Origin of the sequence: Siccibacter turicensis LMG 23730 (assembly GCF_000463155.2) — a bacterium.
Lineage (GTDB): Bacteria > Pseudomonadota > Gammaproteobacteria > Enterobacterales > Enterobacteriaceae > Siccibacter > Siccibacter turicensis.
This window is the reverse complement of sequence record NZ_AWFZ01000028.1, coordinates 1,005,007-1,060,837: the sequence shown is the minus strand read 5'-3', so window position 1 is coordinate 1,060,837 and position 55,831 is coordinate 1,005,007. Positions and strand designations below refer to the sequence as shown.

58 protein-coding genes (2 of these 58 running past the window's edge) are annotated in these 55,831 nt (G+C 58.7%); 36 read left to right on the top strand and 22 right to left on the bottom strand.

The features are described from left to right. The 4 genes from DW58_RS09315 to DW58_RS09300 all read left to right on the top strand — a co-directional run. Positions 1-628 carry the 3' portion of an extensin-like domain-containing protein gene (locus DW58_RS09315; protein WP_024550004.1) on the top strand. The gene continues 71 nt to the left of window position 1, outside the view, so the window shows 628 of its 699 coding nt (coding positions 72-699); its start codon lies beyond the left edge, outside the window; the stop codon is at positions 626-628. Between the two features lie 85 nt (positions 629-713). Continuing rightward, on the top strand, positions 714-1,922 hold the full coding sequence (locus tag DW58_RS09310) for a multidrug efflux MFS transporter (protein ID WP_024550005.1): 1,209 nt from the start codon (positions 714-716) through the stop codon (positions 1,920-1,922). Positions 1,923-2,171: 249 nt separating this feature from the next. Continuing rightward, positions 2,172-2,432, top strand: a complete 261-nt coding sequence (gene iraP / locus DW58_RS09305) for an anti-adapter protein IraP (protein ID WP_024550006.1) — start codon at positions 2,172-2,174, stop codon at positions 2,430-2,432. Between the two features lie 303 nt (positions 2,433-2,735). Next, positions 2,736-3,050, top strand: coding sequence for a PsiF family protein (locus tag DW58_RS09300; protein ID WP_024550007.1), 315 nt, complete (start codon positions 2,736-2,738; stop codon positions 3,048-3,050). A gap of 125 nt (positions 3,051-3,175) precedes the next feature. On the opposite strand, the gene proC is transcribed toward DW58_RS09300, so the two are convergent. After that, positions 3,176-3,985, bottom strand: a complete 810-nt coding sequence (proC, locus tag DW58_RS09295) for a pyrroline-5-carboxylate reductase (RefSeq protein WP_024550008.1) — start codon at positions 3,983-3,985, stop codon at positions 3,176-3,178. 108 nt (positions 3,986-4,093) lie between these two features. On the opposite strand from proC, the gene DW58_RS09290 reads away from it, so the two are divergent. From DW58_RS09290 to DW58_RS09280, 3 genes are read left to right on the top strand one after another with little or no spacing between them, the layout of a single operon-like run. Beyond that, positions 4,094-4,609, top strand: coding sequence for a hypothetical protein (locus tag DW58_RS09290; protein ID WP_024550009.1), 516 nt, complete (start codon positions 4,094-4,096; stop codon positions 4,607-4,609). Between the two features lie 9 nt (positions 4,610-4,618). Next, on the top strand, positions 4,619-5,074 hold the full coding sequence (locus DW58_RS09285) for a DUF421 domain-containing protein (RefSeq protein WP_029592795.1): 456 nt from the start codon (positions 4,619-4,621) through the stop codon (positions 5,072-5,074). Continuing rightward, positions 5,074-5,532 (top strand): YaiI/YqxD family protein, encoded by a 459-nt coding sequence (locus DW58_RS09280; protein WP_024550011.1) that lies wholly within the window; start codon positions 5,074-5,076, stop codon positions 5,530-5,532. Before DW58_RS09285 ends, DW58_RS09280 begins: the two co-directional genes overlap by 1 nt. On the opposite strand, the gene DW58_RS09275 is transcribed toward DW58_RS09280, so the two are convergent. Then, positions 5,529-6,236 carry a DUF2076 domain-containing protein gene (locus tag DW58_RS09275; RefSeq protein WP_024550012.1) on the bottom strand — a complete coding sequence of 236 codons (708 nt, stop codon included), beginning with the start codon at positions 6,234-6,236 and terminating at the stop codon, positions 5,529-5,531. The two genes, DW58_RS09280 and DW58_RS09275, sit on opposite strands and share 4 nt — an antisense overlap. A gap of 336 nt (positions 6,237-6,572) precedes the next feature. On the opposite strand from DW58_RS09275, the gene aroL reads away from it, so the two are divergent. From aroL to ppnP, 4 genes are all read left to right on the top strand, one after another. Further along, the gene (gene aroL, locus DW58_RS09270) at positions 6,573-7,097 is read left to right on the top strand and encodes a shikimate kinase AroL (protein WP_024550013.1); all 525 of its coding nucleotides are present in this window, start codon (positions 6,573-6,575) and stop codon (positions 7,095-7,097) included. A 57-nt stretch (positions 7,098-7,154) separates the two neighbouring features. Next, entirely contained in the window at positions 7,155-7,346 is a 192-nt protein-coding gene (locus DW58_RS09265; protein WP_024550014.1) for a YaiA family protein, read from the top strand. Positions 7,347-7,556: 210 nt separating this feature from the next. After that, a complete protein-coding gene (locus tag DW58_RS09260; protein WP_024550015.1) occupies positions 7,557-8,234 on the top strand; it encodes an AroM family protein in 678 nt (225 codons plus the stop codon). 80 nt (positions 8,235-8,314) lie between these two features. After that, positions 8,315-8,605, top strand: coding sequence for a pyrimidine/purine nucleoside phosphorylase (ppnP, locus tag DW58_RS09255; RefSeq protein WP_024550016.1), 291 nt, complete (start codon positions 8,315-8,317; stop codon positions 8,603-8,605). A 51-nt stretch (positions 8,606-8,656) separates the two neighbouring features. Here the strand turns inward: ppnP and rdgC are convergent, their stop codons facing one another. After that, entirely contained in the window at positions 8,657-9,568 is a 912-nt protein-coding gene (gene rdgC, locus DW58_RS09250; protein WP_024550017.1) for a recombination-associated protein RdgC, read from the bottom strand. A gap of 125 nt (positions 9,569-9,693) precedes the next feature. Between rdgC and mak the strand changes: the two genes are divergently transcribed. After that, positions 9,694-10,605, top strand: a complete 912-nt coding sequence (gene mak / locus DW58_RS09245) for a fructokinase (protein ID WP_024550018.1) — start codon at positions 9,694-9,696, stop codon at positions 10,603-10,605. A gap of 52 nt (positions 10,606-10,657) precedes the next feature. On the opposite strand, the gene DW58_RS09240 is transcribed toward mak, so the two are convergent. Further along, positions 10,658-11,254 carry an NUDIX domain-containing protein gene (locus DW58_RS09240; protein ID WP_024550019.1) on the bottom strand — a complete coding sequence of 199 codons (597 nt, stop codon included), beginning with the start codon at positions 11,252-11,254 and terminating at the stop codon, positions 10,658-10,660. A gap of 79 nt (positions 11,255-11,333) precedes the next feature. Between DW58_RS09240 and DW58_RS09235 the strand changes: the two genes are divergently transcribed. Further along, positions 11,334-12,089, top strand: coding sequence for a DeoR/GlpR family DNA-binding transcription regulator (locus DW58_RS09235; RefSeq protein ID WP_024550020.1), 756 nt, complete (start codon positions 11,334-11,336; stop codon positions 12,087-12,089). A gap of 9 nt (positions 12,090-12,098) precedes the next feature. Here DW58_RS09235 and sbcC read toward each other — a convergent pair whose 3' ends face one another. Together sbcC and sbcD are read right to left on the bottom strand one after the other, a co-directional pair. Beyond that, positions 12,099-15,260 carry an exonuclease subunit SbcC gene (gene sbcC, locus DW58_RS09230; protein WP_029592792.1) on the bottom strand — a complete coding sequence of 1,054 codons (3,162 nt, stop codon included), beginning with the start codon at positions 15,258-15,260 and terminating at the stop codon, positions 12,099-12,101. Then, positions 15,257-16,471 carry an exonuclease subunit SbcD gene (sbcD, locus tag DW58_RS09225; protein WP_024550879.1) on the bottom strand — a complete coding sequence of 405 codons (1,215 nt, stop codon included), beginning with the start codon at positions 16,469-16,471 and terminating at the stop codon, positions 15,257-15,259. Before sbcD ends, sbcC begins: the two co-directional genes overlap by 4 nt. A gap of 185 nt (positions 16,472-16,656) precedes the next feature. Between sbcD and phoB the strand changes: the two genes are divergently transcribed. The 5 genes from phoB (at position 16,657) to malZ (ending at position 23,825) form a co-directional block, all read left to right on the top strand. Next, positions 16,657-17,346 carry a phosphate response regulator transcription factor PhoB gene (gene phoB, locus DW58_RS09220; protein WP_024550880.1) on the top strand — a complete coding sequence of 230 codons (690 nt, stop codon included), beginning with the start codon at positions 16,657-16,659 and terminating at the stop codon, positions 17,344-17,346. Between the two features lie 21 nt (positions 17,347-17,367). Beyond that, the gene (phoR, locus tag DW58_RS09215) at positions 17,368-18,678 is read left to right on the top strand and encodes a phosphate regulon sensor histidine kinase PhoR (RefSeq protein ID WP_024550881.1); all 1,311 of its coding nucleotides are present in this window, start codon (positions 17,368-17,370) and stop codon (positions 18,676-18,678) included. Between the two features lie 401 nt (positions 18,679-19,079). Beyond that, positions 19,080-20,399, top strand: a complete 1,320-nt coding sequence (gene brnQ, locus DW58_RS09210; protein ID WP_024550882.1) for a branched-chain amino acid transporter carrier protein BrnQ — start codon at positions 19,080-19,082, stop codon at positions 20,397-20,399. Positions 20,400-20,474: 75 nt separating this feature from the next. After that, the gene (gene proY, locus DW58_RS09205) at positions 20,475-21,848 is read left to right on the top strand and encodes a proline-specific permease ProY (RefSeq protein ID WP_024550883.1); all 1,374 of its coding nucleotides are present in this window, start codon (positions 20,475-20,477) and stop codon (positions 21,846-21,848) included. Positions 21,849-22,007: 159 nt separating this feature from the next. Continuing rightward, the gene (gene malZ / locus DW58_RS09200) at positions 22,008-23,825 is read left to right on the top strand and encodes a maltodextrin glucosidase (RefSeq protein WP_024550884.1); all 1,818 of its coding nucleotides are present in this window, start codon (positions 22,008-22,010) and stop codon (positions 23,823-23,825) included. Here malZ and acpH read toward each other — a convergent pair. Continuing rightward, positions 23,822-24,403, bottom strand: a complete 582-nt coding sequence (acpH, locus tag DW58_RS09195; protein ID WP_029592776.1) for an ACP phosphodiesterase — start codon at positions 24,401-24,403, stop codon at positions 23,822-23,824. The two genes, malZ and acpH, sit on opposite strands and share 4 nt — an antisense overlap. A 93-nt stretch (positions 24,404-24,496) precedes the next feature. On the opposite strand from acpH, the gene queA reads away from it, so the two are divergent. The 7 genes from queA (at position 24,497) to DW58_RS09160 (ending at position 31,244) form a co-directional block, all read left to right on the top strand. Next, the gene (gene queA, locus DW58_RS09190) at positions 24,497-25,567 is read left to right on the top strand and encodes a tRNA preQ1(34) S-adenosylmethionine ribosyltransferase-isomerase QueA (protein WP_024550837.1); all 1,071 of its coding nucleotides are present in this window, start codon (positions 24,497-24,499) and stop codon (positions 25,565-25,567) included. Positions 25,568-25,645: 78 nt separating this feature from the next. Continuing rightward, complete coding sequence (gene tgt, locus DW58_RS09185) at positions 25,646-26,773, top strand: tRNA guanosine(34) transglycosylase Tgt (RefSeq protein ID WP_024550836.1); 1,128 nt, start codon at positions 25,646-25,648, stop codon at positions 26,771-26,773. Positions 26,774-26,794: 21 nt separating this feature from the next. Beyond that, a complete protein-coding gene (gene yajC, locus DW58_RS09180; RefSeq protein ID WP_024550835.1) occupies positions 26,795-27,127 on the top strand; it encodes a preprotein translocase subunit YajC in 333 nt (110 codons plus the stop codon). A 24-nt stretch (positions 27,128-27,151) separates the two neighbouring features. Further along, positions 27,152-28,999: a protein translocase subunit SecD gene (gene secD / locus DW58_RS09175; RefSeq protein ID WP_071789884.1), complete on the top strand. Its 1,848-nt coding sequence runs from the start codon at positions 27,152-27,154 to the stop codon at positions 28,997-28,999. A 10-nt stretch (positions 29,000-29,009) separates the two neighbouring features. Next, positions 29,010-29,981, top strand: a complete 972-nt coding sequence (secF, locus tag DW58_RS09170) for a protein translocase subunit SecF (RefSeq protein WP_024549835.1) — start codon at positions 29,010-29,012, stop codon at positions 29,979-29,981. A 144-nt stretch (positions 29,982-30,125) separates the two neighbouring features. Next, positions 30,126-30,491 (top strand): VOC family protein, encoded by a 366-nt coding sequence (locus DW58_RS09165; RefSeq protein WP_024549836.1) that lies wholly within the window; start codon positions 30,126-30,128, stop codon positions 30,489-30,491. A 51-nt stretch (positions 30,492-30,542) separates the two neighbouring features. Further along, positions 30,543-31,244: a helix-turn-helix transcriptional regulator gene (locus DW58_RS09160; RefSeq protein WP_024549837.1), complete on the top strand. Its 702-nt coding sequence runs from the start codon at positions 30,543-30,545 to the stop codon at positions 31,242-31,244. Positions 31,245-31,289: 45 nt separating this feature from the next. Here DW58_RS09160 and DW58_RS09155 read toward each other — a convergent pair whose 3' ends face one another. Together DW58_RS09155 and DW58_RS09150 are read right to left on the bottom strand one after the other, a co-directional pair. Continuing rightward, the gene (locus tag DW58_RS09155; protein ID WP_024549838.1) at positions 31,290-32,180 is read right to left on the bottom strand and encodes a nucleoside-specific channel-forming protein Tsx; all 891 of its coding nucleotides are present in this window, start codon (positions 32,178-32,180) and stop codon (positions 31,290-31,292) included. A 308-nt stretch (positions 32,181-32,488) separates the two neighbouring features. Beyond that, a complete protein-coding gene (locus DW58_RS09150; RefSeq protein WP_024549839.1) occupies positions 32,489-33,028 on the bottom strand; it encodes a SadB/YajI family lipoprotein in 540 nt (179 codons plus the stop codon). 150 nt (positions 33,029-33,178) lie between these two features. Here DW58_RS09150 and nrdR point away from each other — a divergent pair, with 150 nt between their 5' ends. The 6 genes from nrdR to pgpA all read left to right on the top strand — a co-directional run bounded on the left by nrdR (position 33,179) and on the right by pgpA (position 37,272). Beyond that, entirely contained in the window at positions 33,179-33,628 is a 450-nt protein-coding gene (nrdR, locus tag DW58_RS09145) for a transcriptional regulator NrdR (protein ID WP_024549840.1), read from the top strand. 5 nt (positions 33,629-33,633) lie between these two features. Then, positions 33,634-34,737 carry a bifunctional diaminohydroxyphosphoribosylaminopyrimidine deaminase/5-amino-6-(5-phosphoribosylamino)uracil reductase RibD gene (gene ribD / locus DW58_RS09140; protein WP_024549841.1) on the top strand — a complete coding sequence of 368 codons (1,104 nt, stop codon included), beginning with the start codon at positions 33,634-33,636 and terminating at the stop codon, positions 34,735-34,737. A 91-nt stretch (positions 34,738-34,828) separates the two neighbouring features. After that, the gene (gene ribH, locus DW58_RS09135) at positions 34,829-35,299 is read left to right on the top strand and encodes a 6,7-dimethyl-8-ribityllumazine synthase (RefSeq protein WP_024549842.1); all 471 of its coding nucleotides are present in this window, start codon (positions 34,829-34,831) and stop codon (positions 35,297-35,299) included. A gap of 21 nt (positions 35,300-35,320) precedes the next feature. Beyond that, a complete protein-coding gene (gene nusB, locus DW58_RS09130; protein WP_024549843.1) occupies positions 35,321-35,740 on the top strand; it encodes a transcription antitermination factor NusB in 420 nt (139 codons plus the stop codon). Positions 35,741-35,795: 55 nt separating this feature from the next. After that, positions 35,796-36,779 carry a thiamine-phosphate kinase gene (gene thiL, locus DW58_RS09125; protein WP_024549844.1) on the top strand — a complete coding sequence of 328 codons (984 nt, stop codon included), beginning with the start codon at positions 35,796-35,798 and terminating at the stop codon, positions 36,777-36,779. Continuing rightward, the gene (gene pgpA / locus DW58_RS09120) at positions 36,751-37,272 is read left to right on the top strand and encodes a phosphatidylglycerophosphatase A (protein WP_029696535.1); all 522 of its coding nucleotides are present in this window, start codon (positions 36,751-36,753) and stop codon (positions 37,270-37,272) included. The genes thiL and pgpA overlap by 29 nt, the downstream gene beginning before the upstream one ends. A 47-nt stretch (positions 37,273-37,319) precedes the next feature. Here the strand turns inward: pgpA and dxs are convergent, their stop codons facing one another. From dxs to xseB, 3 genes are all read right to left on the bottom strand, one after another. Beyond that, positions 37,320-39,182: a 1-deoxy-D-xylulose-5-phosphate synthase gene (dxs, locus tag DW58_RS09115; protein ID WP_024549846.1), complete on the bottom strand. Its 1,863-nt coding sequence runs from the start codon at positions 39,180-39,182 to the stop codon at positions 37,320-37,322. Between the two features lie 75 nt (positions 39,183-39,257). Beyond that, entirely contained in the window at positions 39,258-40,157 is a 900-nt protein-coding gene (ispA, locus tag DW58_RS09110; RefSeq protein WP_024549847.1) for a (2E,6E)-farnesyl diphosphate synthase, read from the bottom strand. After that, positions 40,158-40,400 carry an exodeoxyribonuclease VII small subunit gene (gene xseB / locus DW58_RS09105; protein ID WP_024549848.1) on the bottom strand — a complete coding sequence of 81 codons (243 nt, stop codon included), beginning with the start codon at positions 40,398-40,400 and terminating at the stop codon, positions 40,158-40,160. Between the two features lie 272 nt (positions 40,401-40,672). Between xseB and thiI the strand changes: the two genes are divergently transcribed. Then, positions 40,673-42,121, top strand: coding sequence for a tRNA uracil 4-sulfurtransferase ThiI (gene thiI / locus DW58_RS09100; RefSeq protein WP_024549849.1), 1,449 nt, complete (start codon positions 40,673-40,675; stop codon positions 42,119-42,121). Between the two features lie 39 nt (positions 42,122-42,160). On the opposite strand, the gene yajL is transcribed toward thiI, so the two are convergent. Beyond that, on the bottom strand, positions 42,161-42,754 hold the full coding sequence (gene yajL / locus DW58_RS09095; protein ID WP_024549850.1) for a protein deglycase YajL: 594 nt from the start codon (positions 42,752-42,754) through the stop codon (positions 42,161-42,163). Further along, positions 42,714-43,628: a 2-dehydropantoate 2-reductase gene (panE, locus tag DW58_RS09090; protein WP_024549851.1), complete on the bottom strand. Its 915-nt coding sequence runs from the start codon at positions 43,626-43,628 to the stop codon at positions 42,714-42,716. Before panE ends, yajL begins: the two co-directional genes overlap by 41 nt. A 139-nt stretch (positions 43,629-43,767) precedes the next feature. On the opposite strand from panE, the gene DW58_RS09085 reads away from it, so the two are divergent. After that, positions 43,768-44,259 carry a YajQ family cyclic di-GMP-binding protein gene (locus DW58_RS09085; RefSeq protein WP_024549852.1) on the top strand — a complete coding sequence of 164 codons (492 nt, stop codon included), beginning with the start codon at positions 43,768-43,770 and terminating at the stop codon, positions 44,257-44,259. Between the two features lie 32 nt (positions 44,260-44,291). Here DW58_RS09085 and DW58_RS09080 read toward each other — a convergent pair whose 3' ends face one another. The 8 genes from DW58_RS09080 to DW58_RS09045 all read right to left on the bottom strand — a co-directional run bounded on the left by DW58_RS09080 (position 44,292) and on the right by DW58_RS09045 (position 53,175). After that, positions 44,292-45,653 carry an MFS transporter gene (locus tag DW58_RS09080; protein WP_024549853.1) on the bottom strand — a complete coding sequence of 454 codons (1,362 nt, stop codon included), beginning with the start codon at positions 45,651-45,653 and terminating at the stop codon, positions 44,292-44,294. 144 nt (positions 45,654-45,797) lie between these two features. Then, on the bottom strand, positions 45,798-46,685 hold the full coding sequence (gene cyoE / locus DW58_RS09075; RefSeq protein WP_024549854.1) for a heme o synthase: 888 nt from the start codon (positions 46,683-46,685) through the stop codon (positions 45,798-45,800). Between the two features lie 11 nt (positions 46,686-46,696). Then, on the bottom strand, positions 46,697-47,026 hold the full coding sequence (locus tag DW58_RS09070) for a cytochrome o ubiquinol oxidase subunit IV (protein WP_024549855.1): 330 nt from the start codon (positions 47,024-47,026) through the stop codon (positions 46,697-46,699). Beyond that, positions 47,026-47,646, bottom strand: a complete 621-nt coding sequence (locus DW58_RS09065; protein ID WP_024549856.1) for a cytochrome o ubiquinol oxidase subunit III — start codon at positions 47,644-47,646, stop codon at positions 47,026-47,028. Before DW58_RS09065 ends, DW58_RS09070 begins: the two co-directional genes overlap by 1 nt. Continuing rightward, positions 47,636-49,627 carry a cytochrome o ubiquinol oxidase subunit I gene (gene cyoB, locus DW58_RS09060; RefSeq protein WP_024549857.1) on the bottom strand — a complete coding sequence of 664 codons (1,992 nt, stop codon included), beginning with the start codon at positions 49,625-49,627 and terminating at the stop codon, positions 47,636-47,638. Before cyoB ends, DW58_RS09065 begins: the two co-directional genes overlap by 11 nt. Before the next feature lie 19 nt (positions 49,628-49,646). Further along, the gene (gene cyoA / locus DW58_RS09055) at positions 49,647-50,594 is read right to left on the bottom strand and encodes a cytochrome o ubiquinol oxidase subunit II (protein WP_024549858.1); all 948 of its coding nucleotides are present in this window, start codon (positions 50,592-50,594) and stop codon (positions 49,647-49,649) included. Positions 50,595-51,070: 476 nt separating this feature from the next. Then, positions 51,071-52,546 (bottom strand): muropeptide MFS transporter AmpG, encoded by a 1,476-nt coding sequence (ampG, locus tag DW58_RS09050; protein WP_024549859.1) that lies wholly within the window; start codon positions 52,544-52,546, stop codon positions 51,071-51,073. A 50-nt stretch (positions 52,547-52,596) separates the two neighbouring features. After that, positions 52,597-53,175 carry a lipoprotein gene (locus DW58_RS09045; RefSeq protein ID WP_024549860.1) on the bottom strand — a complete coding sequence of 193 codons (579 nt, stop codon included), beginning with the start codon at positions 53,173-53,175 and terminating at the stop codon, positions 52,597-52,599. A 296-nt stretch (positions 53,176-53,471) separates the two neighbouring features. On the opposite strand from DW58_RS09045, the gene bolA reads away from it, so the two are divergent. From bolA to clpP, 3 genes are all read left to right on the top strand, one after another. Continuing rightward, the gene (gene bolA, locus DW58_RS09040; protein ID WP_024549861.1) at positions 53,472-53,789 is read left to right on the top strand and encodes a transcriptional regulator BolA; all 318 of its coding nucleotides are present in this window, start codon (positions 53,472-53,474) and stop codon (positions 53,787-53,789) included. Between the two features lie 343 nt (positions 53,790-54,132). Further along, positions 54,133-55,431 carry a trigger factor gene (gene tig / locus DW58_RS09035; RefSeq protein WP_024549862.1) on the top strand — a complete coding sequence of 433 codons (1,299 nt, stop codon included), beginning with the start codon at positions 54,133-54,135 and terminating at the stop codon, positions 55,429-55,431. Between the two features lie 300 nt (positions 55,432-55,731). Continuing rightward, positions 55,732-55,831: the 5' end (the start) of an ATP-dependent Clp endopeptidase proteolytic subunit ClpP gene (gene clpP / locus DW58_RS09030; protein WP_024549863.1), read on the top strand. The gene runs 524 nt beyond the window's last position; only the first 100 of its 624 coding nucleotides appear in the window; its start codon is at positions 55,732-55,734; its stop codon lies off the right edge, out of view.

The window sequence follows — 55,831 nt, the reverse complement described above, 5'->3', positions numbered from 1 at the left end:
CCTGCCGCCGCAGTACAATCCGTTTGCGCCGCTCTCGCCGGCCGACCCGCCGACGCTGGTGACCCGCTATAAAATGCGCGCGCTGGCCAGCCAGCCGGAAGCCTGCATGGCGGTGCTGCGTGAGGCCCAGGCGCAGAATATGATTGCCTTTCGTCAGGCCGCGGACACGCGCGGCAACTGCCCCCTCAGCGGGCCGGTACGGGTAAGCAGCTTCGGCGACGTCGCGCTCAGCAGCTCGTTTCTCGCCAGCTGCCCGCTGGCGCTCAGCAGCGCGATGTACGTCCACCAGCGCGCCGCACCAGCAGCCAAAGAGATAACCGGCAGCACGCTGACGCGCATCGACCATCTTGGCAGCTTCGCCTGCCGTAATATCTATAATCGCCCCGGTGCGCGCCTGAGCGAACATGCCACCGCGGAAGCGCTCGATATCAGCGGCTTTCGCCTCGCCAACGGCGAACGACTCAGCGTCGCCCGGGACTGGAATAACCGTGCGCAAAAAGGCACGCTGCTGCGCCAGCTGTTCAGCGACAGCTGCGCGTTTTACGGCAATTCGCTGGGCCCGGAATACAATGCCGCCCACGCTGACCACTTCCATCTCGGGATGCGCGGCTTTGGGATCTGCCGGTAGCGGGCTTTTGTATGATAAAGTCCTCGCTACCCCTGTTTTATCGTCTGGCGGGCCATGCCGGACCCTCAGCCTGAAGTAATGCCCTATGGAATCCTGGAAGGTTAATCTCATCTCCGTCTGGTTCGGCTGTTTTTTCACCGGCCTTGCCATCAGCCAGATCCTGCCTTTCCTTCCGCTCTACGTGGCGCAGCTTGGCGTCAGCTCGCATGAAGCGCTGTCGCTGTGGTCGGGGCTGACCTTCAGCGTCACCTTCCTGGTGTCGGCCATCGTCTCGCCGATGTGGGGCAGCCTGGCCGACCGGAAAGGGCGCAAGCTGATGCTGCTGCGCGCCTCGCTGGGAATGGCGATTGCCATTCTGCTGCAGGCGTTTGCCACCAACGTCTGGCAGCTGTTCTTCCTGCGCGCCGTCATGGGGCTGACCTCCGGCTATATCCCGAACGCCATGGCGCTGGTGGCGTCCCAGGTGCCGCGCGAACGCAGCGGCTGGGCGCTGAGCACCCTCTCAACCGCGCAGATAAGCGGGGTGATCGTCGGGCCATTAATGGGCGGTTTTCTGGCTGACTATCTGGGGCTGCGCACCGTGTTTATTTTTACCGCGGTGCTGCTGATGGTGAGCTTCACCGTGACGCTGTTTTTAATCAAAGAGGGCGCGCGGCCGACCACCAGCAAAGCGGAACGTCTGAGCGGCAAGGCAGTATTCGCCACGCTGCCGCATCCGTGGCTGGTGGTAAGCCTGTTTGTTACGACGCTTGTGATCCAGCTTTCCAACGGATCGATAAGCCCGATTCTGGCGCTGTTTATTCAGTCCCTGGCGCCGGACAGCACCAACATTGCCTTTCTGAGCGGCTTTATCGCCGCGGTGCCCGGCGTGTCGGCGCTGCTGGCTGCGCCCCGGCTGGGCAAGCTTGGCGACCGCATCGGCACCGGACGCATTCTGCTGGCGACGCTTATCGTCGCGGTAGTGCTGTTTTTCGCCATGTCCTTTGTCACCTCGCCAGTCCAACTGGCGGTGCTGCGTTTCCTGTTGGGGTTTGCCGACGGGGCGATGCTGCCAGCGGTGCAGACGCTGCTGTTGAAATATTCCAGCGATCGGGTCACCGGGCGCATCTTTGGGTATAACCAGTCCTTTATGTATCTCGGCAACGTCGCCGGGCCGATGATGGGCGCGGCGGTATCGGCGCTGGCGGGCTATCGCTGGGTATTTATCGCCACCGCGGCGGTGGTATTGATTAACGTCTGGCAGCTGTGGCGCGCATTTAAAAAAGCCCAGCCAAAACCGCGCGACGTGGAATAACGAACTGGTGACTTTAGATAAAGCATATATATTAGTTTGGTGAATGCTTTGGGTATATATTCATCGCTATTCGCGCCGCAAACGAAGCGGGTAAGTCGTGTAATGCGACGGGAGAAACGTTTCGTTGACAATAATTTAGGTTGTCACGCACAATTCGCGTGAATAACACCAAAGTATTATTTTGTACGTGTTTTTTTTTATAGATTTGGGTGCTAACGTCGCAGCGTCTTTCCTAAGGAAATTCTGATTATGAAAAATCTTATTGCTGAACTGCTGGTGAAACTGGCGGAGAAAGAAGATGAGTCGAAAGAGCTGGTCGCACAGGTCGAAGCGCTTGAAATTGTGGTGACAGCGCTGCTGCGCCGGATGGAGGTGAGTGAACAAACCGCGCTGATTCAGGGCATTGAGGATGCCATGGCCGAGGCGCGCCCCACCCAGACGGTGGCCGAGCGGGATGCGGAGCTGTTGCAGCAATACCTAAAGAAGCTATTAAAGCACCCGCGGAGCTAAAAGCGGGGTAAGGCTTTATCATTATTGTAACGCGTAATTTTTACCCCCTGACGGCGCGCTGCGTTATTTCCTGACGGAGTACAGGGAGAGCAGAAATGGGGCAGCGCGCCGTGATGAACGTCCTCTCCTGAATACCCCTCCGGCCTGAACGGCCCCGCATTCTGTCCCACATCGCCGCCTTCTCGCCGCTATTACCGGGGCACGAAAATGTTACCGGGGTGGCAAAGTGAAGGTGATCCAGTGGTATTTTTAGCGTAACGCACCAGACTTATGGGGTCATAAGACACAATAAAGGATGATGCTATGAAAATGACTCTGTTAACCGCCGCCCTGTTCGGCACGGTTGTCGCGTTTGGTGTTCACGCTGAAGACAAAAAGCCCACCCCGCAGCAGCAACGGATGGTCAGCTGTAACGAGCGTGCTACCGCCGACTCGCTGAAAGGCGATGCCCGTAAAACCTTTATGAGCAACTGCCTGAAGAAGAGCAGCGACGACGATAAAGGGTTAACGCCGCAGCAGCAAAAGATGCGCGAATGCAGCAACCAGGCAACCCAGCAATCCCTCAAGGGTCAGGACCGCACTAAATTTATGAGCGGCTGCCTGAAAAAATCGGCCTAACGGGCAGAAAAAAGAGTGAGCCGACGCGGTCTGGCTCACTCGCACATAAAGCATTCACACAGTCCCGCACGATAGCGCGGCCCGCACCGGGCGGGCATGGCACCCGCCTGGCCACCAACACCCCATCAGGATTTACTGAGCGCTTCGGATTTGGCCATGCATTTTTCCATGGCTTCGATGACGGCGGCGCGGAAGCCGCGCTCCTCCAGCACTTTTACCGCTTCGATGGTGGTGCCGCCCGGTGAGCAGACCATGTCTTTAAGCTCGCCCGGATGTTTTCCGGTTTCCAGCACCATTTTCGCAGAACCCATCACCGCCTGCGCGGCAAACTTATAGGCCTGGGCGCGCGGCATGCCGCCCAGCACGGCGGCATCGGCCATTGCTTCAATAAACATGAACACGTAGGCCGGGGCGGAACCGCTCACGCCCACCACCGGATGAATCATCGGCTCGGCGATGATCTCTGCTTCGCCAAAGTAGCGGAAGATGTTGAGGATCTCTGCCGTCTCTTCCGGCGTGACGAGGGCATTCGGGGTAACGGAGGTCATGCCTGCGTTCACCAGCGCCGGCGTATTGGGCATGGTGCGAATGATTTTGCGATCGTGCCCGAGCACCGTTGCCAGCTGATCGAGCGTAATGCCGGCAGCGATAGACACCAGCAGCGAATCTTTATTCAGGCTGGAAGCCACTTCGCTGAGGACTTTCAGCATGATGCCGGGTTTCACCGCCCCAAACACGATGTCGGTGATCTGCGCCACGTCCTGGGCGCTCTGGGCGACGTTAATGCCGAATTCGTCATGCAGCGCGGCAACCTTATCGGGGGAGGGGGTATAGACCCAGATATTGCCAGGCTTCACTTCCCCGCTGGCGATCAGCCCGCCGAGAATCGCTTTGCCCATGTTGCCACAGCCGATAAAACCAATTTTCTTGTCCACAGCGTCACTCCCTCGTCAGTGCATTTTCATATCAGTCACTAGCTTAACGTGCTTTCGGGCGTAGGGGTAAGGCATCGGCTACGCTTAATCAAAAAAGGTGAGGCGGCGATGGATAAATCAACAGACGATGAATTTGCCAGTCGTAACTATCCGGTTAACGAAAATATGCACGCCCAGCGGCTGGAGTGGCGCATGCAGGCGGTGGGCAACTACCTGCTGTTTGCGCTGGTGATCCTCGCCCTGCTGGGGGTATTTTCCGATGGCGTGCTGAGTGAAACCACGCAAACCAGCCCGGGCGGGGCGCTGACGGTTGAGTACCAGCGCATGATCCGCGCCCAGAGCGACGAGCGCTACATCCTGCGCGTGCAGGGCGAGCCAGACCGGCCGGTAAGCGTCACCTTCAGCGGCGATTTTATGGATAGCGTGGATATCCAGACGCTCTCGCCCCCGCCCCAGACCTCTCATACCTCGCTGCACGGCATGACCCTCACCTGGCCTGCGACCACTGACGGCAGGCACGCGGTGTGGATCATGGCCCAGCCGCAGGCGGCGGGCTATCTCACCTCTTCTGTTACCGTTGACGGCAAGCCTGGCGTGACGCTGCGCCAGTGGAGCTGGCCTTAGGAGCCTGTCATGGATAGCGTAATGCGCGCGGCAGGAATGTACCTGCTGCTGTTAATCGTGTTTAAAATTGCCGGGCGGCGCACGCTGCTTGAGATGAACGCGTTCGATTTCGTGCTGCTGCTGATCATCAGCGAGGCAACCCAGCAGGCGCTGCTGGGCAACGATTTCTCCTTTACCGGCGCGGCGTTGACCATCATTACCCTTATCGTGCTGGATATCCTGCTGAGCTTCCTAAAAACCCACTTCCCCCGCCTCGACCTGTTGCTCGACGGTTCGCCGCTGATTCTGGTGGAGAACGGCCAGCCGCTGCACAAGCGGATGCGCAAGGCGGGCATCTCCAGCGATGACATCCTCTCGTCGGCCCGCATCGCGCAGGGAATTGAGCGTATGGATCAGATTAAATTTGCCATTCTTGAGAAGAACGGGAAAATTGCCGTCATTCCGGTTGAGAGTCAGGAGTCGTAATGGCCATTTGGGTGGACGCAGATGCGTGTCCGAACGTAATTAAAGAGATTTTATTCCGCGCGGCGGAACGGGCGCAGATGATGGTGACCCTGGTGGCGAACCAGAACCTGCGCGTGCCGCCGTCGCGTTTCGTACGGGCGGTGCGCGTGCCGGCTGGGTTTGATGTCGCGGACAATGAGATTGTGCAGAAGTGCCAGCCGGGGGATCTGGTGATCACCGCCGACATTCCGCTGGCTGCAGAAGTGCTGGAGAAGGGCGCGGTAGCGCTGAATCCGCGCGGTGAACGCTACACCCCGGCCACCATTCGCGAGCGCCTGACGATGCGTGATTTTATGGAAACGCTGCGCGCCAGCGGGGTACAGACCGGCGGCCCGGATAGCCTCGGGCCGCGCGACCGCCAGCTGTTCGCCGCCGAGCTGGATAAGTGGCTGCTGGCGGTCAAACGGCAGAACGGCTAGGTCCAGCTGTCGTCATCCCCGCCGACATCGTTGACCCCGTCATCCCATGAGGTATCCATCAGGTCGTTGGCGTTGTCCTGCGGCAGGCCCGCCTCCTGATTGAGGAACTGGCTGTCATCGGCCTCGTTGTAATCATCCACGGCGTTCACGGCGGCGTTCTCCACCGGCTGCGCGGGCTCGTTGATGATGTTCACCAGCTCTTCCGGCTGGGTATGGCTGAACATGCTGGTCAGCATATTGCCCAGCACCACACCGCCCGCGACCCCGGCCGCGGTCTGGAGCGCCCCGGCCATAAAGCCACCGCCGCCGCGTGGCGCATAGCCGGGTGCACCGGTGGCCGGTGGCGGTGTATAGCTGCCCGGCGTCGCGCCCTGCATCGCCTGGGTTCCGGGGATGGGGTTGGCGTTAGGGCGAGCGCCGCCGCCAAACAGTCCGGCCAGGAAACCGCCGCTGCTCTGCTCACGCCCGGCGTGTTTAAGCTGCGCAATCTCTCCCTGCAACGCCTGGATCTGTGCGTTGAGTTTTTTGATGGCCGCCTCCTGGATCAGGATGGTCTGGGCCATGTAGTAGGGGGCGGCGGGCTGGCTTTGCAGATGCTGCGCGATATGCTGCTCGGCGGCGACATCCCGCGGCGCGCTCTGGCTCTGCGCCTCTTTCAGGCGGCTAAAGAGTCCGTCGATGAGTTGCTGTTCTTCAGACTGCATGATTCATACCTCTGTCATCACCTGGAATGATATTTATTGTGGTGCATTCTCGCGGCTTGTAAACGTTTCGTCGGTAACGAAAGGTGGAAATAATGTTACGCTTTGCACCACGCTACTTGTGTCTGGCATGGCCTTTACAGTAAGGTTAGCGCGTTGCAAGAGTGACAGCTTTCCTTTACATCACGTTTCGCTGAAGCTCTTGTTAACAGGCGTTTAACAGCCAACCCGCATATAATTGTAAAGTTATATGTACAATTTCTGGCGTACTGGTTATCTGGAATCATCACCCTGACAAATTTACCTTTCCCCGCAAAACTGGCTGAGGGCACTACCCTGATGACGCAACCTATTTTCCTGGTCGGTCCCCGCGCCTGCGGTAAAACCACGGTGGGTGACGCACTGGCGCAGGCCACGGGTTTTACCTGTATCGATACCGACCACTGGCTGGCGGCGCACACCGGTATGACCGTGGCAGAGATCGTGGAAAAAGAGGGCTGGGACGGTTTTCGTCGCCGTGAGAGCGAGGCGCTGCGTGCGGTGACCGCCGCCTCGACCGTTATCGCCACCGGCGGTGGCATGGTGCTCAGCGAGGCTAATCGCCAGTTTATGCGCGAGCACGGCGTGGTTATCTATCTCAGCGCGCCGGCGCACGTGCTGGCTTTGCGCCTGGCGGCGGTGCCGGAACCGGGCCAGCGTCCGACGCTGACCGGTAAAACCATCATTGACGAAGTGTCCGAGGTGCTGGCCGAACGTGAAACGCTCTATCGCGCGGCCGCCCACCACGTTGTCGACGCGGCAGGGGAGCGGGATGCCATCGTGACCCGTGCGCTGGCCGCGCTGCATCTTGCGCAGGCAAGCTGAGCGGTAATCTTGTCTATACTGATAGCCTGACCTTTACAAAAACGAAAAGGAAGCGCTATGCCAACAAGACCCCCGTATCCACGTGAAGCGCGTATTGTCAGCGTTGAAAAAGGCGGTACCGACAAAACCGTAACCTGGTATCAGCTGCGCGCCGATCACCCGGAACCCGATTCGCTGATCAGCGAACATGAGAGCGAGCAGGAAGCGCTCGACGCCAAACGGCGCTACGAAGATCCTGAAAAGTCCTGATCCCCTCTGATTTCCAGCGGCGCGCCCACCGCGCGCCGCACCTCCCGCTTCGATATCCGCTCAGGACCACGTGGTTTCCGGGCTGCGCTGATTTATACGCGCCTTTTCTGGCAACAATGCTATTCTTTTTGGTTATCATGTAAACCAACGTGAACGCTGTGTTATGGGTATGTGCCAGGCCGGTACGGTAATTGAAGGCGGTAAGCAAAAATGAATGCAACATTGGCGATGGTGACGATCGGTGTTGTTCCCGTGAGTGAAGTTCTGCCGTTATTAACAGAACATATTTCCGAAGACCGCATTACCCACATCAGCCTGTTGGCCTCGCGTAGCCGTGAAGAGGTGATGGCAGAGTATGGGATGGCGCCGGGCGACGATCCGCTTTACGTCCTGCTGAGCGACGATGCCCTTGCTGAAGTATCACACCAAAAAATCGAGCGCGCGCTGCAGGCCACTATTGAAGTCCTGGATAACCAGGGATTCGACGTGATTATGCTGATGAGCACGCTGAACTTCAGTCATCTGATCGCGCGTAACGCCATTCTGCTTGAACCGGTACGCATCATTCCTCCGCTTATCGCCTCGATTGTTAACGGACAGCAGGTGGGCATTATCCTGCCGATCCCGGAGCATCTGAAGCTGCAGGAGCGCAAATGGGCGAAGCTTGAGAAGCCGCCGGTCTACGCGCTGGCAAATCCCTTCTATGGCACCGAAGACGAGTGGCTGCGCGCCGGGCAATCGCTGATTGAGCAGGGGGCGGAAGTGCTGCTGCTTGACTGCCTTGGGTTCCATCAGCGCCATCGCGATCTGCTGCAAAAACACCTGGAGATCCCGGTGCTGCTGACCAACGTGCTGGTGAGTCGTCTGGCGGCAGAACTGCTTGTATGACAGCGCAACACAATTTGCGTGACAGTGGCGGATGCTGCCCCCTATAGTGGATTTTCGACCATGATGATAAGGACACGTCTATGCTTCAGAGCAATGAGTACTTTTCCGGCAAAGTAAAATCGATCGGCTTTACCAGCAGCACGACCGGCAAAGCCAGCGTCGGGGTGATGGCCGAAGGGGAATACAACTTCTCCACGGCGCAACCTGAAGAGATGACGGTCGTAAGCGGGGCGCTGAACGTGCTGCTGCCTGGCGAAACGGAGTGGAAAGTGTATGGTCCGGGGGAGCGCTTTAACGTGCCGGGGCACAGCGAATTTCATCTTCAGGTCGCAGAGCCGACGTCCTATCTCTGCCGTTACCTTAAAGGGTAAGGCGATGCTGACGGTGCGGCAGGGCGCCGCGCCGTCAGTCAGTGACCCGGCTTAGCGTTGCGCTTCGCCGCCCAGTCCTTCAACGATATTCTGAATCAACGCGGCGAGCTCGCCGGTCATCAGGATAAAGTCCGCATCAAAACGACCCGCCACATCTTCACGTTCAATGTCTTCATTCTGGTCGCGCAGTTCATCGGCAAACTTCAGGCGCTTAATGGAGCCATCGTCGCACATCATGAACTGAATACGCTGCTGCCAGTCGAGGGCCAGCTTCGTCACCACTTTTCCAGCTTCGATATGCACGGCGATTTCGTCGCTGACCAGATCCTGCTGCTTGCAGCGGATCACGCCGCCGCCTTCCAGCATCGCTTTCAGCTCGGCTTCGTCCAGCAGCTGGAAGCCCTGCGCCACGGTGCCGGAGCGTACCCATTCGGTAAGCGTCAGCTCAATCGGGGTTTCCAGCGCCAGCGGCACGACCGGCAGCGAGCCGAGGCTCTTACGCAGCAGCGCGAGGGTATCTTCCGCTTTTTTGGCGCTGGCGCAGTCCACCATGATCAGCCCGTTCACGGTATCGATCCACATCATGGTCTGGCTGAAGCGGCTGAAGGCGCGCGGCAGCAGGGAGTGCAGCACTTCATCTTTCAGCGAATCTTTTTCGGTCTTCTTCAGCTTGCGCGCCTGCTCGGCTTCGAGTTTGGCAATCTTCGCTTCCAGCGCCTGTTTGATGACCGGGGCCGGCAGCATTTTTTCTTCTTTACGGGCGCAGATAATAATCTGGCCGTTGGATTCGTGGGTCAGGGCGTCGCTGTGCGATCCCATCGGCGATACCCAGCCGGTTTTGGCCATATCCTGACTACCGCAGGGCGTGAAGGTAAACGCCGCCAGTTGTTTCTCCATCTCTTCCGCGCGCAGTGAGACGTCGCGGCTCAAACGGTAAACCATTAAATTTTTAAACCACAGCATGTTCGTTTCCAGCCTGCCAGTTAAATGCAGCGGGCATGATAGCGAATTGTCGGACGGGTTTCATTGCGATTAACGCAGCAGGGCTCTACTCTCAGAGCTAACGGTTTGATTATGAGGAGAGTTCTGTGCGCATCGGCATTGATTTAGGCGGTACTAAAACGGAAGTTATCGCGCTGGGCGATGACGGGCAGCAGCGGTTTCGTCATCGTATCGCCACGGCCCGGGACGATTACGCCCGCACCGTGGAGGACATCGCCGCGCTGGTGGCGTTAGCAGAGGCGGAAACCGGCGAGACGGGCAGCGTCGGCATCGGGATGCCGGGGTCGATTTCGCCGTTCAGCGGGGTGGTGAAAAATGCCAACTCCACCTGGCTTAACGGGAAACCGCTGGATAAGGATCTCAGCCAGCGGCTGCAGCGCGAGGTGCGCCTGGCGAACGACGCGAACTGTTTTGCGGTCTCGGAAGCGGTGGACGGTGCCGCCAGCGGCGCGCAAACCGTGTTCGGGGTGATCATCGGTACCGGCTGCGGCGCAGGAATGGCGATCGGCGGACGGGTGCATACCGGCGGCAACGGTAATGCCGGCGAGTGGGGCCACAACCCGCTGCCGTGGATGGACGAGGACGAGCTGCGCCATCGCGAAGAGGTGCCCTGCTACTGCGGCAAACAGGGCTGTATCGAAACCTTTATCTCCGGCACCGGCTTTGCCACGGACTACCAGCGCCTGAGCGGCCAGTCGCTCAAGGGTAACGATATTATTCGTCTGGCGGAGGAGCAGGATCCGCTGGCGGAGCTGGCGCTCTCCCGCTACGAGCTGCGCCTTGCCAAATCCCTGGCGCACATCGTTAACGTCCTCGATCCGGACGTGATCGTGCTGGGTGGCGGCATGAGCAACGTCGATCGGCTCTATAAAACCGTGCCGCAGCTGCTGCCGCACTGGGTATTTGGCGGAGAGTGCCATACCCCGATCCGCAAAGCGCTGCACGGCGACTCCAGCGGGGTGCGCGGCGCGGCCTGGCTGTGGCCGCTTAACCCGTAAACGCTGTCAGGCCTGGTGCGCCAGGCCTGACAATCCGCCTGCCGGACGAAAGTTATTCGCGTTCCCCGGCAAACTGGTTCAGTGCAAGGTGCTGGAGCAGCATGATGGTCTTGGCATCGACAATCCGCCCGTCGCGGATGGCGGTCATGGCTTCCTGGAACGGCATCTCCACCACTTCGATATCCTCCCCTTCGTCCTTCACGCCGCCGCCGTCCGTCGTTCGCTGGCTGGCCTGATATTCGGCGACAAAAAAGTGCAGCTTTTCGGTGACCGAGCCGGGGCTCATGAAGGCGTCAAACACGTGCTCAACCTCTGCGACCTGATACCCGGTCTCCTCCTGCGCTTCGGCGCGAATGCGGGTTTCGGGATCGCTACTGTCGAGCAGGCCAGCCGCCGCCTCCAGCAGAAAGCCATTGTGCCCGTTGACGAACACCGGGTAGCGAAACTGGCGGGTCAGGATCACGGTGCGCTGCGCGCGGTTGTAGAGCAGGATCGTTGCGCCGTTGCCGCGATCGTACACTTCGCGACTCTGCCGCTGCCACTCCCCGTCGCGCCGCTGTTGTTCAAAGGTGTACTTCTTGAGCAGATACCAGTCGTCCGACAGCACTTCACTGCTAATGGTGCGTATTCTTGCATGTTCAGATTGCATCCTTCCCCCTTCAGCCTTAGGATAGCCACATTGTGTGCATATTTGTGCATCATCATGCAATTTCGTGCAAGGGGTTTTTATGCTGACGTCACAACGTAAACAGCGCATCCTGGAGCAGCTGGCCGCCGACGGGCAGGTGGTATCGAAGACGCTGAGCGAAACGTTCGGCGTGTCCGAGGACACCATACGGCGCGATCTGCGCGAGCTTTCGGCGGAAGGGCTGCTTCAACGCGTGCACGGCGGCGCGCTGCCAGCCTCCGCGGCGATTGCCCCCTTTGCCGAGCGCAAAACCCTGGCGCTGGATTCCAAACGCGCTATCGCCCGGCGCGGGGCGGCGCTGATTGAACCGGGGCAGGTGGTGATTATCGATGGCGGCACCACCACCGCCGAGCTGGTGGCGTGTCTGCCCCACAGCCTTGAGCTGACGGTGGTGACGCACAGCCCGAGCATTGCGCTGGCGCTGGCGGATCACCCGCATATCGAAGTGATCACGATCGGCGGGCGGCTGTACAAGCATTCACTGGTGGCGGTGGGGGCGGCCGCGATCGAGGGGATCGCCAACGTGCGCGCCGATCTGTTCTTCATGGGCGTCACCGGCGTCCACTGCGAGGCGGGGTTAAGCACCGGGGATTATGAGGAGTCGTGCGTCAAACGGGCCTTCGCGTCGCGCGCCGCCGAGACCGTAGTGCTGGCCTCGGCGGAGAAGATCAACACCGCCTCGCGCTGGGTGATCGGCGATGTCTCGCTGGTCAATACGCTGGTGGTGGAGCGCAGCCTGGAGGAGAGCCTGACCGCGCCGTTCGCCGCGCGCGGGATCGCGATTATCAGGGCGTGACCGCTGGCGTTACGTCGCCTTCACCGCAAACTCCCGCGCCAGGCGGCTGATGCCCAGCCCGTTGAGCTTCTGCACCTTGATCTGCACCGGGATGCGCTCCTTCATCGCCTCGACGTGGCTTATCACGCCGATGGTTTTCCCGCTGGCGTTGAGCGCGTCCAGCGCGTCCAGGGCAATATCCAGCGTTTCGGCATCGAGCGTGCCGAAACCTTCGTCCAGGAACAGCGAGTCGATGCGCGTTTTGTAGCTCACCAGATCCGAGAGCGCCAGCGCCAGCGCAAGGCTGACCAGGAAACTCTCGCCGCCGGAGAGCGTGCGCGTGTCGCGCTCCGCGTCACCCTGCCAGGTATCCACCACCTCAAGCTCCAGCGCATCGCTGGCCTTACGCTTAAGCAGATAGCGCCCGTGCAGACGGGTCAGCTGGTTGTTCGCCAGCCACACCAGGTTATCGAGCGTCAGGCCCTGGGCGAACTTGCGGAACTTATCGCCCTTCTGCGAGCCAATCAGGTGGTTGAGCTGACCCCAGGTATCCAGCTCCTGGCGGGCGTGGGCAATCTCCTGTTGCAGACCGGCAAGCCGGGCGCGGTTCTCCGCATCCTGACGCTGCTGCTGGGCGATCTCCCCCTGGCGCGTGGTGGTGTCGCGCAGCCGCTGGGCCAGCTCTGCCAGCCGGGAGGATACGAGGGACAGATCGGCATCCTCTGCCAGCTGGGCAGGCCGCGCCGCCTGATGCTGCGCCAGCGCGCTTTCCGCCTGCTGCAACAGCACGCCGCACTGCTGCTGCTGGCGTTCCAGCTGCTGCTTGCGCTGCTCAAGCGCCACGCGCCGGGCCTCATCCAGCAGCGCGCTGAGGAAGTCGGCCTCGTCGTGGAACGGGCTGTCGCGCAGCGCGGTTTCGAACTGCTCTGCGGCGCGGGCCGCCTCGCGATCGCTCTGCTGACGCTGCGTGTGCAGCAGCCGGAGCTGGCCGTCGAGGGTGTGGCACTCGCTGTGCAGCGCCTGCCAGTCGCGCAGCGCATCGGCCTGCTCGCGCTCGGGAAGCGGCGGGGGGGTGGTCCCGTCGTCGTCGATGGCCGCGAGCAGGGTTTCAAGCGTCCGGGTACGCTCGTGAAGCTGCGGGAGCTGCTCCTGATGCTGCTGCCACGCCCGGGCCTCCTGCTGACGTGCCGCCAGCCAGGCCTGGGCGTCGCCCGCTGCCGGAGAGTCAAGCCCGACCGCCTCCAGCGCGGTACGCAGCGCGTCGCGCTGCTGGTTAACGTCGGCAAGCTGGCGGTCGTAGCGCTGCTGGTCGGCCTGCAGCTGGGCGGCCAGCGTCAGGCGTTCGTCCAGCTGGCGCAGCTGCGTTTCGCGCCGCTCCTCCTGCGCCAGCCAGCCGTTGACGTCGTCCCGTGGCGTCAGGGAGACGTTGAGCGCGGCGCACTGCTGATGCCAGCGTGAAGAGAGCGCCTGCTCTTCCTCCTGCATGGCGGTGAGCGCGGCGGCCAGCCGGGTACGCTGCTGGCGCTGGGTGTCGAGCTGGCCTTTCAGGGCAAAACCCTGTTCGGCAAGGGTCGCGACCTCTTGCTTCAGGCCGGCCAGCCGTTGGGTGTTCTCGCCGGGCTGGAGCGCCTGATAGGCGGCGACCGCCGGGTGCTGCGTAGAGCCGCACAGCGGGCAGGGCGTGTCCGGCTGCAGCCGGGCGCGCTCCTGCTCGAGGCTGAGGATCACGCGCTCCTGCTCCACCAACTTTTCCAGATCGCTTTCGTGCTGACGCTTGTCCTTGTACTGCTGGCGTTTGACGGCCAGCGCACTGTCGCCCTCGGCAATCTGCTTGTCCAGCTCGGCAAGCTCGCGCTCGCGCTCGGTGCGTCGCTGATCCAGCGCGGCAAACTGCGGCTGGAGCTGGGCGAGTTGCTGGCGTCCGGCGCGCGCCGCCGTCAACTGCTGTAAATTGGCGCTCACTTCCTCCCGCGTCAGGGTCAAGGCCGGGTCCGGCAGCGAGTCCAGCCGCTGCTGGCTGGCGAGAATGGCGCTACGCAGGTCGGAGAGATGCTTGTCATCGCGCTGCTGCTGGGTGAACGCCACGCGCCACCCGGCCAGCTCGGCGCTCCACAGGCGGAAGCGGTCGTGCTCACGCAGCCAGTTCTGCACCTGCTGCGTTTCGCCGTTAAGCTGCGCCAGCTGAGCGGCGGCATACTGGCGGATCTGCTGACGGCGCAAGGTGGCCTGCTGTAAGCGAGTACTTACACTTTCTGTCTGGCTGGCGATCTGCTGCTGCGCCTGCTGACGCTCCTGGCGCTGCTGCCAGTGGGGGCGCAGCCGTTCGGCGGGCAGGGCGCGGGCGAGCGTTTCCAGTTCAGGGGCGGCGTTCCGGAGCGCCTGCTCTGCCTCGGTCAGCGCCTGACGCGCGCGCTGCTGTTCCGCCGTCAGCCCGCCACGCTGGCTGAGCCACTGCTGCTGCGCCTGAAGCGTCTGCTGTTCGGCCAGCAGCTGCTTCTCTTCGTCAGTAAGTACCTGCAAACGTTGAGCCAGCTGCTGTTGCTGCTCATCGTCCAGCAGCACCACGCCCTGCGCCTGGGCTTCGATTTTTTCCAGCGCAATGCGCGCCTCTTTGTGCCGCTCAAATACCCTGGCGGAGAGAATGCCGTAGATCTCGGTGCCGGTCAGCTCCTCCAGCAGCTCCGCGCGCTCTTTGGCATCGGCGTTGAGAAACGCGGCGAACTGCCCCTGGGAGAGCATCATCGAGCGGGTAAAGCGGTCGTAGTCCAGCCCGGTAAGGCTGGCGACCATGTCGATCTTGTCTTTAATCTTATCGGCGAGGATGGTGCCGTCATCCACCCGCGCCAGTTCGACGCGCGGCGCCTGCAGGTTGCCGTCGATCAGGCCGCGCGCCCGGTACTGGCTCCAGAAGGCGCGGTACGCCACGCCTTTCACCTCAAACTCTACCTCGGCCAGACACTCGGCGGTGTCGCGGGTCATCAGGTCGTTCTGGGTCTGGGAGATGTTACTCAGGCGCGGGGTCTTGTGGTAAAGCGCCAGGCAGATGGCGTCGAGCAGCGTGGTTTTGCCCGCCCCGGTAGGCCCGGTAATGGCAAACAGGCCGTTACTGGCGAACGGCTCGGCGGTAAAGTCGATTTTCCATTCGCCCTTGAGGGAGTTGAGATTTTTCAGTCGCAGGCTGAGAATTTTCATGCGTCTTCCCCTTCGTGCAGGCCGTTGAGCGTTCTGGCAAACAGCTGATGCAGCGCTTTCGCCTCGTCATCCTCCAGCGACTCCAGCGCCAGACGGCGATCGAACACCTCCTCTACCCGCAGTTCGCTGAGGGTTTCGTAGTGCTGGCCCGACAGCATCAGGGCGCGCTGCTCGCGGCTGCGGCGCAGCAACACCACCTCTACCGGCAGATCTTCCGTCATCGCCAGCACCTGACGCTGCATGTCGAACATCACCGCGTCGCCGCTCACTTCGATATCCAGCCATACTTTGGGGTCGGCCGGGGCATCGCGCCAGCGTTCCAGCTGGCTCTCAATGGCGGCCAGATCGCCTTTCAGCACCGCCAGCGGCTGGGTGACCGGCACCGGCAGGGGCGTGACCTGCTGGAGTTTGCCGTCGCTGAACTCCACCAGCAGCACGCTTTTCTCGCTGCCGGTTTCGTCAAAGCTCAGGGCGATGGGCGACCCGCTGTAGCGAATATGGCCGCTGGCTACCACTTTTTGCGGGCGATGGATGTGCCCGAGCGCGATATAATCCGCCGCGGGGAAACGCTCCGCCGGGAAGGCTTCGAGCGTGCCGATGTAGATGTCGCGTACCGCGTCACTTTTACTGGCACCGACGGTGGTCAGGTGGCCGGTGGCGATGATCGGCAGCGCCCGGTCGCCGCGCAGGGCGCAGGCCGCGGCATAGCACTGCTGATAATGGTCGGTGATGGCGTGCAGCAGCTGGGCTTGTTTTTCACTTCCCGACAGCCCCGCCTGGCTTTTGATAATGTCGCGCGGACGCAGGAAGGGCACCGGGCAGAGGATGGCCCCCGGGGTGCCGTCCCGCCGTTTCAGCTCGCGCGCCTGGTTCTCCGGCACCACGCCGGCGCTGGCGAACACCCAGGTGTTGAGGCAGGCCAGCAGCTCGCGGGATTCGTTGAGCGTGGCAACCGAGTCGTGGTTGCCGCCCATCACAATCAGCTGACAGCCGGTGGCCTGTAGGTTGACCACAAAGCGGTTATACAGCTCGCGCGCGTAGCTCGGGGGCGTGCCGGTATCGAAAATATCCCCGGCGACGATAATGGCGTCCACCTCATGCTGACGGGCGGCGGCGATCAGCCAGTCGAGAAAGGCCTGATGCTCGGCGGCACGGCTTTTCGTGTAAAAGTTCTGCCCAAGGTGCCAGTCTGAGGTGTGAAGCAGGCGCATGCGAGGTCCTTCGTGGAAAAAATGCGTGGGGGCGATTATAAACAAGCTGAGCGTGAGATGTCGCGATGGATGGCGCAACCGCTTTCTGCGGTCATAGAATGGTCATGTTTTTCATAAATCTGTCATAAATGTGAAGCATAATGGCGCCGCGTTTAATATTGGTGACTTATATAACAGGGCAAATTATGGCGAGACGCATTCTGGTCGTAGAAGACGAAGCTCCTATTCGTGAAATGGTGTGCTTTGTGCTCGAACAAAACGGTTTTCAGCCTGTTGAAGCCGAAGATTATGACAGCGCAATAAACAATCTGAATGAGCCCTGGCCGGATCTCATTTTGCTCGACTGGATGCTGCCTGGCGGTTCCGGTCTGCAGTTTATCAAGCACCTCAAACGTGAAGCCCTGACCCGCGATATTCCGGTGATGATGCTGACCGCGCGCGGCGAAGAGGAAGATCGGGTGCGCGGCCTGGAGACGGGCGCGGACGACTACATCACCAAACCCTTTTCGCCCAAAGAGCTGGTGGCGCGCATTAAAGCCGTGATGCGCCGCATCTCGCCGATGGCGGTGGAAGAGGTGATTGAAATGCAGGGGCTGAGCCTCGACCCGTCATCGCATCGCGTGATGACCGGCGATAACCCGCTCGATATGGGGCCAACCGAGTTCAAGCTGTTACACTTCTTTATGACTCACCCGGAGCGTGTTTACAGCCGTGAACAGCTGCTGAATAACGTCTGGGGCACCAATGTGTACGTCGAAGATCGCACGGTAGATGTGCATATTCGCCGCCTGCGTAAGGCGCTGGAGCACAGCGGCCACGATCGTATGGTGCAAACGGTACGCGGAACGGGCTATCGCTTCTCTGCGCGTTTCTGACAATCTGAAGGGAGTGTAACCGTGCTGGAACGGCTGTCATGGAAAAGACTGGTGCTGGAACTGGCGATGTGCTGCCTGCCGGCGCTGGTTCTGGGCGCGATATTCGGCTATCTGCCGTGGTTTTTACTGGCGGCGGTAACCGGGTTGCTCATCTGGCATTTCTGGAATTTACTCCGCCTTTCCTGGTGGCTGTGGGTCGATCGCAGCATGACGCCGCCGCCGGGCAGCGGAAGCTGGGAGCCTCTGCTGCACGGGCTTTACCAGATGCAGATGCGCAACAAAAAACGGCGCCGTGAACTGGGGAGCCTGATTAAACGCTTTCGCAGCGGCGCCGAGTCGCTGCCGGATGCGGTGATCCTCACCACCGAAGAGGGCACCATCTTCTGGTGCAACGGGCTGGCGCAGCAGCTGTTAGGCCTGCGCTGGCCGGACGATAACGGGCAGAATATCCTCAACCTGCTGCGTTACCCCGAGTTTACCAGCTACCTCCACAAACAGGATTTCTCCCACCCGCTCAATCTGGTGCTTAACAATGGCCGCCACCTTGAGTTCCGCATTATGCCCTACAGCGAACAGCAGCTGCTGATGGCCGCACGGGACGTGACCCAGATGCACCAGCTTGAGGGCGCGCGACGCAACTTCTTCGCCAACGTCAGCCACGAACTGCGCACGCCGCTGACGGTGTTGCAGGGGTATCTGGAGATGATGCAGGAGCAGAAGCTGGAGGAGCCGCTGCGCTCAAAAGCGCTGCACACTATGCGCGAGCAGACCTCCCGCATGGAGAGCCTGGTCAGACAGCTGCTGACGCTCTCGAAAATCGAAGCGTCGCCAGCGCTGGTGCTCAACGAAAAGATCGATGTGCCGATGATGCTGCGGGTGGTGGAGCGCGAGGCGCAAACCCTCAGCCACGGCAATCACGTTCTGCACTTTGAGATTGAACCGGATCTGGTAGTGCTCGGTAACGAAGAGCAGCTGCGCAGCGCCATGTCGAACCTGGTCTATAACGCCGTCAACCATACCCCGACCGGCACGGAGATTACCGTATGCTGGAAGCGCGTGCCGCACGGCGCGTGGTTTAGCGTATCGGATAACGGACCGGGCATTGCGCAGCAGCATATTCCGCGTCTCACCGAGCGTTTCTACCGGGTCGATAAAGCGCGGTCGCGTCAGACCGGCGGCAGCGGACTGGGACTGGCAATTGTGAAGCATGCGGTGAACCACCACGATGCGCGGCTTGATATCGAGAGCACGCCGGGTGAGGGTGCCTGCTTCTCCTTCATGCTCCCGGAGCGGCTTATCGTGCAGGCCAACTCTGCCGTTACCCAGGCGTAAAACGCCAACTTATCTTTCCAGAGGCCAGGTTTCTGGCCTTTTTGCTGCCTGTCATCAGAAAAACCGATGAACAGATTTCGCCGGCTGATGCTTTTTTAGTCGCATGATTGGTCGCAGCAAAGTCGTGAAAATAGCGTTTATCTCTGGCCTTGCTTCTGTAAATGGAATAATAGTCTGGTTTTACGATCCCACCTTGCCTTTAAACGTTATAAGCGTTTAAATTGCGCCCCTGTTGTTACCAGTCAGACTGTGATTGCGCGGTAAATCGAAAAACTATTCTCCACCTGCGTAATCGGGAAGCATATCCAGCTGTCTTTCAAGGTAAACACCACTTTTTCGCCACGTTACCGGTGAAAAATCTTTTTAACCACAACACCATATCCACGAGCCGTAAGAGTTTTATGACCCATCACTTAAAATCACGCGACATTATTGCCCTGGGCTTTATGACCTTTGCGCTGTTCGTTGGCGCAGGCAATATCATTTTCCCTCCAATGGTTGGCTTACAGGCAGGCGAACACGTCTGGACTGCCGCATTGGGTTTTCTGCTGACTGCGGTTGGTCTGCCGGTGCTGACGGTTGTCGCTCTGGCACGCGTGGGCGGCGGTGTTGACAGCCTGAGCACGCCTATCGGTAAAAAGGCGGGCGTGCTGCTGGCGACGGTGTGCTACCTCGCCGTCGGGCCGCTGTTCGCCACACCGCGTACCGCGACCGTCTCCTTTGAAGTGGGCATCGCGCCGCTGACCGGCACCGGCGTGGCGCCGCTGCTGATCTACAGCATCGTCTACTTCCTGCTGGTGATTGGCGTGTCGCTCTATCCGGGCAAGCTGCTGGATACCGTCGGTAACTTCCTGGCACCGCTGAAAATTATTGCGCTGGTAGTGCTGAGCCTCGCCGCGATTATGTGGCCGGCAGGTGACATCAGCGTCGCCACCGACACCTATCAAAACGCCGCGTTCTCGAACGGGTTTGTGAACGGCTATCTCACCATGGATACCCTCGGGGCGCTGGTGTTCGGTATCGTCATCGTTAACGCCGCCCGCTCGCGCGGCGTCACCGAAGCGCGCCTGCTGACCCGCTATACCGTGTGGGCCGGTCTGATTGCCGGCGTCGGCCTGACGCTGCTCTACCTGGCGCTGTTCCGCCTGGGTTCAGACAGCGCCATTCTGGTGGATCAGTCTGCTAACGGCGCGGCAATTCTGCATGCTTACGTGCAGCATACCTTCGGTAACGCGGGCAGCTTCCTGCTGGCGGCGCTGATCTTTATCGCCTGCATGGTGACGGCGGTTGGCCTGACCTGCGCCTGCGCAGAGTTCTTCGCCCAGTACCTGCCGCTCTCCTACCGCGCGCTGGTATTTATCCTCGGCGGCTTCTCGATGCTGGTGTCAAACCTCGGTCTGAGCCACCTGATTCAGATCTCCGTGCCGGTGCTGACCGCCATTTACCCGCCGTGTATCGTGCTGATTGTGTTAAGCTTCACCCGTCCGTGGTGGAACAGCGCGACCCGCGTGATTGCGCCCGCGATGTTCGTCAGCCTGGTGTTCGGCGTGATTGACGGCATCAAAACCTCGGCGCTGTCCGATGCGCTGCCGGGCTGGATGCAGCATCTGCCGCTGGCCGATCAGAATCTGGCGTGGCTTATCCCGTCTCTGATTGTGCTGGTCGCGTCCATCATCTGGGACCGCGTTGCGGGAAGGCAAGCGACGTCAAACGCGCACTAAGCGTGTGCAGTATTATGTCTAACCACGGGGTAGTCGCCCCGTGGTTTTTTTATTGTGTTGGGTGGTAAAGAAAAGATGGAAAAGGTGAACTCGCTTAAACGCGGTTTGAGCACAAGGCACATCCGCTTTATGGCGTTAGGCTCGGCGATCGGCACCGGGCTTTTTTATGGTTCGGCGGACGCCATCAAAATGGCCGGGCCGAGCGTGCTGCTGGCGTATATTATCGGCGGCGTCGCGGCCTATATCATTATGCGCGCCCTTGGCGAGATGTCGGTGCATAACCCGGCGGCCAGTTCGTTCTCGCGCTATGCCCAGGAGAACCTCGGCCCGCTGGCGGGGTACATCACCGGCTGGACCTACTGCTTTGAAATCCTGATTGTCGCCATCGCCGACGTCACGGCGTTCGGCATCTATATGAGCGTCTGGTTCCCGACGGTGCCGCACTGGATTTGGGTGCTAAGCGTGGTGATGATCATCTGCGCGGTGAACCTGATGAGCGTCAAGGTGTTCGGCGAGATGGAGTTCTGGTTCTCGTTCTTCAAAGTTGCCACCATTATCATCATGATCGCCGCCGGTATCGGCATCATCATCTGGGGTATCGGCAACGGCGGACAGCCGACCGGTATCAGCAACCTGTGGACCAACGGTGGCTTCTTCAGCAACGGCTGGCTCGGCATGGTGATGTCGTTGCAGATGGTGATGTTCGCCTACGGCGGCATTGAGATCATCGGTATCACCGCCGGGGAAGCGAAAGACCCGCAGAAATCCATTCCGCGCGCCATCAACTCGGTGCCGATGCGCATCCTGGTGTTCTACGTCGGTACGCTGTTTGTGATCATGTCCATCTATCCGTGGAACCAGGTCGGCACCAACGGCAGCCCGTTTGTCCTCACCTTCCAGCATCTGGGCATAACCTTTGCCGCCAGCATTCTCAACTTTGTGGTGCTGACCGCCTCGCTGTCGGCAATTAACAGCGATGTGTTCGGTGTGGGCCGCATGCTGCACGGCATGGCGGAGCAGGGCAGCGCCCCGAAAGTGTTTGCCAGAACCTCGCGCAAAGGCATTCCGTGGGTCACGGTGCTGGTGATGACCGTAGCGCTGCTGTTTGCCGCCTGGCTCAACTACATCATGCCGGAGAACGTCTTCCTGGTGATCGCCTCGCTGGCGACCTTCGCCACGGTATGGGTGTGGATCATGATCCTGCTGTCGCAGATTGCGTTCCGCAAACGCCTGCCCCCGGAAGAGGTGAAAGCGCTGACCTTTAAAGTCCCCGGCGGGGCCTTCACCACGGTGGTGGGGCTGCTGTTCCTGGTGTTTATTATCGGCCTTATCGGCTATCACCCGGAAACCCGCATCTCGCTGTACGTGGGCTTCGCCTGGATTGCGCTCCTGCTGGTGGGCTGGGTGTTTAAGTGCCGCCACGATAAGCGGCGCGCTGCACTACGCTAACCCCTGAAACCCCGCCGCGCTGGCGGGGTTTTTGTTTCCCCACTACGCTTTTCGACGCGCTCCGCCCCGTCTCTCCTCCCCAGGATCTGGCGCCAGTGAGGAGGGACGCGCCCGCGTGATATGGCAAGCTGAACGCATTGTTAATGATGGGGAAACGCTATGTTGAATGCCTGGCATCTGCCGGTTGCACCGTTTGTAAAACCGCAGCAGGACAGCGTGTTGATTACGCTCTGGCTGGCGGGAGACGATCTGCCGGAGCGCGTAACGCTGCGCCACGAATACGATAACGAAGAGACGTCGCTGCGCATGACCCGCGTTCGGCGCGGGGTGCCGGCGGGCGTAACGGCCTGGTGCGGCCGAATAGACCTCTCCCGCGGCCTGTCGCGCCGTCGCTACAGCTTCAAGCTGCTGTGGCCGACGCGGCAACGCTGGTTCACGCCCCAGGGACTCGCCGCGTTTCCACCGGCCAGTCTCGAACAGTTCGCCATCGACCTGCCGGACACCGGGCCGGAGTGGGTGGCGGATCAGGTGTTTTACCAGATCTTCCCCGACCGCTTCGCCCGTTCCCGCACGCGCCGTCCGGAGCAGGATGCGGTCTATCACCACCACGCGGCCGGGCAGGATATCGTGCGCCGCGACTGGGACGAGCCGCTCACCGCCGAGGCCGGCGGCTCGACCTTCTACGGCGGCGATCTCGATGGCATTACTGAAAAGCTGCCCTATCTGCAAAAGCTGGGCGTTACCGCGCTGTGGCTGAATCCGGTCTTTACCGCGCCGAGCGTCCATAAATACGACACCGCGGACTACCGCCACGTCGATCCGCAGTTTGGCGGTGACGCGGCGCTGCAGCGGCTGCGTGACCATACCCGGCAACGCGGCATGCGTATGATCCTCGACGGCGTGTTCAACCACACCGGGGATTCGCACCCGTGGTTCGATCGCCATCGTCAGTCGGATCGCGGCGCCTGCCACCACACGGACTCCCCGTGGCGCGACTGGTATCTGTTCTCCGACACGGGGCATGCCCACGACTGGCTGGGGTACGCCAGCCTGCCGAAGCTCGACTACCGCTCGTCCGGGCTGGTGGAGGAGGTGTATGGCGGGGAGGACAGCATTGTGCGCCACTGGCTGAAAGCGCCCTGGTCAATGGACGGCTGGCGGCTCGACGTGGTGCATATGCTTGGCGAAGAGGGCGGGGCGAAGAACAACCTGCATCACGTGGCGCAGATGCGTCGCGCGGCCCGGGAGGTCAATCCGCAGGCGTTTGTACTGGGCGAGCACTTCGGTGACGCCCGCGCCTGGCTGCAGGCCGATGCCGAAGACGCGGCCATGAACTATCGCGGGTTTACCATTCCGCTATGGGGTTTCCTGGCCAATACCGATATCTCTTACGATCCGCAGCAGATCGATGCCCGGACCTGCGTGGCGTGGATGGATCAATACCGCGCCGGGCTGTCGCATCAGCAGCAGCTGCGCATGTTCAATCAGCTCGACAGCCACGACACCGCCCGTTTTAAAACTATCCTCGGCAAGGATGTGGCCCGGCTGCCGCTGGCGGTGGTGTGGCTCTTCAGTTGGCCCGGCGTGCCCTGCATCTACTATGGCGATGAGGTGGGGCTGGATGGCAATAACGATCCGTTCTGCCGCAAGCCGTTCCCGTGGCGTGCTGAGCAGCAGGATCGCGCGTTATTGGCGCTCTATCAGCGGATGGCGGCCCTGCGCAAGCGCAGCCCGGCGCTGCATCGCGGTGGCTGCCAGGTGCTGTATGCCGAGGGCGATGTGGTGGTGTTCGTGCGGCTGTTGCAGCGTGAGGCGGTGCTGGTGGCAATCAACCGCGGCGAGGCGCAGCGCGTAACGCTGCCCTGGTCGCCGCTCACCGCTGAACGGACGTGGGCGTGCGTGGAAGGTGAGGGGGAGATTGCCGAACAGCAGATGACGCTGCCGGCCCTCTCGGCCACGGTGTGGCGCAGCCGCTAAAGCGTCTGGCGGCGCGCCTGGTCCATCATCTGCGGATAAAACTCCCAGAACAGGGCTTCCAGCGCGCCGTAGTGGGTATCGAGGTCATGCCATGAGTCGCGCAGCGCATCGAGCCGCGGGCGGCGGGTCGCCATGCCGTTGAGTACATTCTGAATAAACGGCATGCCGGCGTAGCGCTCCATCCAGCGTTCGGACCAGAGGTAGTCGTTGAGGTTCACGAAGCGCGGCGGCGTGTCCGGCAGATGCGGCACGATGCTGGCCTGGGCATGGGCGATAAAGTCTGTCAGCGGCTGGGACGGCGAGAGCTGCGCCCAGTGGCGCGACAGGAAATGATCCCACATCACGTCGAGGGTGATCGGCGCCACGCGGCGGGTATGCGGACGGAACCACGCCCTGGCCTGTTTGACCTGCGGCAGGTTATCGGTCAGGACATCAACGCGGCGGTGCATATGGATGCCCGCGGCGATCTCCGCCGAAAACAGCGTATCGGGGTTGCCGCGTACAAAATCGGCCAGCAAATTGCCGAGCAGCGAGCTTTGCGCCAGCTGGGCAAGATGCAAATGAGCAAGAAAGTTCATGGTTTAATCCTGTCCGTAATCAGGCTTAGGGTTGCAGCAAAAGCGCACCAGCACTAGACTAGGCCGCCTGTTTTTACCTCACGAGTCCCAGCCATGCGCGTTTCAGATTTTGCATTTGAGTTACCCGATTCACTTATCGCCCATTACCCGCAGGCGCAGCGTAGCGCCTGCCGATTACTGTCGTTGGATGGGCCGACGGGGCAGCTTGAGCATGGCACTTTCACGGATCTACTCGATAAACTCAACCCCGGCGACCTTCTGGTCTTTAATAATACCCGGGTGATTCCCGCGCGCCTGTTCGGTCGCAAAGCCAGCGGCGGCAAGATTGAAGTGCTGGTGGAGCGCATGCTGGACGACAAGCGTATTCTGGCACACGTGCGCGCCTCGAAAGCGCCGAAGCCAGGTGCCGAGCTGCTGCTGGGCGATGACGAGAGCATCAGCGCCACTATGGTGGCCCGTCACGACGCGCTGTTTGAAATCGCGTTTAACGATGCGCGCCCGGTTCTCGATATCCTGAACGATATCGGCCACATGCCGCTGCCGCCCTATATTGAGCGTCCGGATGAAGATGCCGACCGCGAGCTGTATCAGACCGTCTACAGCCAGAAGCCGGGTGCCGTCGCGGCGCCCACCGCCGGGCTGCACTTTGACGAGCCGCTGCTGGAGAAGCTGCGCGAGAAGGGCGTGGAGATGGCGTTCGTCACCCTGCACGTCGGGGCTGGAACCTTCCAGCCGGTGCGCGTTGACAGCATTGAAGACCACATCATGCACGCCGAATATGCGGAAGTGCCTCAGGACGTAGTGGATGCGGTGCTGGGTGCCAAGGCGCGCGGCAACCGTGTGATCGCGGTTGGGACCACCTCGGTACGCTCGCTGGAAAGCGCGGCGCAGGCGGCGAAAAACGACCTGATCGAACCCTTCTTTGGCGACACCAAAATCTTTATCTACCCCGGCTACCAGTATCGGGTGATTGACGCGCTGATCACCAACTTCCACCTGCCGGAGTCAACGCTCATCATGCTGGTGTCAGCATTTGCCGGCTATAAGCACACCATGAACGCCTATCAGGCCGCGGTAAACGCGCAGTATCGCTTTTTTAGTTACGGTGATGCGATGTTTATCACGTACAATCCGGCAGCGATAAACGAGCGCCCTGGCGCGTAATCATTCTGCGCCGCCGGCATCAGGCCGACGGCGTGTGTGTCTTAATCATCAGACTGTTTCTCTGATGTGGAGAATATTGTGAAATTTGAACTAGATACCACCGACGGGCGCGCCCGCCGTGGCCGCCTCGTGTTTGAGCGCGGCGTTGTTGAAACCCCGGCCTTTATGCCGGTGGGTACCTACGGCACCGTAAAAGGCATGACGCCGGAAGAGGTTGAAGCCACCGGTGCGCAGATTATCCTCGGCAACACCTTCCACCTCTGGCTGCGTCCGGGCCAGGAGATCATGAAGCTGCACGGCGATCTGCACGACTTCATGCAGTGGAAAGGCCCGATCCTCACCGACTCCGGCGGTTTTCAGGTGTTCAGCCTCGGCGACATCCGTAAGATCACCGAAGCAGGCGTTCACTTCCGCAATCCGATCAACGGCGACCCGATCTTCCTCGATCCGGAAAAATCGATGGAAATTCAGTACGATCTCGGCTCCGACATCGTGATGATTTTCGACGAGTGCACGCCGTACCCGGCCGACTGGGACTATGCAAAACGCTCCATGGAAATGTCGCTGCGCTGGGCGCAGCGCAGCCGCGATCGCTTTGATTCCCTTGGCAATAAAAATGCGCTGTTCGGCATTATCCAGGGCAGTGTTTACGAAGATTTACGCGATATCTCCGTGAAAGGTCTGGTAGAGATAGGCTTTGATGGCTACGCTGTCGGCGGTCTGGCGGTTGGGGAACCAAAAGAAGATATGCACCGCATCCTGGAGCATGTCTGCCCGCAAATCCCGGCTGACAAACCACGATACCTGATGGGCGTGGGGAAACCGGAAGACCTGGTTGAAGGGGTGCGTCGCGGTATTGATATGTTCGACTGCGTCATGCCGACCCGCAACGCGCGTAACGGCCACCTGTTCGTCACCACGGGCGTCGTGAAAATCCGCAACGCGAAGTATAAAAGCGATACCGGTCCGCTCGATCCTGAGTGCGATTGCTATACGTGTCGCAATTATTCGCTCGCCTACTTGCATCATCTCGACCGTTGCAACGAAATACTGGGCGCGCGTCTCAATACCATTCACAACCTGCGTTTCTACCAGCGCTTAATGGCTGGTTTACGCAAGGCTATTGAAGAAGGTAAATTAGAGCACTTCGTCACGGAGTTTTACCAACGCCAGGGTAGACCGGTTCCACCTTTGAACGTTGATTAATTTAATAATGAGGGAATTTTAATGAGCTTTTTCATTTCTGATGCGGTAGCAGCAGCTGGTGCGCCATCTCAGGGCAGCCCGATGTCTCTGATCCTGATGCTGGTTGTTTTCGGTCTGATTTTCTATTTCATGATCCTGCGCCCGCAGCAAAAACGCACCAAAGAGCATAAAAAGCTGATGGACTCCATTGCCAAAGGTGATGAAGTGCTGACCAACGGCGGTCTGGTTGGACGCGTAACCAAAGTGACCGACAACGGTTACATTGCTATCGCGCTGAACGATACCACTGAAGTGGTTATCAAACGTGATTTCGTCGCTGCCGTTCTGCCGAAAGGTACGATGAAGGCGCTGTAATTCCCATTATCAAAGGCAACTGCCGTGTTAAACCGTTATCCTTTGTGGAAGTACATCATGCTGGTCGTCGTGCTAATCGTCGGCCTGCTTTACGCACTTCCCAACCTGTATGGTGAGGATCCGGCTGTTCAAATCACTGGCGCGCGCGGTGGCGCCGCCAGTGAGCAAACGCTGAATCAGGTCCAGAACACCTTAAAAGAACAAAAAATTACCGCTAAGTCACTGGCGCTGGAAGAAGGCGCTATTCTTGCGCGTTTCGACTCGACCGACACTCAGCTCCGTGCGCGTGAAGCGCTGCTCTCCACGCTCGGCGACGACTACGTGGTGGCACTTAACCTTGCCCCGGCAACGCCGCGCTGGTTGAGCGCGATCGCGGCCGAACCGATGAAGCTGGGCCTTGACCTGCGTGGCGGCGTTCACTTCCTGATGGAAGTGGATATGGACACCGCGCTCAGCAAGCTTCAGGAACAGAATATCGATACCCTGCGCAGCGACCTGCGTGAGAAGTCTATTCCTTACACCACGGTGCGTAAAATCGATAACTACGGTGTCAGCATCGTCTTCCGCGATGCGGATGCGCGTGACGCCGGTGCCTCATGGCTGCGCAGCCGCCATCCGGATCTGGTTATCAGCAACGATGGCAGCGCCGGTATTCGCGCCGTTATGACCGATGCCCGCCTCAGCGAAGCGCGTGAGTACGCGGTGCAGCAGAACATCACTATTCTGCGTAACCGTGTGAACCAGCTTGGTGTGGCCGAACCGCTGGTACAGCGCCAGGGCGCCGACCGTATCGTGGTCGAACTACCGGGTATTCAGGACACCGCACGCGCCAAAGAGATCCTCGGCGCCACCGCGACGCTTGAGTTCCGTCTGGTAAATACCAACGTTGATGCCAGCGCCGCTGCTTCAGGCCGTGTGCCTGGCGACTCCGAAGTGAAGAAAACCCGTGAAGGTCAGCCGGTTGTGCTGTACAAACGCGTGATCCTCACCGGCGACCACATCACCGATTCCACGTCCAGCATGGATGAGTACAACCAGCCTCAGGTGAACATTTCACTGGATGGCGCGGGCGGTAACATCATGTCTAACTTCACCAAAGACAACATCAATAAACCGATGGCCACGCTCTTTGTTGAATATAAGGACAGCGGTAAGAAAGATGCCAACGGGCGCTCCGTGCTGGTGAAACAGGAAGAAGTGATCAACATCGCGAACATTCAGTCGCGTCTTGGTAACAGCTTCCGCATCACCGGTATCGACAACCCGAACGAAGCGCGCCAGCTGTCACTGCTGCTGCGTGCGGGTGCGCTGATTGCGCCGATCCAGATCGTGGAAGAGCGTACTATCGGCCCGACCCTGGGTTCACAGAACATCCAGCAGGGTCTGGAAGCCTGTCTTGCAGGCCTGGCGGTGTCCATCATCTTCATGCTGTTCTTCTATAAGAAGTTCGGCCTGATCGCGACGGCCGCGCTGCTCGCGAACCTGGTGATGATTGTCGGGATTATGTCGCTTCTGCCAGGGGCAACGCTCACCATGCCGGGTATTGCGGGGATCGTGTTAACCCTTGCCGTCGCGGTGGATGCGAACGTACTGATAAACGAACGTATTAAGGAAGAGCTTAGTAACGGACGTTCAGTGCAGCAGGCGATCGACGAAGGATACAAAGGCGCGTTCAGTTCCATCTTTGATGCGAACATCACCACGCTTATCAAGGTCATCATCCTGTATGCCGTCGGTACCGGAGCGATCAAAGGGTTTGCCATTACCACCGGTATTGGCGTCGCAACGTCAATGTTCACAGCAATCGTCGGTACCCGTGCCATCGTAAACCTGTTGTACGGCGGCAAACGCGTCAAAAAGCTGTCTATCTGAGGAGTGCGTTGTGGCACAGGAATATACTGTTGAACAATTGAACCACGGCCGTAAAGTCTATGACTTTATGCGCTGGGACTACTGGGCCTTCGGCATCTCCGCTTTCCTGCTGATCGTGTCTGTCATCGTTATCGGTGTGCGCGGCTTCAACTGGGGGCTCGACTTCACCGGCGGTACCGTGATCGAAATTTCGCTGGAGAAACCAGCGGATATGGATCTGATGCGTCAGTCGCTGGAAAAAGCGGGCTTTGAAGAGCCGCTGCTGCAGAACTTCGGCAGCAGCCGCGACATCATGGTGCGTATGCCGCCTGCCGAGGGCGCCACCGGCGGCCAGGAGCTGGGCAGCAAAGTGCTGAGCGTCATTAACCAGGCGACTGACCAGAACGCCGCCGTGAAGCGCATTGAGTTTGTCGGGCCGAGCGTGGGTGCCGATCTGGCGACCAACGGCGCGATGGCGCTGCTGGTGGCGCTGATCTCCATCCTGATTTACGTCGGCTTCCGCTTTGAATGGCGTCTGGCGGCCGGGGTGGTTATCGCGCTGGCGCACGACGTGGTGATCACCATGGGCGTGCTGTCGCTGTTCCAGATTGAAGTGGATCTGACCATCGTTGCCTCGCTGATGTCGGTCATTGGCTACTCGCTGAACGACAGCATCGTGGTGTCCGACCGTATTCGTGAGAACTTCCGCAAGATCCGTCGCGGTACGCCTTATGAAATCTTTAACGTGTCGCTGACCCAGACGCTGCAGAGGACGTTGATCACATCCGGTACCACTCTTGTGGTTATCCTGATGCTCTACCTCTTCGGCGGTGCGATGCTACAAGGCTTCTCGCTGACCATGCTGATCGGTGTCTCCATCGGTACTGCATCGTCTATCTACGTGGCCTCGGCGCTGGCGCTGAAGCTCGGTATGAAGCGCGAGCACCTGCTGCAGCAGAAAGTCGAGAAGGAAGGGGCGGATCAGCCATCCATCCTGCCGTAATTTCCGCGTCGTTATCGAAAACCGTAGCCTTACCGGCTGCGGTTTTTTTTTGCCTGCGGTTTTGCTCCTGACAGGATGCTGTCAGGAGGGGGGCGGGATACTGCGTCTTCGGGACTTCTCCCGCCATTACCGAAGGAACAGACAATGACTACGCTGATTAACTGGTTTGAAATTCCGGTCCACGACCTCGAGCGCGCCGTGACGTTTTATCAGGAGGCGCTAGGCGTGACGCTACGCCGCGAAACCGTCGCCGGCATCGAGATGGCGATATTTCCCCATACCAAACCGGCTACCGGCGGTGCGCTGGTAAAAGGTGAGCTGTTTACCCCCTCGCAAGCCGGGGCGGTGGTCTACCTCGCGACGCCGGACCTTGCCACGACCCTGGAGCGCGTTGCGGCGATGGGCGGCGCGTACAGCGTCGGGCCGGTGGTGCTGCCGCACGATATCGGTACCATCGCGCTGATCATCGACTGTGAAGGCAACCGGGTGGGTTTACATCAGCCTGCCTGAGTGCTCTGATACGGCTTTCTTTATCTGGGGCCAGGACCCGAGTGACCAGCCATGAGCCGACGTGCTGACCGCCTTTTTCAGATTGTGCAGATCCTGCGTAGCCGCAAGCAGGTAACCGCCGAGCAGCTTGCTGAGCGGCTGGCGGTATCAACCCGCACTATCTACCGCGACATTACCGATCTGTCGCTTTCCGGGGTGCCGGTGGTGGGCGAGGCGGGGCAGGGCTATCATCTGTTGCCGGGCTATCATCTGCCGCCGCTGATGCTGACCGCGCCGGAGGTAGAAGCGATGGTGGCCGCGATTCGCCTGGTGCAGACCTGGAGCGGGGCCGCGATGGCAGAGGCAGCAAGCCGCGCCGAAGAGAAGCTGTTGAACGTGCTGACCCCGGAACGGCGTGCGGTGGCAGAGCGCAGCCGCATTCTGTCGCCGGATTTCAACAAGTATCCGCAGGTGAAAGCGCACTTTGATGCCATCCATGCCGCCATCGGCGCGCTTGAGGTGCTGAAACTGTGCTATCAGGATGCGCAGGGGAAGGCGTCTGTGCGCCACGTTCATCCGCTGGGCCTGACGTTCTGGGGCGAGGTGTGGGTGGTGGTGGCCTGGTGTGAGGCCCGCAACGACTATCGCAGTTTTCGCCTCGATCGCTGTCAGGAGGTTGTGCGCACCGGGCGGCATTTCACCGAGGTTGCAGGGCGCTCGCTGGATGATTTTGTGCAGCGGCAACGCGCGCGCGGCATCGCTGCCGGGCAATAAAAAAGCCGGTCATCTGACCGGCTTTTCTCTGTCTGGCGTCTGCTATCAGAAGTTGTAGCCAACCACCAGGTACCAGCCGAAGCCGTTAGATTTAACAGTAAAGTCACCTTTACCGTCGTTGAAGTTCAGGTCCGCACCATCATTCCACTGGCCGCCGTTATGGAAGTAACGCGCCACGGCAGAGTAGTGCCAGTGGTCGTAGTTCAGCGACAGGATGTGGCTGGAGGCGATGGAGTTGCTGGTACGTGCGTGACGGCCATTCAGGTCGAGATGGTTGCTATCACCCAGATCGGAACCCCAGTCGAAGTTGGTAAAGCCGATATAGCTCAGGTTGCCGCCCCACAGCTCGGTGATCGGCACGAAGTATTTCACCTTGAAGCGGTAGCCGTCCCACTCGTTCTCGTTGGACGCGCCGTAGTTCTGCCACTGGTACTTGGCATACACGTTCAGGGAGAGGCTCATCGGCAGACCGGTTTCGATATCGGTACCCAGACCCATGTACCAGGTGCTCTGGCGATTCGCCTGGTTGCGACCCATGTCGTAGATGTAGTTGTTCGCGAAGTACCACTCTTTGAACGGACCAAACGCCAGGCTGGTGCCGGTCAGCTTGTCGATAGAGAAGCGCGGTTCGATCTCCATAAACAGCGGGGAGCCGTGATCCCAGATGCCGGTTGAGGTGGAGTCACCGCCAAAGAATTTCGGCGCATCAATGTAGCCATAAAAATCGAACCAGTCTTTTTTGGCGAACGCTTCATATTCCAGATAGGTATCGTTGCGCAGACGCGGCCCGAAACGGGTGTCGGCGCTCGCCACCACGTTGACGCTCTGGTGCCACCAGTCAGAAACGTATTCGTTGTTTTTAGTCTCCGCTGCGCTGGCAGAGAACGATCCGGAGAGAGCCAGCGCTGCGCCGGCGGCTAAGACGATTTTTTTCATATTTATGCCACTGATTAGAAATCCCTGACGGGAATAAGGAACCTGAGTGCAACCACAACCGCTACAGTTGTTTGACGCGCGACTATTATAGAAATCCCTGCTCACAAAAATATGTGTTGTTTCACATTCTTCTCATGCACGTAATCGATTGCGTTCACGTTTGCGTACATTGAACGGCAGGGATTCTACTCAGATTGTCGTTTAACGCAACCCAAAGGCGAGATCGTCTGGTTATGACCCGGTGGCAAAAGCGGGGAAGAAAGGGGAAAAATGTAACGAAACGGGCGGCGCTGGGCCGCCGGTTCTCATTATGGCGTGAGGGGCTGGATATCGTGAATGCGCACGAAGCCCAGCATCTCAGGGGTAATACCCGGCAGGTTCAGCGGAATCAGGACGTCGCTCGGTGCCAGGGTGCTGGCCGGCGCGCTGACCAGGGTATTCTGCACGTTCACTTCCTGGAAGCTCTCCGTGGTGCCCTGAATCTGTCCCCACTCAACGGTGGCGGTAAACGCCGGTAACGGCTCGTTAGATTCGCCGCTGATCTTCAGCGTGGCACGCGTCCCGTTGGCGTCTGCGGTGATGTCCTGCAACGACATGCCGAGCATGCCGATCTGGCTGTTGAGGCGCGCCGGGGTTTTGGCGCCCGGCAGCAGATACACGCCAGAGGTGGAGCGTTTGTTAAGGGCGTTTTGCTGGGTCAGCTTCACCGTCTGCTCGGTCAGCTTTGTCATCTCGTGATTAAGCGTTTTGACCTCGTTGTGCATCTGACGAACGTCGCTTTGCTGTGCGCAGGCGGTGAGCGAAAGCAGGCTGCCCACCATCAGGAGTTTCATGTAGCGTTTTGCCATTGTTGGATTCCTTCATTTATCAGGCTGTTATTAGAGTAGACGCTCGCTAAACGGGATGAATAGATCCTTTGTCTCAAAACGCTTCGTCTTTGTCGTGCCGCCACTTCGGGTTACACTAGACCTCAGTTTATCCATTCTTCAGGACGCGCTATGCATTGCCCATTCTGTTTCGCTGTAGACACAAAAGTGATTGATTCCCGTCTGGTTGGTGAAGGCTCGTCGGTGCGACGCCGCCGTCAGTGCCTGGTCTGCAACGAACGGTTCACTACTTTTGAGGTTGCGGAACTGGTGATGCCGCGCGTGGTGAAAAGCAACGACGTGCGCGAGCCGTTTAACGAAGACAAGCTGCGCAGCGGCATGTTGAAAGCGCTGGAAAAACGCCCGGTGAGCGCCGATGACGTGGAAATGGCGCTCAACCACATCAAATCGCACCTGCGCGCCACCGGCGAGCGCGAGGTTCCCAGCAAGATGATCGGCAATCTGGTCATGGAGCAGTTGAAGAAGCTCGATAAGGTGGCCTATATCCGCTTTGCCTCGGTGTATCGCAGCTTTGAAGATATCCGCGAGTTCGGGGAAGAGATTGCGAGGCTTCAGGACTGATGACCATGCGCGATGAATTCTATATGGCCCGGGCGCTGCGCCTGGCTGAGCAGGGAATTTTCACCACCCATCCCAACCCGCGCGTGGGCTGCGTTATCGTGCGCGACGGCGAGATCGTCGGGGAAGGTTTTCACTATCGCGCCGGGGAGCCCCACGCGGAAGTGCATGCCCTGCGCATGGCAGGTGACAAGGCGCGTGGCGCCACGGCTTACGTGACGCTCGAACCCTGTAGCCATCATGGCCGCACGCCGCCGTGCTGCGAGGCGCTGATTGAAGCGGGTGTCGCGCGGGTGGTCGCCGCGATGCAGGATCCGAACCCGCAGGTTGCCGGGCGCGGGCTGTACCGCCTGCAGCAGGCCGGTATTGAGGTCAGCCACGGGCTGATGATGAGCGAAGCCGAAGCGCTGAACCGCGGTTTTCTCAAGCGCATGCGCACCGGTTTCCCGTTTATTCAGCTCAAGATGGGCGCGTCCCTTGATGGGCGTACCGCCATGGCGAGCGGCGAAAGCCAGTGGATCACCTCTCCCCAGGCGCGCCGCGATGTGCAGCGCCTGCGCGCGCAAAGTCACGCTATTCTTACCAGCAGTGCCACGGTGCTGGCGGACGACCCGGCCCTGACCGTGCGCTGGGGCGAGCTGGACCAGCCAACCCGCGAGCGCTACGCCGAGTCAGAGGTGCGCCAGCCGCTGCGTATCGTGCTGGACAGCCAGAGCCGCGTAACCCCGGCGCACCGCATTGTTAACCAGCCGGGCGAGACCTGGCTTGCCCGCCCACGGGCGGATGAGCAGACGTGGCCCACCGGCGTTGAGCAGTTCATTGTTCCGGAGCATAACGGCCATCTGGACCTGGTGCTGATGATGATGCAGCTTGGCAAGCGCCAGATTAACAGTATCTGGGTGGAAGCCGGGGCGACCCTTGCCGGGGTACTGTTACAGGCCGGGCTGGTGGATGAGCTTATCGTCTATGTCGCCCCTAAACTGCTGGGCGATGACGCCCGCGGACTGTGTCGGTTACCGGGTCTTGAGACGCTGGCCGCTGCGCCAGCGCTGAAATTTAGCGAGGTACGCCAGGTTGGCCCTGACCTGTGCCTCCATTTGACGCATGCCTGAATACGGGCTGTAAAACGTAAGCAGCGTCATTAAGTTTGTGGTAAAATCCGCCCCCCTGTATGTGGGGGCCTGAACCCCATTAAGGAAAAGTATGAACATTATTGAAGCCAACGTTGCCGCTCCGGACGCTCGCGTCGCCATCACCATCGCGCGTTTTAACAACTTCATCAACGACAGCCTGCTGGAAGGCGCGATCGATGCGCTTAAGCGTATCGGCCAGGTCAGCGATGACAATATTACCGTGGTGTGGGTTCCAGGCGCATATGAGCTGCCGCTGGCTGCGCAGGCGCTGGCGAAAACCGACAAATACGATGCGGTTATCGCCCTCGGCACCGTTATCCGTGGCGGTACTGCCCACTTTGAATATGTCGCCGGTGGGGCCAGCAATGGTCTGGCAGGCGTCGCGCAGGCGAGTGAAATCCCGGTTGCGTTTGGCGTACTGACCACCGAAAGCATCGAACAAGCCATCGAACGCGCTGGCACCAAAGCCGGTAACAAAGGTGCGGAAGCCGCACTGACCGCGCTTGAAATGATCAATGTATTGAGAGCCATCAAGGCCTGATTTTTTTGTAAGGGGAATTCCGTGAAACCTGCTGCTCGTCGCCGTGCCCGCGAGTGTGCCGTCCAGGCACTCTACTCCTGGCAGTTATCCAAAAACGACATCGCCGATGTTGAATATCAGTTCCTGGCGGAACAGGACGTCAGCGATGTTGACGTTAACTACTTCCGCGAACTGCTGTCCGGAGTGGCGACTAACAGCGCATATCTCGACGGCCTGATGGCGCCTTACCTGTCTCGTCAGCTTGACGAGCTGGGTCAGGTCGAGAGAGCGGTGCTGCGCATTTCGCTGTATGAACTGTCTAAGCGTGACGATGTGCCCTATAAAGTGGCGATCAACGAAGGCATCGAGCTGGCCAAGACCTTTGGTGCAGAAGACAGCCACAAGTTCGTCAACGGCGTGCTGGATAAAGCCGCTCCGCAGATCCGCCCCCACAGAAAATAATCTCCAGGCCGGTTTTACCGGCCTTCTTCTTTCCTCCTGCTGAGGCATTTCACGTATGGCATGCGGTGAGTTTTCTCTGATAGGCCGTTATTTTGACCGGGTCAGAACCTCGCGGCGCGATGTGGAAACCGGCATCGGTGATGATTGTGCATTGCTCACCGTCCCGGAGAAGCAGGTGCTGGCCATCAGCACAGACACCCTGGTGAGCGGCACCCATTTTCTACCTGACATCTCCCCGCGCGACCTTGGTTACAAAGCCCTTGCGGTAAACGTCAGCGATCTGGCGGCGATGGGCGCCGATCCGGCGTGGTTAACCCTGGCGTTAACCCTACCTGAGGTCGATGAAGACTGGCTGGAAGCGTTCAGCGACAGCCTGTTTGAACAGCTTAACTACTACGATATGCAACTGATTGGCGGCGACACGACCCGTGGCCCGCTGTCGATGACGCTGGGTATTCACGGGTTTGTCCCGGCCGGACGGGCGCTCAAGCGCTCCGGTGCGAAGCCGGGGGACTGGATCTATGTGACCGGTACGCCGGGCGACAGCGCCGCCGGGCTGGCGATCCTGCAAAACCGGCTGACGGTGAGCAACCCCGCCCAGGCAGACTATCTGGTACAGCGCCACCTGCGCCCGACGCCGCGCGTCCTGCAGGGCCAGGCGCTGCGCGATCTTGCCAGCAGCGCCATCGATCTCTCCGACGGACTGGTGTCGGATCTCGGCCATATTCTGAAGGCCAGCGGCTGCGGCGCGCGTATCGATCTGGATGCGCTGCCTTATTCCGACGCGGTGAAAGAGAACGTCGAGCCGGAGCAGGCGCTGCGCTGGGCGCTGGGCGGCGGAGAAGATTACGAGCTCTGCTTTACCGTGCCGGAACGTAACCGCGGCGCGCTGGACGTGGCGCTTGGCTATCATGGCGTGCCCTTTACCTGCATCGGTCAGGTGATGGTGGCGTCGGAAGGGCTGCGCTACACCTGTCAGGGCGAGGCGGTGACGCCAGACTGGAAAGGGTATGACCACTTTGATACGCATGAAAAATAAAGACGTGGCGAAAGGCCGCCTCAGCCTGCGTAATCCGTGGCACCTGCTGGCCACCGGCTTTGGCAGCGGGTTAAGCCCCTGGATTCCGGGCACCATGGGATCGCTGGCGGCGATTCCGTTCTGGTATCTGCTGACCCTGCTGCCGTGGCAGCTCTACTCCCTGGCGATTATGCTGGGCATCAGTATTGGGGTTTATCTCTGCCACCAGACCGCGCGGGACATGGGCGTGCACGACCACGGCAGCATCGTGTGGGACGAGTTTATCGGGATGTGGATCACCCTGATGGCGGTGCCGACCTCCGACTGGCAGTGGGTTGCCGCCGGGTTTGTCATTTTCCGCATTCTGGATATGTGGAAGCCGTGGCCGATTCGCTGGTTTGACCGCAACGTGCACGGTGGGATGGGGATTATGGTGGACGATATTATCGCCGGGGTGATCTCGGCGGGGATACTCTACGTGATTGGCCATCACTGGCCCATCGGCCTCATCTGAACAAAAACGCCTCCCATCGGGAGGCGTTTTTTATTGGGCGCGATGCGCTAGGCCAGCCAGGCGCGGATTTTTTCTTCCATGCCGGCGGCGTTCAGGCCGATGGCCGCGCGTGCTTCATCCTGGGTGCCCTGCGGAATAAAGAAGTCCGGCAGGCCAATGTTCAGCACCGGCACCGGGCGACGATGCGCCATCAGCACCTCGTTGACGCCGCTGCCCGCCCCGCCCTGAATGGCGTTCTCTTCCACGGTAACCAGCGCGTCGTGACGTGCGGCCATCTCCAGAATCAATGCTTCATCCAGCGGCTTCACAAAACGCATATCCACCAGCGTCGCATTCAGCGCCTCGGCAACCTGATCGGCCTCCGCCAGCAGCGTCCCGAAGTTGAGCAGGGCAATCTTCTCGCCTTCGCGCTTCACCACGCCTTTACCCAGCGGTAGCTTCTGCAACGGCGACAGCGGAACGCCCAGCGCGTTACCGCGCGGATAGCGCACCGCGCTCGGGCCGTCGGTGTAGTGATAGCCGGTGTAAAGCATCAGACGGCACTCGTCTTCGTTGCTCGGGGTCATCACCACCATGTTGGGGATGCAGCGCAGGAAGGAGAGATCGAACGCGCCCTGATGGGTTTGCCCGTCGGCACCCACGATGCCGGCACGGTCAATGGCGAACAGCACCGGCAGCTTCTGGATAGCCACATCGTGGATCACCTGATCGTAGGCGCGCTGCAGGAAGGTGGAGTAGATTGCCACCACCGGCTTGTAGCCGCCGATAGCCAGCCCCGCCGCGAAGGTCACCGCGTGCTGTTCGGCAATCGCCACGTCGAAATACTGCCCCGGGTAGGTGCGGGAGAACTCCACCATGCCGGAGCCTTCGCGCATTGCTGGGGTGATCGCCATCAGCTTGTCGTCCACGGCCGCGGTTTCGCACAGCCAGTCGCCGAAGATTTTCGAATAGCTCGGCTGGCCGCCGCTGCTTTTCGGCAGCTCGCCGACCAGTGGATCGAATTTCGGCACCGCATGGAAGGTGATGGGATCTTTTTCCGCCGGGGCGTAACCGCGGCCCTTTTTGGTCATGATGTGCAGGAACTGCGGGCCTTTCAGGCCGCGCATGTTCTTCAGGGTGTGCACCAGGCCCAGCACGTCGTGCCCGTCAACCGGGCCGATGTAGTTAAAGCCCAGCTCTTCGAACAGCGTGCCCGGCACCACCATGCCTTTAATATGCTCTTCGGTACGCTTGAGCAGCTCTTTAATCGGCGGCACACCGGAGAAGACCTTTTTGCCGCCTTCCCGCAGGGTGGAGTACAGCTTGCCGGAGAGCAGCTGGGCCAGATGGTTATTCAGCGCGCCGACGTTCTCAGAGATCGACATTTCATTGTCGTTGAGCACCACCAGCATATCGGGTTTGATATCCCCGGCGTGGTTCATGGCTTCGAACGCCATCCCCGCGGTGATGGCCCCATCGCCAATCACGCACACGGTGCGCCGGTCTTTCCCTTCCTTCTCCGCTGCCACCGCAATGCCGATACCGGCGCTGATGGAGGTAGATGAGTGGCCGACGCTCAGCACGTCGAACTCGCTCTCTTCCCGCCACGGGAACGGATGCAGGCCGCCTTGCTGACGGATGGTGCCGATGCGATCCCGGCGTCCGGTCAGAATTTTGTGCGGGTAGGCCTGGTGACCCACGTCCCAGATCAGCTGGTCAAAGGGGGTGTTATAGACGTAGTGCAGCGCCACGGTCAGCTCTACCGTGCCCAGCCCGGAGGCAAAGTGCCCGCTGGAACGGCTTACGCTGTCCAGCAGATAACGACGCAGTTCGTCACACAGCCGGGGTAAGCTCTCTTTCGGCAGCACGCGCAGATCCTGTGCGGAATCAACCAGCGCCAGGGTCGGGTATTTGGTTATATCAAAACTCATCAAGAGACTCATCGTGGTGTTGCACCCGCGGGACAGGGTTGCGGAGGGGCAACCCGGCATCGCGAATACAAACGTTTATTTATCTCGCTGGATAATGTAATTCGCCAGTGCTTCCAGAACCGTAATATCTAACGACTGTGCAGCCAGCGCTTCTAGCGCCCTCAGGGCGTCTTCGTAGAGATCGCGAGCTTTTATCTGAGCTTGCTCAAGGCCCAGCAACGCCGGGTAGGTGCTTTTGCCAAGCTCCTGGTCAGCACCCTGGCGTTTTCCGAGGGTGGCAGTATCGCCCACCACATCCAGAATGTCATCCTGAACCTGGAACGCCAGACCGATGCTTTCTGCATAGCGATCCAGCGCCGGCAAGGCTTCCCGGCCGCGGATCCCGGCGCTTAACGCCCCAAGACGCACCGCGGCGCGGATCAGCGCGCCGGTTTTGTGACGGTGGATCCGCTCCAGTTCATCCAGCGTGATCTGCTGCCCTTCGGCGCTGAGATCCAGCGCCTGGCCACCGCACATACCCGCTACGCCGCTGGCCTTCGCCAGCTCGGAAACCATCGCCAGCCGGTCGTGCATCGCGACGCCTTCCATTGGCGCATCACTGAGTATAGAGAACGCCAGCGTTTGCAGCGCGTCGCCGGCAAGAATTGCGCTCGCTTCGCCAAATTTAATGTGGCAGGTCGGCTGGCCGCGACGCAAGTCGTCATCGTCCATCGCCGGTAAATCGTCGTGGATCAGCGAGTAGGCGTGAATGCATTCGATGGCCGCAGCGGGTGCGTCGAGCGCCTCCTGCTTGATGCCGAACATCTCACCGGTGGCGTACACCAGGAAGGGGCGCAGGCGTTTGCCGCCCAATAGTGCGCCATAGCGCATCGCCTCAACCAGCGGAGTGTTCTGAAACGGCAGCGGAGCGATAAACGCGTGCAGGGCATCGTTGGCGCGCTGGGTGCGCGCCTGTAAAAGCTGAGCGAAATCCATTTATTCGGCGTCCGGGGTGAAAGGCGTAAGCGGCGCCTCATCGTTTTCAGAGAGCAGGATCTGTACCCGCTGTTCAGCCTGTTGCAGTTTCACCTGTCCCTGACGAGCCAGCTGTACGCCGCGTTCAAATTCATTCAGCGCATCGTCGAGCGGTAAATCGCCGCTTTCGAGGCGGGTAACAATCTGCTCAAGCTCCTGAAGCGCGGATTCGAAACTGGTGGGAAGGGCATTTTTTTTCGGCATAGTTAGCGTCTGGCTCTGTGGTTAATTTCATCATCACATCATCATGGTAGCGAAGTCAGGATGATTAGCAAATGACAGCAACAGCGGGCAGGCATTACGCAGCAACCGGGCGCGCAGATGGCGCTTCACGTCGCGAAAAGGGCGGGATTGTCTCTCTTCTCTGCCACTTTACGGTAATTGGGTATATACTGGCGCGCTTATGACGCAGGGCTCGCGTGCCTTGCAGTACTTCTTTTACACGCCTTCGGGCCTGCCAACGAACCATTGCCGCCATGAAGTTTATCATTAAATTGTTCCCGGAAATCACAATCAAGAGCCAATCTGTGCGATTGCGCTTCATTAAAATCCTGACCGGGAATATTCGTAACGTTCTGAAGTCATACGAAGAAAGTATCGCCGTGGTGCGCCACTGGGACCATATTACCGTGCGCGCGAAAAACGAGGCCGACGGCCCGGCGATCCGCGATGCGCTGACCCGCATTCCCGGTATTCATCATATTCTCGACGTGGATGATGTGCCTTACACCTCGCTGCACGACATCTACGAAAAAACCTATGCGATGTACCACGAACAGCTGGAGGGTAAAACCTTCTGTGTGCGCGTGAAACGCCGCGGTAAGCATGAGTTTAGCTCCATTGAGGCGGAACGCTACATCGGCGGCGGGCTGAATCAGCATATTGACTCGGCGCGCGTGAAGCTCAAGAACCCGGACGTGACCGTGCACCTTGAGATCGAAGACGATCGCCTGCTGCTGATCAAAAGCCGCAGCGAAGGCATCGGCGGTTTCCCGATCGGCACCCAGGAAGACGTGCTGTCGCTGATCTCCGGCGGCTTCGACTCTGGTGTATCAAGCTATATGCTGATGCGTCGCGGCTGCCGCGTGCACTACTGCTTCTTTAATCTTGGCGGCGCGGCGCATGAAATCGGCGTTCGTCAGGTGGCGTACTACCTGTGGAACCGCTTCGGCAGCTCCCACCGCGTGCGCTTCGTCGCCATCAACTTCGAGCCAGTGGTGGGCGAAATCCTCGAAAAAGTGGACGACGGCCAGATGGGCGTGGTGCTGAAACGCATGATGGTGCGTGCCGCGTCGAAAGTCGCCGAGCGCTACGGCGTGCAGGCGCTGGTGACCGGCGAGGCGCTCGGCCAGGTTTCCAGCCAGACGCTGACCAACCTGCGCCTGATCGATAACGTCTCCGACACCTTGATTCTGCGCCCGCTTATCTCCCACGATAAAGAGCACATCATCGATCTGGCGCGTGAGATTGGCACCGAAGACTTCGCCCGCACCATGCCGGAGTACTGCGGGGTGATTTCCAAAAGCCCGACGGTGAAGGCGGTGAAAGCGAAGATCGAAGCGGAAGAGCAGAACTTTGATTTCGCCATTCTTGACGAGGCCGTGCAGAACGCGGTGAACGTGGATATTCGCGAAATCGCCCAGCAGACCGAACAGGAAGTTGTGGAAGTGGAAACCGTGAACGGTTTCGGGCCGAACGATGCCATCCTGGACATCCGCTCCATCGACGAGCAGGACGACAAGCCGCTGGTGGTTGAGGGTGTGGAGGTGGTTTCTCTGCCGTTCTACAAGCTCAGCACCAAATTTGGCGATCTGGACCAGAGCAAAACCTGGCTGCTGTGGTGTGAACGCGGCGTGATGAGCCGCTTGCAGGCGCTTTACCTGCACGAGCAGGGCTTCAAAAACGTCAAGGTCTACCGCCCGTAGCCTTCTCTGTCGCCCTCCCGCACCGGGAGGGCGATGCAATCAGTAATCCCGGTAGCTGTAAATGCCGGCGGCCATCAACAGCTGCGATCCCACCTCATGCGCTTTTTCGCGCCCAACCAGCAGATCGATAATCTTTAGCGCAAAGTCTATCGCCGTGCCCGGCCCCTGGCTGGTCAGCAAATTGACGCGCGCATCCCAGACCACACGCTTATCCTGCCAGTGCGTGTCCGGGATGGTCTCTTTCAGTCCGGGGAAGCCGGTCATGTTGGCGATGGGGAAGAGGTCGTGCGGTACCAGCACCGTGCCCGCCGCCGCGCAGATAGCCGCGACGATACGCCCTGAGAGATGAAACTGGCGCACGGTTTCCACCAGCAGCGGGCTGTCGCGAAAGCACTCTGCGCCTTTCAGGCCACCGGGCAGCACGATAACGTCGAAATCGCCGTCTGCCACCTCCACCAGCGGCGCATCGGCAATCAGCTTCACGCCGCGCGAGCAGGTGATAATGCATTCGCCGTCGCTGGCGACGCTGGCGGTGGTCACGGCGATGCCCGCCCGTACCAGCAGGTCGATGGTGGTGACCGCTTCGGTCTCTTCACTCCCAGGAGCCAGGCAAACCAGGGCCGAGGCGCTCATACTCATTCTCCTTATGCTTAATCTGTTCATAGAGCCGGCTGTTCTCCGGCATCGGGATGCCGTGGGCGCGGGCGCGCCGCAGCAGATACCCGGTGATGTAGTCAATTTCCGTGTGCCGCAGGGCGCGTACGTCCTGAAGCATGGATGAAATATTCTCCGCGGTGCTGTCGATAATCTGCCATACCCCGTCCAGCAGATCGGCCGGGGTAGTGTGGTGATCTTCCCGCGCCATCACCCGAGCGACCTCGTCGCACAGGCGCGCCACCTCTTCAGGATAGTCGCGCAGGGCACCGTTAGGGCAGTTATAGAGCGCCGTCAGCGGGTTGATCACGCAGTTGGCCGCCAGCTTCTTCCAGGCGGCGGCGCGAATATCATCATGCCAGGCCACGTCCGGCAGGGCACACTGCAGGGTGTCGGCCAGCGCATTGTAATCCCGCGCGGACTCGGTTACCGGGCCGATGTGCGTGACGCCGGCAGCAACGTGGATCACCCGGTTGCCTTCGCGCCGCGCCGCATGGGTGGTGACCCCGAGCAGCAGCGGCTGCGCCAGGCCGCGCAGTTCATCAACCGTGCCCATACCGTTGTGCATCAGCAGAATCGGGCTGTGGGCGGGAAGATGTCTGGCGAGACCTTTCACCGCCTCCGAAACCTGCCAGGCTTTGAGGGTCACCAGCAGCAGATCGCTCTGTCTCAGGTGCCCAGGGTCGTTGGCGGGCAGGGTGACATCGGTTATCTCGCCGTCGGTTTCCTGTACCTGCAAGCGGCAGCTCGACTGCGGGACACGCAGCCAGCCCTGCACCTCATGGCCCTGGCGCAGCAGCGCGGTGAGCCAGATCTGTCCCAGCGCGCCGCAGCCCAGCACGGTAATTTTCATCTTTGCTCCTCACCAGGCAGCGCATCCGGTGTTAATTATCGCCTTTCCCGTCGCGCAGCGTGGCGAATACCGGGAACGAGTTGTTTTATGCAATCTTGCGGGTATTATGCAACGCACCACCAGAGAGGGAGAAATAAACATGCCATCTTTTGATATCGTATCTGAAGTCGACCTTCAGGAAGTGAGCAACGCCGTGGACAACGCGACGCGCGAACTCGATACCCGTTTCGATTTTCGCGGTGTGACCGCGTCTTTTGAACTGAATGATAAGAACAAAACCATCAAAGTGCTGAGCGAGTCCGATTTCCAGGTCAACCAGCTGCTGGATATCCTGCGCGCCAAGCTGCTCAAGCGCGGCATTGAAGGGGCGTCGCTGGACGTGCCGGAAGAGTTTGAGCACAGCGGTAAAAACTGGAGCGTTGAGGCGAAGCTGAAACAGGGGATTGAAGCCTCGGTGGCGAAGAAAATCGTCAAGCTCATCAAAGACAGCAAGCTGAAAGTGCAGACCCAGATTCAGGGTGAAGAGATCCGCGTTACCGGAAAATCACGTGACGATTTACAGTCGGTGATGGCGCTGGTGCGCGGCGGCAACCTGGGACAGCCGTTCCAGTTTAAAAACTTCCGCGATTAACAACAAACAGGGCCGCTTCCGGCCCTGTTTTTTTATGCTCTGAGCGCCTGCTCAACGTTGTACCGGTTCGTGATTTTGGTGTCGATCTTCACGTAGACGCTGCGTTCTTCCGGTGCCATCAGTACCTCCTGCACGCCCTCCTGCTGCATAAGCTGCGCGGTGACGCGTTCATCGGCCGGAACGTCATCCGGAAGCGCCACGCGCAGGCTGCTGACGTAAGGCGGTTCCTGCATGGTCAGGCTCACCAGCAGCCAGACCGTTGCCAGCAGGGCGCCTACCAGGAACACCGTCTGCGGGTCGAAGAAGCCGTCAATCCAGCCCGATACCGAACCGCCCACCGCCACGCCAAGAAACTGACTGGTGGAGTAGATCCCCATCGCGGTGCCTTTATAACCGGCCGGTGACTCCTTGCTGATAAGCGACGGCAGCATGGCTTCCATCAGGTTAAAGGCAATAAAGAACAGCTGAACGCCGATCACCAGTTCCCAGAAGTGCGGACCGGCGCCCCAGAGGACGATCTCGGCCACGAGCAGCAGCGCGACGCAGAACACGAACACTCGCTTCATGCGACGTTTTGCTTCGGCATAGATGATGAACGGCACCACCGAAACGAACGAAATCAGCATGGTGAAGAGGTAAATTTTCCAGTGCTGCTGGGTCGGGAAACCGGCCTGGGCAAGCTGACCGGGCAGGGCGACGAAGGTCGACATCAGCAGTATGTGCAGACAGAAGATCCCGAAGTTCAGCTTCAGCAGTTTCGGGTTCGCCATCACCTTGCTAAAGCAGCCTTTCACCATGCCGGATTCACGGTTCAGAACGTGGGTTTTGCTGTCCGGCACCACCCACAGCGTGAGCAGAATACCGGCCCCGGCCAGCACCGCCATCATCCAGAACAGGGCGTGCAGACCCAGTGCGTGAGTAATGATGGGCCCGAGTACCATAGCGATGGCAAAGGTGATGCCGAAGCTGACGCCGATAAAGGCCATTGCCTTGGTGCGGTTCTGTTCACGGGTAAGATCGGAAAGCAGCGCCATAACCGCGGCGGAGATAGCGCCGGAGCCCTGCAGCGCGCGGCCAAGCACGATGCCCCAGATAGAGTCGCTGACGGCGGCGATTACGCTGCCTAAGACAAATATCGCCAGTCCGCCGACGATAAGCGGCTTGCGGCCGATGCGGTCAGAGACCAGCCCGAAGGGGATCTGAAACAGCGCCTGCGCCAGACCATAAATACCGATAGCAAAGCCAATCAGGGCTTCGCTGGCGCCCTGTAACGCCATACCGTAGGTGGTGAGAACGGGCAGCACCATAAACATGCCGAGCATGCGCAGGGAAAATACGGTCCCTAAACCCCATGTAGCGCGCAGTTCCACTGGCGTCATTTTATTGTCGTTCATTGCCACCTCAGAAAAAAAGCCGGACATAGTGTAGTGCGGGGGAAGGGGAGGGTAAATCGTTGCCTGGTGTTAAATTGTTACCGGTGTGCGTTAAGCGCACAAATTAAAAAAGGGTGCCGCAGCACCCTTTTTACGTCGTCTGAATTACCAGACGTAGGTCAGCAGACTCTGCGAGTCCGGCACCATAAAGTCCACCGACATCATGACGCTCAGCGAGGTAATGGCGACAATGGAGAACACGAACAGCTTACGCGCCCACACTTTGTCGTTTTCGGTTTTGTAGCCACGCAGGGCCATACCGAGCCACCACACGCTGACCGCAGCAGCGACGATCAGATACTTATACCCGGCGTAACCGCCAAGCGTCAGCATCAGGGTCGCGACTGCGAACGCAACGATGTAGAGCGTAATGTGGTTCTTGGCAACCGAGATCCCCTTCACCACCGGCAGAACCGGGATGTTGGCGGCCTGATAATCCTTAAAGCGGAAAATCGCGATCGCGTAGGAGTGCGGCATCTGCCAGAGGCTGAAGATCGCCAGCAGAATCAGTGCACCGCTATCAAACACGTTGGTTACCGCACAGTAGCCAATCACCGGCGGCGCTGCGCCGGAGAGGCTACCGATAAGCGTGCCGTAAACGGACTTGCGCTTCATGTAGAGGCTGTACACCCCGACATAAACCACAAAGCCCATCACCCCCAGCCAGCAGGCCAGCGGATTGGCACCGAACCACAGCAGCATAAAGCCAGCAATACCCAACAAGGTTGCATACACCAGCGATACTTTCGCAGAGATCAGTCCTTTTACCAGGACGCGATTCCTTGTCCTCTCCATCTTGCAGTCAATATCGCGGTCGATGTAGTTGTTAAATACACAACCGGACGCGACTACAAGCGACACGCCAACCAGCGTGTAGAGGAAGAGGGGATAGTCAATGCTGCCTTTAGAGGCCAGCAAAAATCCCCCGATGACAGAAATTAAATTCCCGAAAATAATTCCTGGTTTTGTCACTTGCAGGTATTGCTTAAACATTTTCGCCGCTCTTAGTGAATCATCATGTTGTAGTTCAGGTTCCACATAATCCAGATGGAGCCTACTACCACAATGGCGATAATCAGCGCCGTAAAGACCAGGGCTACCAGATTCCAGCGCTCCTCAGAAGAGGTGTTCATGTGCAGGAAGCAAACCAGGTGAACCAGGATCTGTACCACCGCGGTGACCACAACCACACCCACGATAGTGGCGTGTGATGCGGAGCCATCCATCACCATCCAGAACGGGATCGCCGTCAGGATGATAGAAAGGATAAAACCGGTCAGGTAGGTTTTGACACTGCCGTGATGAGCGCCGTTATGATCGGTTGCATGACTCATTACATCGCCCCCATCAGATAGACTACAGAGAATACGCAGATCCATACCACGTCGAGGAAGTGCCAGAACAGGCTCAGGCACATCAGACGGGCACGGTTATTGCTGGTCAGGCCGCGATGGTAAACATGGAACATCATGAATGCCATCCAGATAAGGCCTGAGGTCACGTGCAGACCGTGGGTACCGACCAGCGCAAAGAACGCTGACAGGAAGCCGCTACGATCCGGGCCGTAACCCTCAACGATCAGGTGATGGAACTCATAGATTTCCATCGCCACGAAGCCCGCACCAAACAGGAACGTCAGGGCAAGCCAGGACATAACCTGGCTCTTGTTGTTCTTGTTCATGGCAATGATTGCCATGCCGTAGGTGATGGAGCTGAACAGCAGCAGGGCAGTCTCAACCGCAACGAACGGCAGTTCGAAGATATCTTTGCCGGTCGGGCCACCTGCAGTGCCGTTCACCAGAACGGCATAGGTTGCGAACAGACATGCAAACAGAATGCAGTCGCTCATCAGGTAGATCCAGAAGCCAAATACCTTATTGGCGCCTGCATCGTGGTGCCCATGATCGTGGTCATGCGCATGGGCAGTTGAGTGAGTCAGAGTATCAGTTGACATTTTTCAGCCCTGCTTTGGAGATTTCATCGAAGTGCTGGTTTTCCAGTTTTTCGACGGTAGCAACCGGTACGTAGTAATCCACGTCCTCATCGAAGCTCTTGGCAACCCAGGTGATGATAATGCCCAGGAAGCTTGCAATCGCCAGCCACCAGATGTGCCAGATCATGGCAAAACCGAAGACCGTTGCGAATGCACCGATGTAGATACCCGCGGCGCTGTTTTTCGGCATATGAATTTCTTCATAGTGCGTCGGCTGCTTGTATGCTTCACCTTTCTCTTTCATTTCCCAGAAAGCATCACGCTCGTGAATTTCCGGAACCACGGCGAAGTTGTAGAACGCCGGCGGAGAAGAGGTTGCCCACTCCAGCGTACGACCACCCCATGGGTCACCGGTCAGATCGCGGTTCTGGTCACGGTCACGGACACTCACGTAGATCTGGATAACGATGCTCAGGATACCGCAGGCAATCAGTACCGCACCGATTTCAGCCACAATCATCAGCGTGTGGAACTGCGGATCGATGTTCTGGCTGATACGACGGGTCATACCCATAAAGCCCATGGCGTACAGCGGCATAAAGGTTACGAAGAAGCCGATGATCCAGAACCAGAAGGCGCGTTTACCCCATTTTTCGTTCATGGTGTAACCAAACGCTTTCGGCCACCAGTAGGTCATACCGGCGAAGCAACCGAATACCACACCACCAATAATAACGTTATGGAAGTGAGCAATCAGGAACAGACTGTTGTGCAGCACGAAGTCAGCGCCCGGCACCGCCAGCAGTACCCCGGTCATACCACCGATGGAGAAGGTGATGATGAAGCCGATGGTCCACAGCATGGAGGAGTGGAACTGAATGCGGCCCTGGTACATGGTGAACAGCCAGTTGAAGATCTTCACCCCGGTCGGGATGGCGATAATCATGGTGGCAACACCGAAGAAGGCGTTTACGTTGGCACCGCTACCCATGGTGAAGAAGTGGTGCAGCCATACCACGAACGACAGAACCGTAATCGCGATGGTTGCCCATACCAGGGAGGTGTAGCCAAACAGACGTTTCTTCGAGAAGGTCGCGGTAACTTCAGAGAAGACACCGAACACCGGCAGAACCAGGATGTACACTTCCGGATGGCCCCAGGCCCAGATCAGGTTGATGTACATCATCATGTTGCCGCCCATATCATTGGTAAAGAAATGGGTGCCCAGATAGCGGTCCAGGGTCAGCAACGCGACGGTAACCGTCAGGATCGGGAAGGAGACAATAATCAGTACGTTGGTGCAGAGTGACGCCCAGGTAAAGACCGGCATTTTGAACATGGTCATGCCAGGGGCACGCATGCGCAGAATGGTCACGAAGAAGTTAATCCCCGTCAGCGTCGTACCGATACCGGAAAGCTGAATACTCCAGATCCAGTAATCAACCCCAACGCCTGGACTGTACTCAAGGCCGGAGAGTGGCGGATACGCAACCCAACCGGTCTGTGCGAACTCGCCCACACCCAGTGAGATGTTGACCAGCAGCACACCAACCACGGTGAACCAGAAGCTCAGGTTGTTCAGGAACGGGAACGCCACGTCGCGCGCACCAATCTGAAGCGGAACCACGAGGTTCATCAGACCGATAACAAACGGCATCGCCACGAAGAAGATCATGATTACGCCGTGGGCGGTAAAGATCTGGTCGTAGTGATGAGGCGGCAAGAACCCGGCTTCGCCCGCCGAGGCAAGCAGCTGCTGGGTACGCATCATGATGGCATCCGCGAAACCACGGACCAGCATCACAATAGCGACGAGGATATACATAATCCCCAGGCGTTTATGGTCAACCGAGGTCAACCACTCGTTCCATAGATAAGACCACTTACCGAAGTAAGTGATTGCTGCGACTAACGCCAGGCCTCCGACGAGAATCGCTGCAATCGTAACCATGATAATCGGCTCATGGTACGGGACTGCATCCAGTGTAAGTTTTCCGAACATCGTATTATTCCTCGGCCCCTTAGTGAGAGGTTTCCGCGTGATTCATGTCCATGCCTTCCATCCCTTCATGAGAAGCATGCTTCCCTTCAGGCTGAGTCACGTCCATGCTTTTCCCGTGTCCCATGAATTTGTTAATAACGTCTTTAAACAAATCGGGTTTAACACTGGAGAAGTATTCGACCTTGTTGTACTCGCTCGGTGCAGCCAGCTTCTCGTAAGTCGCCATATCGTTCATCACGTTTGGCGATTGCTTCGCTTTGGCTACCCATGCGTCGAAGGCTGCGTTATCCGGCGTAGCAATTGCTTTGAACTTCATGCCGGAGAAACCTGCGCCGCTATAGTTCGCGGAGATACCATCGTAGGTGCCTGCTTCGTTCGCAATCAGGTGCAGTTTGGTCTGCATCCCTGCCATTGCGTACAGCTGGCTGCCCAGTCGCGGAATAAAGAAGGAGTTCATCACCGAGTTAGAGGTGATTTTGAATTCCACTGGGGTGTTTACCGGGAAGGCGATTTCATTAACCGTAGCGATACCCTGCTCTGGATAAATGAAGAACCATTTCCAGTCCATAGCGATAACTTCGATGGTCACCGGCTTCGTTTCGTGGTCAAGCGGACGGCTTGGCTCGAGCGAGTGCGTGGTTTTCCATGTCAGTACTGCCAGGAAGATGATGATAAGGATCGGAATCGTCCAGACGACAGCTTCAACCTTATTGGAGTGTGACCAGTTAGGGCTGTACTTGGCGTCTTTGTTCGATGCCCGGTACTTCCAGGCAAAACCGATAGCCATAAGAATGGCAGGAATCACGACAATCAACATCAGCCCAAGTGCTGTCAGTATCAATGAACGTTGTTCCAGACCGATCTGTCCTTTGGGGTCAAGAAGTGCAGAATCACAGCCACTGAGTAAAACAGTGCCTGCGAGTAATGACATCCATCCCAAACTTTTATTGTATTTCCTGAGTCTCATTTAACGACCTCAATTCCACGGGGATCTGGTGGCGTTTAAAGTGTGCGGGCATTTTACGGGAAGGTTACATTACTGTAAACATGATTGGCACTGTGTCAGGAAGGTGTTGCCGGGTTCTGCCAGAGTTGTCACAGCGATTACCGCTTGTAACCAAAGGTAAGCTGCAGGCCGCGTGGAATGGGCGTTATAACGGAAATGCTCTTATCTACGAGGTGGTAAGACTATTTGCTATAAATAAGAAGAATAACGCACAAATAATTAACAACTCGGCAGCAAATAAAAACAATAAATAAACGTTATAATAAACCAGTGTGAGCTGAATCGTGTAAAGAAAAAATAACCTGTGCGATATATCGTTAAGAGTTTTCTTTTATTAAGCGCACAAATCAACAACTACAATTTATTTTAAACGCTCACTATTTAGTCAATGTAATTGCGATGTGTAATTATAACGTTTAATAAAGGTTAATGGCTGCTTACTGGTCCGTATCACGGCGCAGCGCTAGCGCATCAAGCACGCCACCAGCAACAAACGCCAGCAGCGCCAGAACGGCACCGGCCTCCAGCAGCGCCGACGCAAGTACGTCGTTCTCTATCCCCAGCGCGTTCACGGCAAGGAGTATCAGCCATCCGCCCACGCAGGCTGCGGCCACAGCCAGCAGAGTAACTGCCGCCTGATACGCGCGCGCAAAATGGCGACGCGGCAGGAAGGCGCCGGTGCGCTGGGTGTACTCCAGCGTCTGACGGCACACGACCAGCAGCACCAGGCCGGGAAGGGCGGCTACCACCGAGAAGAGGTAGAACAGCGGCCAGCCGTGCGCCTCCACGAACCAGCCGGCGACCGGACCGACATAGACGCGGCCCACCGCCGCCAGGGCGGAGAGCAGCGCAAACTGGGTAGCGGAGAACGAGACGTTACACAGCGTCATCAGCAGGGCGACAAACGCCGCGGTGCCCATTCCGCCGCACAGGTTCTCAAAGAAGACCGCTGCGGCCATGGTGTAAATGCTTTTGGCGCTGATCGCCAGCAGCCAGTAGCCGGCGTTAGAAACCGCCTGCAGCAGGCCGAACAGCAACAGGGCGCGAAACAGCGAAAGACGCTGCATCAGCGCCCCGCCGAGCAGCGCCCCGAGAATGGTGGCGAACAGCCCCAGTGACTTGTTGACCATCCCGACGTCAGACGGATCAAAACCGACGCCGCGGATCAAAAAGGTGGTGGTGAGCGACATGGCAAACGCATCGCCCAGCTTGTAAAGCACAATCAGCATCAGAATCAGCCAGGCGTTGTTGCGCCCGAAGAAATCCCGCAGCGGGGCCATGACGGCCTGCTCCAGCGTGCGCGGCACCGGTGCATCGATTGCCGGCTCCGGGGCCATCAGCGTGGCGATGATGCAGGGGATCATCAGCGCCGCCATCAGCCAGTACATCCCTTGCCAGCCGAGGTATTTATCCGCCAGCCACAGTGCCAGCCCGCCGGACACCAGCATCGCCAGGCGATAGCCAAGCACGCTGATCGCCGCGCCCGCACCGCGCTCTTCGGCGGGCAGCACGTCGGTTTTCCAGGCGTCGAACACGATATCCTGCGAGGCGGAGCAGAAGGCAATAATGACCGCCAGCGCCGCCATCCAGCGTAAATGGGTTGAGGGTTCGAGAAAGCCCATGCCCGCAATCGCCACCAGCAGCAGAAGCTGGGTAATCAGCAGCCAGCCGCGGCGCCTGCCGAGAAACAGCGGGACGTAGCGGTCCATCATCGGTGACCAGAGGAATTTGAACACGTACGCCTGACCCACCAGCGAGAAGAACCCGATGGTTTTGAGGTCGACGTTTTCCACGGTCATCCACGCCTGGAGCGTGCCAGACGTCAGCGCCAGCGGCAGACCGGAGGCAAAGCCCAGGATGAGCAGAATGACGGATGTCGGATGCTGGAAAAAGCGTAATGAGAGACTGGGCATAATCAGATGGTCATCACAGGCCCGACGCTGCCGGGCCTGTACAGAGAGGATTAACGCGCGTTCTGCTTAATGAACTCGTGAACCGCGGTATCCTGCGCCATATCGGCAATGGTGTCGGTCAGCACGCTGTTAACGGCATCGGCGATATTCTTGTTAGAGGCCTGAAGCGCACCTTCCACGCTGTAGCTGGCGCGGTAGTTTTTGTTCAGCTTGTTACCGTTAGCCGCGGTCGCAATGATCGCGATGTCCGCTTTGGTGGCGATGTTGTAACGCACGTTGCCCTGGGAGACGTCAGCATAAAGCTGGTTAACGATGATCTGCAGGTTAACCGCGCCGTTCGGCCCAATCATGTAGCCGCGGGAGGTCATCTGCTTCTCAAGCACTTCCTGCAGCAGGAAACGCAGGTCGCGGGAGGCAGTCAGGGTAACCAGCTGATTATTGCGGGTCACTTTCGCCAGCGCCTGATCCTGACGCTGATCGGCACCGTTAATGCTAACGGTCACGCCCATCAGGCTGGGATCCTGCTGGGGCAGGGAGATTTTAGGTGAAACATCAATGGTGGTCGGCGGTGTGGTGCAACCGGCCAGCATGAACAGCGCAACCAACGGGAAAAGGATTTTTTTTAACATGTTCGTATTCTCGAAATTACGTGTGCTATCAAAAAGAAAATTCTCGCCATCATAAACATCGCATGCGACCAGGGGAAGTGGTAAACGAAGCGAAATGCAGCGGCATGACGTTTTTTGCTTATTCGTCAGAATAAATGACTGCTCATTGGGCCAGGCTGCCATTACGCTCACAATCGCGTCGTTAAACCGCCATGCCCCGGTAATAATTGTTGTCGCGGACCAAAATAACCGGTAAAAGCGGCTACCATTTTACTAAGAAAGGGCGCCTTTCTGCGTTATCACAGGAGCAAACAGCCATGATGATTCGTGAACGTATCGAAGACAAACTCCGGGCGGCGTTAGCGCCCGTTCATCTCGAAGTCGTGGATGAGAGCTATCGACATAACGTACCAGCAGGATCCGAAAGCCACTTCAAAGTGGTGCTGGTAAGCGATCGCTTTGTCGGTGAGCGTTTTTTAACGCGTCATCGTCTGATTTATAGCGCGCTGGCCGAAGAGCTTGCCTCTACCGTGCATGCACTGGCGCTGCATACCTATACCATTAAAGAGTGGGAAGGGTTGCAAAACACCGTGTTTCCTTCGCCGCCGTGCCGTGGCGCAGGCACCATCGCCTGACGCGTGGATTTGCAACGATGGGAACTTTTCCAGTATGTTGCGGTATAGAGAGTGGAACACCAGCGGCCTGCGGGCCGTTTTATTTTGTCTGAATGGTTATGCCGGCCGGGCCGGTTCAGGCAAAAAACAGTGGGAAGTGTGAAAAACGCCGCAGACCGGCGTGTTTGCGCTTCTCGACTCACTACAGCGATGCCGCTATAATGCTGCGTCTTATTTTTCGGAACGTCTTCGGGATGATTCTGACGACAGGGAATGTGATTCTGATACAGAGGACATCCCGGTTCTGCGAAGCAGATATCGCTTCCGGAGTTGACCGAGCACTGTGATTTTTTGAGGTAACAAGATGCAAGTTTCAGTTGAAACCACTCAGGGCCTTGGGCGCCGTGTAACGATTACAATCGCTGCTGACAGCATCGAAAACGCTGTAAAAAGCGAGCTGGTCAACGTAGCGAAGAAAGTCCGCATTGACGGTTTTCGTAAGGGTAAAGTACCGATGAATGTCGTTGCTCAGCGTTATGGCGCTTCTGTTCGCCAGGACGTGCTGGGCGACCTGATGAGCCGCAACTTCGTTGAAGCGATCATCAAAGAGAAAATCAATCCGGCCGGCGCACCGAACTACGTTCCGGGCGAATACAAGCTGGGTGAAGACTTCACCTACGCGGTTGAGTTCGAAGTGTATCCGGAAGTTGAGCTGAAAGGCCTGGAAAACATCGTCGTTGAAAAACCGGTTGTTGAAGTGACCGACGAAGACGTTGACACCATGCTGGACACCCTGCGTAAGCAGCAGGCAACCTGGAAAGACAAAGACGGCGCTGTTGAAGCCGAAGACCGCGTTACCATCGACTTCTCTGGCTCTGTAGACGGCGAAGAGTTCGAAGGCGGCAAAGCGTCTGACTTCGTACTGGCGATGGGCCAGGGCCGCATGATCCCGGGCTTTGAAGACGGTATCAAAGGTCACAAAGCGGGCGACGAGTTCACCATCGACGTGACCTTTCCGGAAGATTACCACGCTGAAAACCTGAAAGGTAAAGCGGCGAAGTTCGACATCGTGCTGAAGAAAGTAGAAGAGCGCGAGCTGCCGGAACTGACTGCTGACTTCATCAAGCGTTTCGGCGTTGAAGACGGTTCCATCGCGGGCCTGCGTACTGAAGTACGTAAGAACATGGATCGTGAACTGAAAGGCGCGGTGCGTAACCGTGTGAAAACTCAGGCGATCGAAGGTCTGGTTCAGGCTAACGAGATCGAGATCCCGTCTGCGCTTATCGACAGCGAAATCGACGTTCTGCGCCGTCAGGCTGCACAGCGTTTCGGTGGCAGCGAGAAGCAGGCTCTGGAACTGCCGCGTGAACTGTTCGAAGAGCAGGCAAAACGCCGCGTTATCGTTGGTCTGCTGCTGGGCGAAGTGATTCGTACCCACGAACTGAAAGCAGACGAAGATCGCGTTAAGACCCTCATCGAAGAGATGGCGTCTGCCTACGAAGATCCGGCTGAAGTGATCGAGTTCTACAGCAAAAACAAAGAGCTGATGGACAACATGCGCAACGTCGCACTGGAAGAGCAGGCTGTGGAAGCGGTTCTCGCGAAAGCGAAAGTGACCGAGAAACCAACCTCCTTCAACGACCTGATGAACCAGCAGGCGTAAGCCGCTTTTCATCACCGCGTCATGCCATAAAGCCTGTCACCGTCGGTGACGGGCTTTTTTTTTCACATTTCGTTTTGTTCTGATGCGAAAAGCGTGCCGGAATGTTAGCGTAACAAGAAAACGTTGTTATGCTTGAAATAGGGCAGCATAAACCCCATTAATCATTGGTAACTCAACGAATACTCTGGCTGATAATCCGTCCGTGAAGGTTGTGAGGCACCACAGGCATAGTCATGCCTGGTCGTCTCAAGTAGAATCAGTACAGCAGGCGACTTACGAATATTTATCCAGGAGACGGAAATGTCATACAGTGGCGAACGAGATAATGTAGCACCCCATATGGCCCTGGTGCCGATGGTGATTGAACAAACCTCACGCGGTGAGCGTTCATTCGATATCT

Bases quoted from the DNA above. Each gene is read 5' to 3' on its own strand.
- dxs (WP_024549846.1), bottom strand. From the start codon at position 39,182: ATGAGTTTTGATATAACCAAATACCCGACCCTGGCGCTGGTTGATTCC.
- cyoB (WP_024549857.1), bottom strand. From the start codon at position 49,627: ATGTTCGGAAAACTTACACTGGATGCAGTCCCGTACCATGAGCCGATT.
- DW58_RS09235 (WP_024550020.1), top strand. From the start codon at position 11,334: ATGCTGACGTCACAACGTAAACAGCGCATCCTGGAGCAGCTGGCCGCC.
- pgpA (WP_029696535.1), top strand. From the start codon at position 36,751: ATGACCACTTTGATACGCATGAAAAATAAAGACGTGGCGAAAGGCCGC.
- thiI (WP_024549849.1), top strand. From the start codon at position 40,673: ATGAAGTTTATCATTAAATTGTTCCCGGAAATCACAATCAAGAGCCAA.
- DW58_RS09310 (WP_024550005.1), top strand. From the start codon at position 714: ATGGAATCCTGGAAGGTTAATCTCATCTCCGTCTGGTTCGGCTGTTTT.
- DW58_RS09275 (WP_024550012.1), bottom strand. From the start codon at position 6,236: ATGCAGTCTGAAGAACAGCAACTCATCGACGGACTCTTTAGCCGCCTG.
- DW58_RS09285 (WP_029592795.1), top strand. From the start codon at position 4,619: ATGGATAGCGTAATGCGCGCGGCAGGAATGTACCTGCTGCTGTTAATC.
- rdgC (WP_024550017.1), bottom strand. From the start codon at position 9,568: ATGCTGTGGTTTAAAAATTTAATGGTTTACCGTTTGAGCCGCGACGTC.
- ribD (WP_024549841.1), top strand. From the start codon at position 33,634: ATGCGCGATGAATTCTATATGGCCCGGGCGCTGCGCCTGGCTGAGCAG.
- sbcC (WP_029592792.1), bottom strand. From the start codon at position 15,260: ATGAAAATTCTCAGCCTGCGACTGAAAAATCTCAACTCCCTCAAGGGC.
- DW58_RS09280 (WP_024550011.1), top strand. From the start codon at position 5,074: ATGGCCATTTGGGTGGACGCAGATGCGTGTCCGAACGTAATTAAAGAG.
- cyoE (WP_024549854.1), bottom strand. From the start codon at position 46,685: ATGTTTAAGCAATACCTGCAAGTGACAAAACCAGGAATTATTTTCGGG.
- proY (WP_024550883.1), top strand. From the start codon at position 20,475: ATGGAAAAGGTGAACTCGCTTAAACGCGGTTTGAGCACAAGGCACATC.
- DW58_RS09150 (WP_024549839.1), bottom strand. From the start codon at position 33,028: ATGGCAAAACGCTACATGAAACTCCTGATGGTGGGCAGCCTGCTTTCG.
- panE (WP_024549851.1), bottom strand. From the start codon at position 43,628: ATGAAAATTACCGTGCTGGGCTGCGGCGCGCTGGGACAGATCTGGCTC.
- DW58_RS09080 (WP_024549853.1), bottom strand. From the start codon at position 45,653: ATGAACGACAATAAAATGACGCCAGTGGAACTGCGCGCTACATGGGGT.
- ispA (WP_024549847.1), bottom strand. From the start codon at position 40,157: ATGGATTTCGCTCAGCTTTTACAGGCGCGCACCCAGCGCGCCAACGAT.
- malZ (WP_024550884.1), top strand. From the start codon at position 22,008: ATGTTGAATGCCTGGCATCTGCCGGTTGCACCGTTTGTAAAACCGCAG.
- DW58_RS09045 (WP_024549860.1), bottom strand. From the start codon at position 53,175: ATGTTAAAAAAAATCCTTTTCCCGTTGGTTGCGCTGTTCATGCTGGCC.
- DW58_RS09290 (WP_024550009.1), top strand. From the start codon at position 4,094: ATGGATAAATCAACAGACGATGAATTTGCCAGTCGTAACTATCCGGTT.
- yajC (WP_024550835.1), top strand. From the start codon at position 26,795: ATGAGCTTTTTCATTTCTGATGCGGTAGCAGCAGCTGGTGCGCCATCT.
- DW58_RS09160 (WP_024549837.1), top strand. From the start codon at position 30,543: ATGAGCCGACGTGCTGACCGCCTTTTTCAGATTGTGCAGATCCTGCGT.
- acpH (WP_029592776.1), bottom strand. From the start codon at position 24,403: ATGAACTTTCTTGCTCATTTGCATCTTGCCCAGCTGGCGCAAAGCTCG.
- DW58_RS09155 (WP_024549838.1), bottom strand. From the start codon at position 32,180: ATGAAAAAAATCGTCTTAGCCGCCGGCGCAGCGCTGGCTCTCTCCGGA.
- DW58_RS09085 (WP_024549852.1), top strand. From the start codon at position 43,768: ATGCCATCTTTTGATATCGTATCTGAAGTCGACCTTCAGGAAGTGAGC.
- cyoA (WP_024549858.1), bottom strand. From the start codon at position 50,594: ATGAGACTCAGGAAATACAATAAAAGTTTGGGATGGATGTCATTACTC.
- aroL (WP_024550013.1), top strand. From the start codon at position 6,573: ATGACGCAACCTATTTTCCTGGTCGGTCCCCGCGCCTGCGGTAAAACC.
- phoB (WP_024550880.1), top strand. From the start codon at position 16,657: ATGGCGAGACGCATTCTGGTCGTAGAAGACGAAGCTCCTATTCGTGAA.
- ppnP (WP_024550016.1), top strand. From the start codon at position 8,315: ATGCTTCAGAGCAATGAGTACTTTTCCGGCAAAGTAAAATCGATCGGC.
- DW58_RS09165 (WP_024549836.1), top strand. From the start codon at position 30,126: ATGACTACGCTGATTAACTGGTTTGAAATTCCGGTCCACGACCTCGAG.
- DW58_RS09070 (WP_024549855.1), bottom strand. From the start codon at position 47,026: ATGAGTCATGCAACCGATCATAACGGCGCTCATCACGGCAGTGTCAAA.
- ribH (WP_024549842.1), top strand. From the start codon at position 34,829: ATGAACATTATTGAAGCCAACGTTGCCGCTCCGGACGCTCGCGTCGCC.
- DW58_RS09300 (WP_024550007.1), top strand. From the start codon at position 2,736: ATGAAAATGACTCTGTTAACCGCCGCCCTGTTCGGCACGGTTGTCGCG.
- ampG (WP_024549859.1), bottom strand. From the start codon at position 52,546: ATGCCCAGTCTCTCATTACGCTTTTTCCAGCATCCGACATCCGTCATT.
- nrdR (WP_024549840.1), top strand. From the start codon at position 33,179: ATGCATTGCCCATTCTGTTTCGCTGTAGACACAAAAGTGATTGATTCC.
- DW58_RS09065 (WP_024549856.1), bottom strand. From the start codon at position 47,646: ATGTCAACTGATACTCTGACTCACTCAACTGCCCATGCGCATGACCAC.
- yajL (WP_024549850.1), bottom strand. From the start codon at position 42,754: ATGAGCGCCTCGGCCCTGGTTTGCCTGGCTCCTGGGAGTGAAGAGACC.
- queA (WP_024550837.1), top strand. From the start codon at position 24,497: ATGCGCGTTTCAGATTTTGCATTTGAGTTACCCGATTCACTTATCGCC.
- thiL (WP_024549844.1), top strand. From the start codon at position 35,796: ATGGCATGCGGTGAGTTTTCTCTGATAGGCCGTTATTTTGACCGGGTC.
- tig (WP_024549862.1), top strand. From the start codon at position 54,133: ATGCAAGTTTCAGTTGAAACCACTCAGGGCCTTGGGCGCCGTGTAACG.
- DW58_RS09260 (WP_024550015.1), top strand. From the start codon at position 7,557: ATGAATGCAACATTGGCGATGGTGACGATCGGTGTTGTTCCCGTGAGT.
- xseB (WP_024549848.1), bottom strand. From the start codon at position 40,400: ATGCCGAAAAAAAATGCCCTTCCCACCAGTTTCGAATCCGCGCTTCAG.
- iraP (WP_024550006.1), top strand. From the start codon at position 2,172: ATGAAAAATCTTATTGCTGAACTGCTGGTGAAACTGGCGGAGAAAGAA.
- DW58_RS09240 (WP_024550019.1), bottom strand. From the start codon at position 11,254: ATGCAATCTGAACATGCAAGAATACGCACCATTAGCAGTGAAGTGCTG.
- bolA (WP_024549861.1), top strand. From the start codon at position 53,472: ATGATGATTCGTGAACGTATCGAAGACAAACTCCGGGCGGCGTTAGCG.
- brnQ (WP_024550882.1), top strand. From the start codon at position 19,080: ATGACCCATCACTTAAAATCACGCGACATTATTGCCCTGGGCTTTATG.
- DW58_RS09265 (WP_024550014.1), top strand. From the start codon at position 7,155: ATGCCAACAAGACCCCCGTATCCACGTGAAGCGCGTATTGTCAGCGTT.
- sbcD (WP_024550879.1), bottom strand. From the start codon at position 16,471: ATGCGCCTGCTTCACACCTCAGACTGGCACCTTGGGCAGAACTTTTAC.